This is a genomic window from Cupriavidus sp. HY129, from assembly GCF_059492215.1.
The window spans coordinates 3,143,391-3,198,595 of record NZ_CP083254.1 but is presented as its reverse complement, the minus strand read 5'-3'; the positions used below and the strand labels follow the sequence as shown (position 1 = coordinate 3,198,595).

The window sequence follows — 55,205 nt, the reverse complement described above, 5'->3', positions numbered from 1 at the left end:
ATTCCCGTCCGGATGTGATCATGGCGAAGAAGTGGTTGAACAAGGTGAAGTGGGACGACAACGGTCTGGTGCCGGTGATCGTCCAGGAAGTGGGTTCCAACGACGTCCTGATGTTCGCGTTCATGAATCGCGACGCGTTGCAACGCACGGTGGAACTGGGCGAGGCCGTGTTCTGGTCGCGCTCGCGCAAGCGCCTGTGGCACAAGGGCGAGGAATCAGGCCACGTCCAGAAGGTGCATGAGATTCGTCTGGATTGTGACGAAGACGTGGTGTTGCTCAAGGTGACGCAGATCGACAGCATTGCCTGCCACACCGGTCGTCACTCGTGCTTTTTCCAGAAGTTCGAAGGCGATGTCGAGTCCGGCGACTGGCAGACCGTCGAGCCGGTGCTCAAGGACCCGTCCTCGATCTACGCGGCCAAGCCATGAGCGATAACCTGTCCCAGGCCGATATCCTGGCCCGCGTGGCGGCCACGCTGGAATCGCGCAAGCCCGAAAACGGTGGTGACCCGGAGAAATCCTATGTCGCCAAGCTGTTCAAGAAGGGCGACGACGCGATTCTCAAGAAGATCGGCGAGGAAGCTACCGAAACGGTCATGGCCGCCAAGGATGCGCGGGCTGCCGACCTTGCCGACGAAGCCGTGAGCAAGGTGGTCTACGAGGTAGCCGACCTGTGGTTCCACACCATGGTGCTGCTGGCTCGCATCGGCCGGACCCCAGAAGACGTCGTCAATGAACTGGCGCGCCGCGAAGGGTTGTCCGGACTGGTCGAGAAGGCCAGCCGCAAGGAGTAGGATACGAGTCACGCGGCCCGAACCGGTTCGGGCGCGGCTTGATCCTGGAGGGCATGATGGCGACGGACTATACCTCGCAAGTCACGACGACCGCGGATGCTGACAGGCTCGATGGCCTGCGCAAGCTCACGCACATTCTTTATGCGCTCTATGCAGTCCACTGGTTCACCGGTGGGATCACGGCGTTGATCGCGATCATCGTCAATTATGTGAAGCGCGACGACACTCGGGGCACGCTCTACGCTTCGCATTTCGCCTGGCAGATCCGCACGTTCTGGTGGTCTATTGTGTGGTTCGTTGTGGGTGGCTGCATGTTCGTCACGGTATTGCTGTTTCCGGTGGCGATCGGCTTGTGGAGTGTTCTGTCATTGTGGATGCTGTATCGTATCGTCAAAGGCTGGCTGTATCTGAATGATCGCAAGCCGATGTATCCGGACGAGCAGTTCTGAGGCGTCCCAAGACGATGGCGGCAAGTCCGGAAGTGACTAGGCATAGTTCGGACAAGCTGCAACAAGATCTCCATGAAAACCCAGGACAATTGCATTTTCTGCAAGATCGTGGCCGGCCAGATTCCCTCGAACAAGGTGTATGAGGACGAAGACTTGCTGGCGTTTCACGATATCCACCCCAAAGCGCCGGTACACTTTCTGCTGATTCCTAAATCGCATGTCGATTCGTTAGCCGATTGCGGTCCCGGCGAATCGGATGTGCTTGCTAGAATGATGCTTAAGGTGCCCGAACTGGCACGCCAGGCCGGCTGCAACAATGGATTCCGGACGGTGATCAACACCGGCACCGACGGAGGGCAGGAAGTGTTCCACCTCCACATCCACGTGATGGGCGGACCGCGCAGCCAGTGGAAGGCGCCGGCGCCCTGACTGTTCGGGGCAACCAGGGTATGAGTGGACCGGGACGGATGTCGCGGTCCGGTGTCGCGCCGGCAACCGTCGCCCGGCGCGGCCTTTGAGGGACGGAACTACGGGGCCGGGCGGCAGTCTTCCGACGCCCGCGGCTTTATCAGGAGCAAGAAATGGGTTCGTTTAGCATTTGGCACTGGCTGATCGTGCTGGTGATCGTCATGCTCGTTTTCGGTACCAAGAAGCTGCGCAATATCGGCCAGGATCTGGGTGGTGCGGTAAAGGGCTTCAAGGACGGCATGAAGGAAGGCAATACCGACGAGCCGGCCGCTCCGGCCAAGGAACTGCGCGATTCCACCACCATCGACGTCGAAGCCAAGGAAAAGTCGCGTCAGCAATAATTGTCTGACGGAATTTTCTCCTTGCCAGTCACCCTTGCGGCGGCCGCCGCCACGTACGTTGCGACGGCCTGCCATTCCTGTGTCCCTGTTCTGATGTCTGCATGATCGATCTCGGCATTTCCAAGCTGGCACTGATCGGCGCCGTCGCGCTGATTGTGATCGGCCCCGAGCGTTTGCCGAAGGTCGCGCGGACGGTCGGCGCGCTGGTCGGTCGCGCCCAGCGCTATATCAATGACGTCAAGGCCGAAGTCAGTCGCGAGGTGGAGCTCGAGGAACTGCGCAAGATGCGCACGGAATTCGAGAACGCCGCGCGCGACGTCGAGCAGACCATCCACAAGGAAGTCAGCGAGCACACCCAGGCGCTTAACGAAGCGTTTGATGGCTCGGCCTCGTCGTCATCGTCCAGCGATACGGGCTCGGGCTATGTGCCCAGCTGGGACAGCGCGCACAAGTCGCACAACGGCCGCAAGAGCTGGCGCGTCAAGCAGGGCGCGCGTCCGATCTGGTTCAAGCGTCAGCAGAGCACGCGCATGTGGGTGCAGTCCGGCGCCGCACGCGTGAAGCGCCACCGGCCCGCCAGTGGCCGCAACCGTTCCTTCTTCGAATAAGCATGGCGGGCTCCGCAGACCCCAACGACGAATCCCAGCAGGAAACCTTCATCTCCCACCTGATCGAATTGCGCGAGCGATTGGTCAAGGCGGTGGCGGGGGTGATTATCGTTTTCCTGGCCATGGTTTACTGGGCGCCGCAGATCTTCAATCTGTTCGCGGCCCCGCTACTGCATTCGCTGCCCAAGGGCGGACGCATGATCGTTACTGATGTTACCGGCTCGTTCTTCGTGCCGATGAAGGTGACCATGCTGGTCGCATTCCTTATCGCCTTGCCATGGGTGCTGTACCAGATCTGGCAGTTCGTGGCGCCGGGACTCTATCAGCATGAAAAGAAGCTGGTCGTGCCGCTGGTGTCCAGCACTTACGTGCTGTTCCTGTGCGGCGTCGCGTTCGCGTACTTCCTGGTGTTCCCGACCGTGTTCCACTTCATGGCGCACTACAACGCGCCGCTTGGCGCGGACATGTCGACGGACATCGACAAATACCTGAGTTTCGCCATGACGACATTCCTGGCCTTCGGCATTACGTTCGAAGTGCCGGTAGTGGTGATCGTGCTGGTGAAATTCGGCGTGGTCGAGCTCGAGAAGCTCAAGCAAATCCGGCCGTATGTGATTGTCGGCGCATTTATCATCGCCGCCGTCGTCACGCCGCCGGATGTCATGTCGCAGCTCTTACTGGCCGTACCCCTGATCGCGCTGTACGAACTCGGGCTGCTGATGGCGCGATTCGTCTCGAAACAGCCGCTTGGTGCACCTGCCGAGGGTGAAACCCAGGCAGATTGAGTTCCAGGACTTCAGTTAACGGTTGGTAATCCCCGAGACTGAATACTGCGCATTGCACCAATTTGGTGAAATCCTCCCCAATTGCTGTTGCTTCATCACAACAAGAAGCGTCGGTAAACCGCGTTTACGGCGAAAAAGACTTCTGGCGAGCAAGGGGGGTGACACATAATACGACGCAGACGTGAAGGTGAATGCGTCGCCCAAACACTTGGGCAACCAAGATTTCCCAATCAGTTGACAAGGAAAGTGTCGATATGAAGATGAAACTGTTTGCTGCTGCCGTCGCCGCTCTGGCCGCTGGTGGCGCCTATGCCCAGTCGAGCGTGACCCTGTACGGTGTGGTTGACGCTGGCGTCGAGTACGCTAACCACCAGCCGGGCGTGTCCGGTAGCCACGACGTCGTGCGCCTGAACTCGGGCGGCATGTCGGGCAGCCGTTGGGGCCTGCGTGGCGTTGAAGACCTGGGCGGTGGCCTGAAGGGCGTCTTCGTGCTGGAAAGCGGTTTCAACGTTGACACCGGTACGTCGGGCCAAAACAACCGTCTGTTCGGTCGTCAAGCCTTCGTCGGTATGCAAAGCCAGTTCGGCACGCTGACCCTGGGTCGCCATCAGACGCCGTTCTATGACTTCGGTCTGGCCTTCGACCCGATGGCCATCTCGTCGAACTACTCGATCACGGCTCAAGCTCCGGAGTTCCAGCAACGTGCTGACAACTCGATCAAGTACATCGGTACGTTCGGTGGCCTGACCGGCTCGCTGCTGTACAGCACCGGCTCGAACACGGCTGGCACGGCTAGCATCTACCAAGGCACCAGCGGCGAAGTTCCGGGTAACTACCACCTGGGCCGCGAGATGAGCGCAAGCGTGATGTACAACGGTGGCCCGTTCTCCGTTGGCGCGATCTATGACGAAACCAACGTTGGTATCGCTGCTGCTGACGGCGCCAAGATCCGCCGCGCTTCGGTTGCTGGTACGTACGCCTTCGGCCCGGCCAAGGTGTTCGCTGGCTACCGTTACGCTCACGGTCTGGGCGGCGCAGTTCTGCCCGGCGGTGTGAACACCGTTGACGGCGCTACGAAGATTGCGAACGTCTCGAACCTGTACTGGCTGGGCATGGGTTACCAGCTGACCCCGGCTCTGTCGCTGACCGGCGCCGCGTACTACCAAGACTTCCGCAACACCGGTGCTGATCCGTGGAGCTTCGTTGTGTCGACGGACTACGCTTTCTCGAAGCGTACGGACGCCTACTTCAACCTGGCCTACACGAAGAACAAGGACGGCTCGACTCTGGGCACGTCGTCGGCTAGCCCGGGCAGCGTTGGTGGCTCCGGCTTTGGCACGACTCTGGGTTCGTACAACCAGTTCGGCGCCATGGTTGGCCTGCGCCACAAGTTCTAATTTGATGCGGGTGTAAGCCCGCTTCAGATTGGATTCAGAACGCCGGCATCCGAAAGGATGTCGGCGTTTTGTTTTGTTCGGGGCCTTGATTGTGCGGGCGTACCGGCGCTAGGCTTCGGGCTCGAATTGGGGGCTACATCCGGTTCGATACTTGATAGCAACCGCTTAGCTGATCAATGACCAGGGCGATGCCGGGTACGCGGACACGGAAGGTGAGTAGCCCTCGTGCTGCCGGGCTGGGCGGGGTTGGCGAAGGCAGCGAGTCTGCGAGCTATGAGCGTAGGGGGCTTGGCTTCTCGTTCTCCTCGGCAGTACCTTCAGAATCCATGTGTGCCGAAGAGCGCCGTGTGGTCCCGGTTTGTGCCCGACGTACCCAAACGAATTTCTCTCCCAGCCGGCACAAACAAAAACCCCCCGTCACTGCTGACGGGGGGTTTTGTATTGATATCTATGCCGGATGACTTACCAGCGAGCAGCGAGCCTGCCTACTCTTCCTCATCCAGCGGCATTGGCCTGCGCGGAGGAGGCGGGCGCTTGCCGATCGTGACAGTGAGTTCCGCCGGTTTGCCGCGTCGAATCACCTTCATCTTCGCCTCGGCGCCCGGTTTCAACTGTGCAATCGCGTTGAGCAGGGCGGTGGTGTCCGAGATCGATTGATTGTCGACCGAGACCAGCACATCCCCAGGTTTGACGCCGGCCTTGTCCGCTGGCCCACCCTGGACCACCGCCGCAATCAGGGCGCCTTCCTTGGCTTCGAGCCCAAAAGACTCGGCAATCTCAGGGGTCAGATCCTGCGGCTCCACGCCGATCCAGCCACGTGTCACGCTACCCGTAGAGATGATCGATTCCATGACTTGCTTGGCGGTCGACACCGGAATCGCAAAGCCAATACCGAGCGAGCCGCCCGAGCGCGAATAGATCGCCGTGTTGATGCCAAGCAGATTGCCCTGCGCGTCGACCAGTGCACCACCGGAGTTACCGGGGTTGATCGCTGCATCGGTCTGAATGAAGTTTTCGAACGTGTTGATGCCGAGATGGCTGCGGCCGAGCGCCGAGACAATACCCATTGTCACGGTCTGGCCGACACCAAACGGGTTGCCGATAGCCAGCACCACATCGCCCACCTTCACGTTCTCGATCCGCCCCAGCGTGATCGCGGGCAGGTCCTTGAGCGTGACCTTCAGCACGGCAAGGTCGGTTTCGGGATCGGAGCCGACCACTTTGGCGTTTGCCTTGCGTCCGTCGGTCAGCGCCACCTCGATTTCGTCGGCGCCGTCCACAACGTGGTGGTTGGTTAGAATGTAACCTTCGGCACTGACGATCACGCCCGAGCCCAGGCTCGACACCGGTTCCTGGCGCTCCGGCAAGCGGTCGCCAAAGAAGAACCGGAACCACGGGTCTTCAGTCTGCGGGTTATTGGGCGATCGCTTCGAGCCGTTCTTGCTGGTGAAAATATTGACGACTGCGGGCATGGCAAGGCGGGCCGCCTCGCTATAGGACCCCGGAGCGGCCGAACCTTCCACACTGGGGACGACCTCTTTTAGCGCCACAATGGGCGAACCCGATTGCACGGCCACCCGCCCGCGCTGCAGCCACTCGGGTTTGAGTGTGGCCACGACGAACCACACGGCCAGAACAACCGTGACAGCCTGAGCGAAGAACAGCCAGAAGCGGCGCAACATATTGGATTTTTGAGCAGAAAATGAAAACAAAAGAGCTTGAATTGTACTTGAACGACCTGCTACAGGTTTCCCGTTTCAAGGACTATTGCCCGAATGGACTCCAGGTGCAGGGTCGGCCGGAGGTTGCCCATATTGTCACCGGCGTGACGGCGAGCCTGGCGCTGATCGATGCGGCGATCGAAGCCGGCGCTGACGCGATCCTCGTGCACCACGGCTACTTCTGGAAAAATGAGGATGCCTGTATCGTCGGCCAGAAACATGCCCGCCTGAAGCGCCTGCTGGGCGCCGATATCAATCTGCTGGCCTACCATCTGCCGCTCGACAACCATCCGGAACTCGGCAACAACGCCCAACTGGGTCTGCAGCTCGGGATCACTCCGACGGGCCGCTTCAGCGATGATCAACTGGGCTGGACCGGCACGCTGCCGCAGCCCATGCCGCTCAGCGCCTTTGCGGCCCATGTGGGTGGCGTGCTGGAGCGGGAGCCGCTGGTCATCGGCGACGCCGACCAGATGATCCGCACCGTGGGCTGGTGTACCGGTGGCGCACAGGGGTACTTCGCGGCAGCGGTGGGCGCGGGTGTGGATCTTTATATGAGTGGGGAGGTGTCCGAGCCCACCACGCACCTGGCGCGAGAGAGCGGCGTGGCCTATCTGGCTGCCGGTCACCATGCGACGGAACGCTACGGCATCCGTGCAGTGGGCGAACACCTGGCGCAGCGCTTCGGGCTGCGCCACACATTTATCGACATTCCGAACCCGGTCTGAACCGGGCGCAATTATCAGCCGCGTGGGGCCTTCAGGCTGTCACGAATTTCGCGCAGCAGAACAATATCTTCCGGCGTGACGGCCGGCGCGGCAGGCTCTGCCTCCTTTTCGCGCATCTTGTTGAAGGCGCGCACCATCATGAAAATGATGAACGCGAGAATGACGAAATTCACCACGATGGTCAGGAAATTTCCGTAAGCGAATACCGGCACACCCGCTTTCTTCAGTGCATCCAGCGTTTGCGGGGTGCCAGGGGGGGGATCCGCCAGCATGACAAACATGTTGGAAAAGTCGAGTTTTCCCACGATTCTGCCGATGACAGGCATGATCAGGTCATTAACGACTGAATCGACGATCTTGCCGAATGCCGCCCCGATGATGACACCGACCGCCAGGTCGATGACATTGCCACGCATGGCGAAGGTCTTGAACTCGCTCATCATTCCCATAGCGCTATTCTCCGTTTTGTTGTTCCAGATTAACGTCTGAGTTTGACAGAGACTGCATCATCGCACCCTCGAGTGCAAGTCTGGATGCGGAAATTGCGTCTCCATGACCGATAAAAGCGCGGTCGGCTATCCGTAGTTCGCCTATCGTCGCCAGATGTGCCTCAGGTATAATTTTTTGTTGACGCAAGATTCAATTGATGACATCCCCTGGGGTTTGGAATGAGTGACCAGCAAGACGTGAAGAACGTGGACAAAGGTCGCCGCAATTGGTTGATCGCGACTTCTGTCGCAGGCGGCGTAGGAGGCGTAGCAGTAGCAGTACCGTTCGTGAGTACCTTTGCACCTTCAGAGAAGGCGAAGGCTGCGGGCGCACCAGTCGAGGCGGACATTGGCGCCCTGAAGTCTGGTGAGATGATGACGGTGGAGTGGCGTGGCAAGCCAGTCTGGATTCTGCGGCGCACGCCGGAGATGATGGCTTCCCTGAAGAAGACCGACGCCGAAGTCGCGGACCCGAATTCCGACGTCCCCTTCACCATGCCGACGCCGGAGTACTGCAAGAACGAAAGCCGTTCCCGTGCCGACCACAAGGACCTGCTGGTCGTGGTTGGAATCTGTTCCCACCTCGGCTGCTCGCCATCCGGCCCATTTCCCGCAGGCGCCAACCCTCAACTCGGCGCTGATCCCGGCTTCCTCTGCCCGTGCCATGGCTCGACCTTCGACCTGGCTGGCCGCGTGTTCAAGAACAAACCGGCCCCGCAGAACCTTGACGTACCCCCGTACCAGTTCCTGACCGACACCAAGCTCGTGATCGGCAAGGACGAGAAAGGAGAAGCCTGATCATGGCGGCCGAAAAAGAAGTCAAGACTACCGGGCTGCTGGGTTGGGTCGACGCCCGCTTCCCCGCCACCCAACTCTGGGAAGACCACCTCTCCAAGTACTACGCGCCGAAGAACTTCAACTTCTGGTACTTCTTTGGTTCGCTGGCACTGCTGGTGCTGGTGATCCAGATCGTCACCGGCATCTTCCTGGTGATGAACTACAAGCCGGACGGCACGCTGAACGCGGCTGGCATTCCAGTGGCATTCGCCAGCGTGGAATTCATCATGCGCGAAGTGCCATGGGGCTGGCTGATCCGCTACATGCACTCCACCGGCGCTTCGGCGTTCTTCGTCGTGGTGTACCTGCACATGTTCCGCGGGCTGCTGTACGGTTCGTACCGCAAGCCGCGCGAACTGGTCTGGATCTTCGGTTGCCTGATCTTCCTGTGCCTGATGGCCGAAGCGTTCATGGGCTACCTGCTGCCCTGGGGCCAGATGTCCTATTGGGGCGCGCAGGTGATCGTGAACCTGTTCTCGGCGATTCCGGTGATCGGCCAAGACCTGTCGCTGTTCATCCGCGGTGACTACGTGGTGAGCGATGCCACGCTGAACCGCTTCTTCTCCTTCCACGTGATCGCGGTGCCGCTGGTGCTGCTGGGCCTGGTGGTGGCGCACATCATCGCGCTGCACGAAGTGGGCTCGAACAACCCGGACGGCGTGGAAATCAAGGCGAAGAAGGATGAGAACGGCATTCCGCTCGATGGCATCCCGTTCCACCCGTACTACTCGGTGCATGACCTGCTGGGCGTGGCCGGCTTCCTGATCATCTTCTCGGCCGTGATCTTCTTCTTCCCGGAAGTGGGCGGCTATTTCCTGGAAGCCAACAACTTCTTCCCGGCGGATCCGCTGAAGACGCCGCCGCACATCGCGCCGGTGTGGTACTTCACGCCGTTCTACTCGATGCTGCGCGCAACCACGGCGAACTTCCTGCCGATCCTGTGGGCGTTCTTCGCCATCGTGCTGGGCATGGTGTTCCTGCGCAGCAAGGATGCACGCATCAAGATGGGTTCGGTGGCGATCCTGGTGATCCTGGCCGTGGGCTTCTATTTCATCGACGCCAAGTTCTGGGGCGTGCTGGTGATGGGCGGATCGGTGATCGTGCTGTTCTTCATGCCGTGGCTCGACTGCTCGCCGGTCAAGTCCATTCGCTACCGCCCCGCATTCCACAAGACGATCCTGGTTGTCTTCGTGGTGGTGTTCCTGATCCTCGGCTACCTCGGCGTGCAACCGCCGTCGCCGGTGGGTGAGAAGGTGTCGCAGCTCGGTACGCTGCTGTACTTCGCCTTCTTCCTGACCATGCCGCTGTGGAGCCGTGCCGGCACGTTCAAGCCGGTGCCGGAGCGCGTCACGTTCCATCCGCACTAAGACGCTGCGCGACCCTACAAGAGGACAAGGACACAAGATGAAAAAGTTGCTTTCGATCTTCGCACTGGTCGGCGCATGTTTCGCGGCGATGCCCGCGATGGCTTCAGAAGGGGGCTACCCGCTGGAGCCGGCGCCGCTGGACACGAGCGATGTGTCATCGCTGCAGCGCGGTGCCAAGCTGTTCGTCAACTACTGCCTGAACTGCCACGGCGCGTCGATGATGCGCTACAACCGGCTCAAGGGCCTGGACCTTACCGAAGAACAGATCCAGCAGAACCTGCTGTTCTCGGCGGACAAGGTGGGCGAAACGATGACGATCGCGATGCACCCGAAGGACGCCAAGGCATTCTTCGGCGCGATTCCCCCGGACCTGTCGGTCATCGCCCGCGCACGCGGCAACGACTGGCTCTACACGTACCTGCGTACGTTCTACCGTGATGACACCCGCGCCACGGGCTGGAACAACCTGGTCTTCCCTAGCGTCGGCATGCCGCACGTCCTGTGGGAACTGCAGGGCCAGCGCGCCGCCAAGTTCGCGGAGGCCGAGGAACACGGCGAGAAGGTGCACAAGTTCACAGGTTTCGAGCAGATCACCCCGGGCAAGCTGAGCACGCAGGAATATGACCAAGCCGCGGCCGATCTGGTGAACTACCTGAACTGGATGGCCGAGCCGGAGCAAAGCCATCGCAAGCGTCTGGGCGTGTGGGTGCTCCTGTTCCTGGGCATGTTCACCGTGTTTGCCTGGCGCCTGAATGCCGCTTACTGGAAAGATGTGAAGTAAGCCTGTGTGGCTTGTCAGGCTGGTTGTAACAGCCTGGCGGTGCCCGCCGAAGGGCCGGCGCGGAGGTTGCAGCAGTGCAGCACCGCGTCGGCCCTTTTGTTTTGCGCGACACCGGGCAGCCGCTCGGTCAAGTCGGCTTGGGGGCACACCTTGTATTTGTAACTTATTTGCTTTTCGATAGGGCGTTCTGACAGAATGTTTGCCCTGTCCGACCTAGCTCTGCCAAGTTCGCTGAAGTTATATCGATCTGGCGCACTCCACACCCAAGGAATTCAACCATGATGGTGTTGTATTCGGGTACCACTTGCCCGTTTTCCCAACGTTGCCGCCTTGTCCTGTTCGAAAAGGGCATGGACTTCGAGATCCGCGACGTTGACCTGTTCAACAAGCCGGAAGATATCTCGGTGATGAACCCGTACGGCCAGGTACCGATCCTCGTCGAACGTGACCTGATCCTGTACGAATCGAACATCATCAACGAGTATATCGACGAGCGCTTCCCGCACCCGCAGCTGATGCCGGCCGATCCGGTGCAGCGCGCCCGTGCCCGTCTGTTCCTGTTCAACTTCGAAAAGGAACTGTTCACGCACGTCTACGTGCTGGAAAACGAAAAGGGCAAGGCCGCGGAAAAGAATCACGAGCGCGCCCGCGCCGCGATTCGTGACCGCCTGACGCAACTGGCCCCGATCTTCGTCAAGAACAAGTACATGCTCGGCGAAGAGTTTTCGATGCTCGACGTCGCCATCGCGCCGCTGCTGTGGCGCCTGGATCACTATGGCATCGAATTGTCGAAGAACGCCGCGCCGCTGCTGAAGTACGCCGAACGTATCTTCAGCCGCCCGGCCTACATCGAAGCTCTGACCCCGTCTGAAAAGGTGATGCGTCGCTAAGACACATCCGACGTCGCCACCGCAAAGCGTAATGTCTGAAACATCCACCAAGCCCTATCTGATCCGGGCCATTTACGAATGGTGCACGGATAACGGCTTCACGCCGTACATCGCAGTCTTCGTCGACGGCAATACCAGCGTGCCGCGCGAATTCGTGAAGAATAACGAAATCGTGCTGAACGTGAGCTTCGACGCGACCAGCGGTCTCGATATGGGGAACGAGTGGATTACGTTCAGCGCGCGCTTCGGTGGCGTGTCGCGCAAGATCGAAGTGCCCGTGGATAACGTGCTGGCGATCTACGCGCGTGAGAACGGCCAGGGCATGGCGTTCCCGGTGGAACGCAGTATCCCCGAAACCCAGGCTGCGACGGAGCGGGAGAACAACCCGCCGCCGAAGCTCGCCTCGGTCGACAGCGATACGCCGGCGCCGGTAACGGCGGAAGAGGGCGTCTCTCCTGACGACGATCCAACACCGCCGCCCGTGCCACGCATCGGCGGGAAAAAGCCCTCCTTGAAGGTGGTCAAATAAGCCATCGTCAAAGTGGTCCGCTTGAAGTAGAATCGCGGACTGCACCAAAAATGCCGGCTTAGCTCATCAGGTAGAGCAGTTGATTTGTAATCATCAGGTGGCGGGTTCGAGTCCTGCAGCCGGCACCAAGAATCATGTGAAAAGGCCACGCGAGAGCGTGGCCTTTTTGCTTTTTGAGTACCTTATGTCGATGGTCGACGTAACGGGGCAATGTCATTCGTGGGGAGCCCTGCTGCCGAGCAAGGGTATATCCACAGGAATTCTCCTAGTTGGTCTTAGAATTGCAATTTTGATGGTTGCAAGGATCACGAGGCTGACATGGCTGTTACAAAGGGACACGGAAATCCTCGTTGGACTCGTGATGAGACCATCCTGGCTCTAGATCTGTACTTGCGCTGTGCCAATTCGATGCCCGGGCCAAACGACCCGCGAGTTATCGAACTCTCAAATGTGTTGCGATCACTTCCAATCTATCCGGCCGGTTTGCGGCAAGAGTCCTTTCGCAATCCTGAGGGCGTTGCATTCAAACTGCAAAATCTTCGTCAGGTAGCGACTGGGCGGGGATTGGCCAACGTCTCGACGATCGATAAAGAGGTGTGGGCCGACTACGGCGGAAGTCCGGAACAGGTATCCTCGCTCGCCCGAGAGATTCGCGTTGAAGCAAGCGCAGAAGCCGTTGAGACGCCAGCGGAGGAAGAGGATTTCGAGTTTGCGGAAGGGCGTCTCTTAACAAGGGCCCATAGACGTCGCGAACGAAATGCAAAGGTGCGGACGAAGCTTATTAGCTATCGCCTCCGGCAATCGGGAGGGTTGACCTGTGATGCCTGTGGTGCAGGTCCACGCGTGCTCGACGCGGAAATATCGGATGCTGGGTTCGAGGCACATCACACGGCCCCTTTGGCGCAATCAAGTGAGGAGGGAACGAGTACCCGGCTTGCTGATATGGCGCTACTGTGTGCAGTTTGCCATCGTTTACTACATCGCCTTATGCAAAGACGCCGGACCTGGATGTCAATTGCAACATTCAAAGCGTATCTGGCGGCCTCTGATAGGGGCATAAAGTAGCGTGGCGACGCGAAACAGTTGCTTGGCATCCGCCGCTCAACCAACCATCAGTTCCCAATCCCCCTCAATCCGATTTCTCCCCCCGCGCTTCGCCCGATAAAGCATCAGATCTGCCTGCCTGATCAGCGCCGAGAGGTCCTGGCCCACATCCTCCCGGCGTCCGATGGCGACGCCGAGGCTGACGGTCATGCCGAACGGCCTGCAGCTCTCCAGCGTCACCCGGATCTCGCGCAGCTTTTCCTTTAGCTGCTCGGCGAGCGTCAATGCTTCGCCGGGTGTGCTCACCAGCGAAACCACCGCGAATTCTTCCCCGCCAAAGCGCGCGGCCAGGTCTCCGGTACCCAGCACGTCCCGGCACACGGCGCCAACGATCTCGAGCGCCCGGTCCCCCGCGATATGCCCATACGTGTCGTTGATCCGCTTGAAATGGTCGATGTCGAACATCACTAGCGCGACGTAGGGTTTGTCGGCCTCCGGGTTCGTGCACAGGTCGCAAGCCCGTGCTTCGAGTGCGCGGCGGTTCAGCAACTGTGTGAGCGCGTCCGTTTCCGCCATGGTGGTCAGCTGGGCGATCAGTCTCTGGCGGTCTTGTTCCAGTTGCTGCTTGTCGAGGCTGTAGCGCTTGAGTGTGTGAACGGCCTCGAGCAGCGCGCGGATTTCGCCACGGTAGTTATCGGGCGATGGCACGCGTACGGAGAGATTGCCGTTCGCAATGGCCAGGATGGAACGTGTGGCCGCGAAGAATGGTTTCAGAATCTGCCGGTGAAACAGCGAATGCAGCCAGATCATCGTTCCCAGCAGCGCGAAGGCGATGGCGAATGCGCCGAGTAGCAGCGTCAGGGTGACGTCGCGGTTGCGGTGCAGCCGCGCGCGGGCCTGGTCGAGAATCTCGTCGCGCAGTTGGACGATCGGCAGCATCGTCGGCACGTACTGTGCGGCGAAATCACCGGTGGTGATGCCGGCGCCCGTCGGACGTTTCGCACGGCGGTAGACCTTGGTGACATAGGCCAGTCCGGCTTCGCCATACACCATGCCCACACGCCTTACTGCTTCCGGCGCGAGGGCAGGGTGGTTGCCGGCGTGCGATGCCAGGAGCGTGCGAAGCTGCTCCACGCGGCCCTCGCTGTTGAAGATGCGCTGTTGTTCCTGCTCGGTCAGTTGCCGGTCCGATGCAAGCGCGCCCGTAAAGCGCGAACCGAGCAGCCCGGCGTGTTCGCGCAGTGCGGCTGCGAGCCGGGCCATCTGCAGGTCGTCCAGGATTGCGGCGTCGCCGCTGACGATGTCCTCGATGGTGCCATCGGCGATGCCTGCAATGATCGGGATGACGTTCGCCATGTGGTTGACGGCGTTGTTCAGCAACTCTGGGGACCGGGTCTGGCGCGGTACCAGCAGTACGTCGTCGGCATGTTTGCGTGCCTCGGCCAGCGTGGTGATGGTGTGGGTGGCTGTCACGTAAAGCGCGGCACACTCTTGGCAGTGGCTAGCCTCGATCGCTGCGTCGAGGTCACGCAGACTGGCATCGCTTTCCTCGCGGGCCTTGCGTAGTGCCGCGATGCGCTGCGCCGGCACCGGTACATCCTCGCCAAGCGCGGCATTCATGGGCCCGCGTTCTGCTGATACCTTTTCCATCGCCAGCAGCGCCGCGCGGAAGATCTCGAAATCCGAGAGTGCCTGGTCGCTGCGCGAGAATGCTTGCCACTGATGCAAAACCAGCCAGGCCAACAGCATCAGTACGACAAGGCAGGCACCGGCGGAGACTCTTAGGAAGCGCTGACTGACAGAGTATTGCGGAGTTGCTGCCTCGGGCTTTTCTGGTCGCCCGGATGTTGCACACATAAGACTTGAAAACCGGATCTATAGCGATTGGGACCTCAAAATTGCGAAACGGACATTATTTGTCCGTCCACGGGCGAAACTGAATGTGACATTTTTGCGAACTCATAATCGAATCCGATATCGGTTACGGAGGCAAGCTTCTTGATAATCGGTGAGATGTGTTCGTGGCACCGGTGTCGCATTTCCACCCATCGACGCAAGTTGTCATTACCACCAGAACCGGCTCCGTGATAATGCGCCATGCATCACATATGCCTTCTTCACGAAAGGCAGCTCCCGTGTGGTGGCCGACTGCGCGGGCGGAAGAATATAGCGGCCAATTGAAGGTTTTGTTGGGGTTCAACTGGAAGGGCAATTGAAATGGATGGAAAACTGGCAAGCTCGGTGAAGGCGTGCCTTGCAGCGGTGACGGCCGCTATCGCGGTCGCGGCCTGTGGTGGTGGCGGGGACGATAATTCGGGCGGCACGGTGGTCCGGGTGACGGAAGCCGCCACGCTTTCGCCGAAGCAGGTGAACAACAGTATGGTCGCCAATCCAGTCCGCTGGATGCCCTCGGTGACCGACACGTGGCAGCTTCAACTCCAGGGAAAACTCGATACGAGCTACAACGTCGCGCTCTACGTGCTCGACCTGTTCGACACGCCACCGTCGACCATTGCATCGCTCAAGGAGCAGGGCAGGCGAGTCGTGTGCTATTTCTCCGCGGGAAGCAGCGAGGACTGGCGCCCCGATTTCCAGAGTTTCCAGCCCTCGGATATGGGCAACGTACTCAGCGGCTGGGCGGGCGAGCGCTGGCTGGATACGCGATCCAGCAATGTGCGCGGCATCATGGCCGCGCGTATGGATCTGGCGGTCTCGAAGGGGTGTGACGGCATCGATCCCGACAATGTCGATGGATATACCAATAACACCGGCCTGCCGCTCACGGCGGATACCCAACTCGACTACAACCGTTTTCTGGCTAACGCGGCACATGCGCGCGGTCTGGCGATCGGATTGAAGAACGACGTCGATCAACTCACCGATCTGGCATCGTCATTTGATTTCGCGATTAACGAGCAATGCTTCCAGTACAACGAGTGCGGCGGATACTCGGCCTTCACGGCGCAAGGCAAGCCGGTGTTCAACGTGGAATATGCGACGAAGTGGAAGGATGCGACAAAGCGGCCGGCGTTATGCGCCAAGGCCGCCGCGCTGAATATCCGGACGCTGGTGTTGCCGCTGGCGTTGAACGACAAGTACCGGTATAGCTGCGACTGAATCGGGGAGATTCTCAGGCGCCGCCGCGCTTTTCCATCTCTCGCCACGCCAGGAACAATCGCGTGTCGAATTCCAGTTGGTGGTAGCGCGGCTCCATATATTCGCAGAGCCGGTAGAACGCCTTGTCGTGGTCGGTCTCTTTCAGATGCGCGAGCTCGTGCACGACGATCATGCGCAGGAATTCCGGTGGTGCTTCCTTGAACAGCGACGCCACCCGGATTTCCTTCTTGGCTTTCAGCTTGCCACCTTGCACGCGAGAAATCGCGGTATGCAGTCCCAGCGCGTGCTGGGCGGTGTCCAGCCGCGCGTCATATCCCACCTTGTGCAGCGGCGGCGCGCTGCGCAGGTATTCTTGTTTGATCTCGCCGGCGTAGTCGTAGAGCGCGCGGTCGGTCTGGATCGTGTGGCGGTCCGGGTAGCGCCGGGCGATGTGCTCGCCCAGACGGTCGGCATCGATCAGTGCGCGCACCTGCGCGAGCACATTGGGCGGATAGCCGCCAAGGAAACGCATCGGGTCTTTCGCGCCCGGGCGCCACGCTTCATTCACGATGCTCAGTGATGATGGTGGTGGTGATGCATCCAGCTGTTGTCCATCGAATTCACGAACGACTCGACGGCGTCCTTGTCACCGATGGCATGGCGCATCATTTCGCCGCATTTGCAGAAGCCCTGGTACGGGAGGATGTGCGAGCACGCGGACGTCTTCTGCAGGTACAGGGTGACGGGTTTTGTGCACTTCTTGCACTTGAAACGGAGGGTCAGGGCGGCTTTGCTCATGGAATCGACGGCAATCGGGTTCGATTGGGAAACCAGATATTGTACTTGCCGCGCCCGATTTCATCCGGTGTGGCCGGGGCAGCGCCCGCCCGTTTGCTACACTCCCGCCATTCCCCGACACCATTCGAACGCGCACCCCAATGGCACAGTACGTTTTCACCATGAACCGCGTGGGCAAGATCGTTCCGCCCAAGCGTCACATCCTCAAGGACATCTCGCTGTCCTTCTTCCCCGGCGCCAAGATCGGCGTGCTGGGCCTGAACGGCTCCGGCAAGTCCACGCTGCTGAAGATCATGGCCGGTCTCGACAAGGAGATTGAAGGCGAAGCCACGCCGATGCCGAATCTGAACATCGGCTATCTGTCGCAGGAGCCGCAGCTCGATCCCGAGCAGACCGTGCGCGAATCGGTCGAAGAGGCGCTCGGCGGGGTGTTCGAAGCCCGCAAGAAGCTCGACGAGATCTACGCCGCTTACGCCGAGCCGGACGCCGACTTCGACGCGCTGGCCGCCGAGCAGGCCAAGTACGAGGCGATCCTGTCCGCCAGCGACGGCAATAACGCCGAGCTGCAGCTCGAAATCGCCGCCGACGCGCTGCGCCTGCCGCCGTGGGACGCCAAGATTGGCAATCTGTCCGGTGGTGAAAAGCGTCGCGTGGCGCTGTGCCGCCTGCTGCTGTCGCGCCCCGACATGCTGCTGCTCGACGAGCCGACCAACCACCTCGACGCCGAATCGGTCGACTGGCTTGAACAGTTCCTGACGCGTTTCCCGGGCACCGTGGTGGCCGTCACCCACGACCGCTACTTCCTGGACAACGCCGCCGAGTGGATTCTGGAACTGGACCGCGGGCACGGCATTCCCTGGAAGGGCAACTACAGCTCGTGGCTGGAGCAGAAGGAAAACCGCCTGAAGCAGGAAGAGGCCAGCGAATCGGCCCGCCAGAAGGCGCTGAACAAGGAACTGGAGTGGGTGCGCCAGAACCCGAAGGGTCGTCAGGCCAAGTCGAAGGCGCGTCTGGCCCGTTTCGACGAACTGAACAGCCAGGAATACCAGAAGCGCAACGAAACCCAGGAAATCTTCATCCCCGTGGGTGAGCGCCTGGGTAACGAGGTCATCGAGTTCGACAACGTCAGCAAGGGGTTCGGCGATCGCATGCTGATCGAGAACCTGAGCTTCAAGGTGCCGCCGGGCGCGATCGTCGGCATCATCGGCCCGAACGGCGCCGGTAAGTCCACCTTCTTCAAGATGCTGACTGGCAAGGAACAGCCGGACAGCGGCGAGATCAAGATCGGGCCGACGGTGAAGATGGCGTTCGTCGACCAGAGCCGCGATGCGCTGGACGGCAACAAGACCGTGTTCGAGGAGATCTCGGGCGGGTCGGACATCCTGACCGTGGGCAGGTACGAAACGCCGTCGCGTGCGTACATCGGCCGCTTCAACTTCAAGGGTGGCGATCAGCAGAAGCAGGTGGGCACGCTGTCAGGCGGTGAACGTGGCCGTCTGCACATGGCCAAGACGCTGATTGCCGGCGGCAACGTGCTGCTGCTGGATGAACCGTCGAACGACCTGGACGTGGAAACGCTGCGCGCGCTGGAAGACGCGCTTCTCGAGTTCGCCGGCTGCGTGATGGTGATCTCGCACGATCGCTGGTTCCTGGACCGTATCGCAACCCACATCCTCGCCTTCGAAGGTGATTCGCATGTGGAGTTCTTCCCCGGCAACTACCAGGAATACGAAGCCGACAAGAAGAAGCGTCTCGGCGAAGAGGCCGCGAAGCCGAAGCGCATTCGGTATAAGCCGATCACGCGCTGATAGGTAAGGTAGTTTTGATTGGCTCCCCTTTCCCACTTGTGGGAGAGGGGAGAAAACCATCCAGCCTTACGCCCTCACCAGCCTTACGCCCTCACCAGCCTTACGCCCTCACCAGCCTTACGCCCTCACCAGCCTCACGAGCGTAATCTCCGAAGGCGCCCCGAACCGCTTCGGGGGTCCCCAGTAGCCGGTTCCACGGCTCACATACACCCACAGGTTGTCATGCCGGTTCAGCCCATGCACGTAGGGCTGCTGCATCGGCACGAACAGGTTCCACGGCCAGAACTGTCCCCCGTGGGTATGACCCGACAGTTGCAGATCGAAGCCCGCCGCAGCCGCAGCCGGCGCAGTGCGTGGCTGGTGCGCCAGCAATACGCGCGCAGCCGCGTCCCGGGGCGCGCCATCCAGGGCCTGCACCGGATCGCTGCGATGGCTTTCGATGAAGCCCCCGGCCGTGAAGTCGGTCACGCCGCCGAGCACTAGCGAGGCGTCGCCCCGCTCGACCACCACGTGTTCGTTCATCAGCACGCGCAGCCCCAGGCGGCGCAGCTCCGCGATCCAGGCTTCCGCGCCAGAGTAGTACTCATGGTTGCCGGTGACCACGTACGCGCCGTGCCGCGCCGATAGCCGCGCGAATGGCGCGGTGTGCGCGGAAAGCTCGCGCACCGAGCCATCGACCAGGTCGCCTGTGATGGCGATCGCATCGGGCGCCAGGCTGTTCACGCGATCGACGATGCGATCGATATACGGGCGTTTGATGGTGGGTCCCACGTGGATATCGCTGATCTGCGCGATCGTGAAACCGTGCAGCGCGTCGGGCAGGTTGGCGATCGGCACGTCCACTTCCTTGACCTTCGCCAGCCCGCGCGCCTGGAAGAAGCCGATCACCGTCACGGCGAGGGCCAGCGCAATCGCGCCCAGGGCGCTATAGCCCGTCAGGCCGGGCGGGCGCCAGCCGATGGCTAGCGTCACCAACAGGAAGAGGTCGCGCGCAATGGTCAGCACCAGCAGCGACGAGAAGAACCCCATCGCCATCATGCCGACCCACGAAAGCTGGTCGGCCCATGGCGTCGATAGTCGGCGCGCCATCAACGCGGCTGGCATCAGCAGGGTCGAGGCGATGAGCCACAGCACGGCAAGGCTGTGGACGATCATTGGCACCGGCAGACCGGGCAGCAGCCGCACGCCGATATAGACATGGAGCAGCGCCATGATCAGCACGGGGATCAGTAGCGAACGTCGGGAGCGTATGGCACTCATGGCGGGGGGCGCGAAGATGAGATCGTTAGAAAGTGAGGGCGCAGACGGGGCGCTTCAAGGGGTTTCGAGAGGCGTAACATCAACCGGGGAGCAGGAGGAAGCACGCCATCGTCGCGAAATCCTCGCCCGGCCCAGGGAAGGTGATCTGTCAGGTTTCCGTGGTCATCCTGAATGTTTTCGAGGCGGATTGTTCCAGTCTTCGCACTACTTTAGATTCGACCGACGATACGCGCGGTGTCGCATACTGCTCACTCATGCCGGAGATCTCATGTCATTCCCGAAGCGCACCTTCCTGAGCCAGGCGCTGATGGCAGCCGCCCTGCTGACGGCGGCCACGCCGGCCGTCCTGGCCGCCAACCCCGGAACCTCGGCCAGCGCGGCCCAGAAGCTGCCGTCGCTGAACTGGCCACGCAATTTCGACGCCGCAGGGGAGCACATCGAGCTCTATCAGCCTGAGATCGAGAAATGGGAAGGCAACCGGCTGTCGGGTCGGGCTGCGGTGGCCGTTGGCGAGAAGGACGGCACGCCCACCTATGGCGTGGCCCGGTTCTCGGCGCAGGCCGATATCGACAAGCCGTCCGGGCTGGTCCAGCTCACGCAGATCCAGATCGACAGCGTTGACGTGCCCACACGCCCCGATGCGGCCGACAAGGTGCGCACCGCGCTGATCGGACGGCTGCCGCCCAAGGGGCTGACCGTCCCGCTCGATGAACTGCAGGCCAGCTACGCGGTGTCGCAGGAACTGGCTCGCGCAACAAGGGTGCCGGTCAAGAACGACGTGCCGCAGATTTTCTTCGCGACCACGCCCACGCTGCTCGTGCATGTCGATGGCGAGCCGGTCTGGCGCGCAGTGCCAGGCACGCAGATCGAGCGCGCGATCAACAGCCGCGCGCTGATGCTGCGCGAGCAGGGCGGCGAATTGTGGCTGCAGGCGGCGGGTTACTGGTATCGGTCGGAATCGGCCGGTGGCCATTGGGATAGCGTGGCCAACCCGCCCGCGGCCGTGCTGGGCGCCGCCAGCAAGTTGCAGGCGGCCAAGGACCAGACCAGGCCCGATCCGATGATGCCTGCCGACGGCAAGAAGCCCGCCAGGCCGCCCACCATATTGCTGGCAACCGGCCCTGCGGAACTGGTGATCACCGACGGCGAGCCGCAGATGAAGCCGGTCGGTGGTGTCGAGCTGCTGACGGTGGGGAACGCCGATCACGCCGTGCTGTTAGACCCGTCGACCAACCAGTACTACGTGCTGATCTCTGGCCGCTGGTTCCGGGCGCCGGTACTGAGCGGGCCGTGGGAGTTCGTCCCCGGCGACAAGCTGCCCGCCAATTTCACCAAGATCTCGCCGCAGGACCCGAAGGCGAACGTGCTGGTGTCCGTCCCCGGCACGCCGCAGGCCCGGGAAGCGGAGATCGCGGCGACGATTCCGCAGACGGCCTCGGTGTCGCGCACCAAGGCCACGATGACCGCGACCTATGATGGCGCGCCGAAATTCGAGCCGATCACCGGTACGTCGCTGCGCTATGCGGTGAACACCGGCACGCCCGTGATCGAGGTCGATAGCGGTCGCTACTACGCGGTGTCGAACGGCATCTGGTTCACCTCCGGTGCGCCGGTCGGCCCGTGGGTGGTCGCGACCGAGGTGCCTTCCGCGATCTACACGATTCCGCCGAGCTCGCCGGTGTACTACGTGACCTATGTGCGCATCTATTCGGTGACGCCGGAAGCGGTAGTGGTGGGTTACACACCCGGCTACATGGGCGTCGTGGTCAGCCCGGACGGCACCGTGGTCTACGGCACCGGCTACGTCTATCCGCCGTATGTCGGCACCTACTACTACGGATACCCGGTGACCTATGGCTATGGCGCCGGGTTTGGCATCGGCGTGGCCGAAGGCTTCGCTTTCGGATTCGCGGCTGGCGCGATCTGGGGCGCGGCGGCTCCGTACTGGGGCCCGTACTGGTGGGGCGGCCCGTACAACTGGAACTACGTGAACGTGAACCAAGCCAACTTCTACGGCCGCTGGGGGCAGGGCACGGTCACGCACGCCGAGGGCTGGAATGCCTGGACGGGCACGCAATGGCGCGGCACGGCCGGCTACGGCTACAACGCTGCTACCGGGGCGCGCTACCAGGGCAGCCGGGGCGCCGCGTTCAATCCGTACTCGGGCAACTATGCGGCGGGGCGCCAGGGCTCGTTCGCCAATCCTTCCACCGGCCGCGAAGGCGCCGCGCGTGGCGGTGTGGTCGGCAACGAGTACAACGGCAACTATGCGGCCGGGCGGCAGGCCGCGGGCTACAACGCGCAGACCGGACGCGTCGGCGCGGCGGAAGCGGGCGTCGCGGGCAATACCCAGACCGGGCAGCACACGGCGGGCAGCCGCGGATTCGTCGCCAACCCGGACAAGGGCAATGCCGTGGCCTGGAACAACGGCAATGTCTACGCCGGGCACGACGGCAACGTCTACCAGCACACCGACAACGGCTGGCAGCAGCACACGCCAAGCGGCTGGCAACCGGTGCAGCCGAACAGCAATGTGCAGGGCCAGCTCGAGCAGCAGCGCCAGGCGCGCGAGGCCGGTCAGCAGCGCTTCAACAGCTCAGCGGCGCAGCAATGGCAGGGCCGTATCGGCGGCGGCGGATTCCAGGGCGGGGGTGGACGTTTCGGTGGCGGTGGTGGCGGCCACTTCCGCGGGGGATTCCGCAGGTAAGGAGGCCGCGGCCAGCGGCTAGCCGCTGACCGCTGACCGCTGACCGCCGACCGCCGACCGCCGACCGCCGACCGCCGACCGCCGACCGCCGACCGTCAGTGGCGCGGCGACCATTCCCCCTTGCGCACGCCGATGGCCGTGACGAGCCCGTATGACGTGATGCCGAGCGCCACGCCGAGGAAGTGTCCGTCAAGCCCCATCCCGGCGACGTTGGCCAGCAGCCAGCCACCGCCCGCCGCCAGGGCGATACGGCACAGGCCCGCGGCGATCGGCCAGCGCATACGGCCCGCACCCATCGACGCGAAGTAGAGCGCCATCCCCAGGCCGAAGCCGCCGAACGCCGGGCCGACCCACGACAGCGCGCGCGCGGCAATCGCGCCGACATCGGGGTCCTGGGTGAACAGTCCGGCAAACTGGTTTGGCGCCAGCCCGACCGCCGCGCCTACCGTCCCGGCAATCAGCAAGGCGAGCAACGCGCCGACCCAGGCGGTGCGGCGCGCGGTATGCCAGTCACCGGCGCCCACGGCGCGGCCCACCAGGGCTGTCAACGCGGAGCCCACGCCGAACGCGAGCGGGATCATCAGGAATTCAAGCCGGGCGGAGATGCCATACGCGGCTACGGTCGTGGTGCCGTAGTGCCGCAACTGGGCCGTGACGAGAATCGTGGTCAGGTTGGCGACCGATGCGAGAGCGCAGGCCACCAGGCCGATGGAGAGAATCCGGTAGAACAGCGCCTTCGACGGGCGGATGCGCAGCGACGGCACGAAGCCCGCGCCGCCACGGAACACCACATAGGCCATCACCAGCGCCGCCCCCCATGACACGGCCGCCAGGGCCGCGCCGATGCCTGCCAGGCCCATGCCGACGCGCTCCGCCAGCCACCAGGACAGCACCGGAAACACCACCCACATGCCGCCCAGCACACGCGCCGCCAGCGCGTGGCGTCCGCCACCGCGCAGCACCGATGCCAGCGTATTGGCCAGCCACGCGGGCACGGCACCGGCGCCGAACAGCCAGATCGCGTAGCTCGCCGCGGCTTCGGCTGCCGTCGCGCCGGCCACCGCACCGAACACACTGCGCGGAAAGCCTGCCAGCACGATTGCGAAAATCAGCCCGGCCGTCACCGCGATGATCAGCGCGTGGAGCACCAGCGACGATGCCTCCTCGCGCTTGCCGCCACCGAGCGCGCGCGCGATGGCCGATACCACGCCACCGCCCATTGCTCCCGTCGACATCTGTTGCAGCAGCAGCGCGAATGGCAGCACCACCGCCCATCCGGCCAGCGATGCCGTACCTTGCCGCGCGGCCAGCCAGGTTTCGATCAGTTGCGCGCCGGCCTGCAGGAATGCCACCAGACTGGTCGGCGCGGCCAGCACGGCAATGCCGCGCGCGATCTCGGTGGCGGGCACCGGCTCGGCAAGGGCTGCCGAACCATCGAGCGCAAGCGCATCAGACTTTCGCATGATCGGCCGCCTCCGAGGATGGTTCGCCAAAACGCGCGCGCAGATACCGTCCGGCGCCTGGGCCGGGTTTCACGCGCAGGTCGTCCACGGTGATCGCGCTGCCATCGTCGCGCGTCAGCTTGCCGGCGAGGATCTCCTTGCCCTCGCGCTTGTCTTCGAGCACGGTGAGCGGACCCTTCGGATCGGCCAGCCACCGGTCCGCCCAGTCCTTCAGCGTAACGAATACGGGAAAGAAGTCGCGGCCCATCTCGGTGAGCACGTAGACGTGGCGCGCGCCGCCGCCCGGGGCCGGCACCTTGTCGAGCAGCCCGTGCTCGACCATCGTCTTGAGTCGGGCGCTAAGTATGTTCGGGGCAATGCCCAGGTTCTTCTCGAACTCATCGAAACGCGAACTGCCGTAGTAGGCCTCGCGCATCAGCAGAATCGCCCACCGCTCGCCCAGCATCGCCATCGACCGCGCGATCGGGCAGGGCATGGTGGAAAAATCGGTCGGTACCATGTGTCTCCTCGCTCTTTTACTTTCAGCTTGCAAGCTTTGGCATGAATCATAGCTTGCGAATTGAAAGTTTGCAGAGCGAGTGCAAATCGACGATGGCGCGCGATGTGGAGCCTTCAGCGCTCCTTGAACACCTCCAGCTCCGCCACCGTCTCGCGCAGGAAGCCGATCAGCGCCCGCGTGGCCATCGACAGATGCGGATTCGCGGTGGTGAAGATGTAGAGCCGGTTGCCCAGTCCCTTGGGCTTCCAGTCGGGCAGCACGGGTACCAGCGTGCCGCGCCGCACATCTTCCCAGGTCATGTAGAGCGGCAGAAGGCTGATGCCGTGCCCCTGGCGCACGGCATTCATCAGGAAGGGAAAGTGTTCGGACTGCAGGTACGGCGTGATGTCGACATCCTCGCGTTCCGGGCCGTCGCAGGTATCGCGGCCCAAAGTCAGCAGGAAGCGTCTGGACGTGTAGGGCGGGCAGAGGAAGCGGCAGGCGGCCAGATCGGCGGGCTGCTGGATCGGCGCAATGCCGGCCAGATAGGCGGGCGAGGCGCAGAGTTGCCAGTGGATCGGACACACGTCGCGCGCCACGGTATCGAGCGGCGGTTCGGACGTTACCTTGAGCGCAACGTCGATTTCCGCCGCGATCAGGTCGGTCACACGGTTGGCAAAGAACACGCGCAGCGAGATGCCCGGGTGTTTCTCGGCGAACTGCAGCAGCAACGGGGCGATGAACGCATCGCCCAGGCCGGTGGGCACGCTCACGCGCACGTGACCGCGCAGCGTCTTGCCCAGGCTGTCGATCTCGGCCTGCGCGGCCGCCACTTCCTGCAGGATGCGCAAGCCGTGCTCGTAGAGCGATTGTCCTGCGTCGGTCATCTCTAGCCGGCGCGTGGTCCGCCGCAGCAGCATCGCGCCGGCCTGTTCTTCCAGTTGGCCAAGCTGGCGGCTGATCTGCGAACGCGTGACACCGCGCCGCCGGCCGGCTTCGGCCAGATTGCCGGCTTCCACGATGTCGACGAAAGCCTGGACGAGATGGAGATCCATAAAGCGCCTGGTTGAGCATTGTCAAGTTTGACGCAACATTGTGATTCCAGTCGGAGGCATTGTCGATGCCAGTAGGCACCGCTACAGTGTTCGGTCAACAAAATGCGCAGACAGGAGACCCCGCATGGCCGCAGACCTCTGGTTCGAATCGTTGCACCGCACCGGCACCGAAGTGCTCGACCGCGGTAACCGGCTGGCGGGTGGCCTGCGGCGGCTGGGGCTCGAGGAGGGCGCGGTGGTGGCCGTGATGCTGCGCAATGACCCGGTGTTTGCCGACGTCGTCTTCGCGTGCCGGACGGCTGGCGTCTACTACTGCCCGATCAACTGGCATTTCACGCCGGAGGAAGCCCGCTTCCTGCTGGAGGACAGCAGCGCCCGCGTGCTGATCATCGAGGCCGATCTGTTCCCGTCGATGCGCGAAGTGATTCCCGCAGGCATGACCGTGCTGACCGTGAACGGCAGCGACGCCGATGCCACCGCTACCGGCACCATCGCCTACGAACCCTGGCTCGCCACGCAATCGCCGTACGACGGCCCACGCGTTGCGCCGCGTGGACATCTGGCCTATACGTCGGGCACCACCGGCCGTCCCAAGGGCGTGCTGCGCAGCGCGGTGCCGCTGGGCGAACTCGAGGACCAGACCGCGCGCATGCGATCGGTGGTGGCCAAGGCCATCGGGATCGTGCCCGGGTGCCGTGCGCTGATGTCCGCGCCGCTCTATCACAGCGCGCCCGGTGTCTTTATCCAGAACGCGTTGCAGATGGCCGAGCGCCTGGTACTGACGCCGCGCTTCGACGCGGAGCAGGTGCTGGCGCTGGTCGAGAAGCATCGCATCGACGTGCTCTACCTCGTGCCGATCATGTACGTGCGCCTGCTCAAGCTGCCGCCCGAGGTGCGCGCGCGTTACGACCTGTCGTCGATCCGCTTTGTCGCGTCCACCGGCTCGCCGTGCGCGCCGGAGGTCAAGCGCGCCATGCTCGACTGGTTCGGCCCGGTAATCCACGAAACCTATGCGTCGAGCGAGGCAGGCATGGTCACCGTGGCCACGCCCGAGGACGCGGCCGCGCGTCCGGGCACGGCGGGGCGTCCGGTCGATGCGGCCAGCGTGCGCATCATCGACGAATCCGGACGACCCTGCGCGCCTGGCGAAGTCGGGCTCGTGTACGTCCGCCAGCCCGCCTATCCCGATTTCACCTACCTGAACAACGATGCCGCACGACGGACGATCGATGTGGACGGACGCGTCACGCTTGGCGACATGGGGTACCTCGATGCGGATGGCTACCTGTTCATCTGCGACCGCGCGTCGGACATGGTCATCTCGGGTGGCGTGAACATCTATCCGGCCGAGATCGAGCATGAACTCGTGCGCTATCCCGGCGTGGCCGATTGCGTGGTGTTTGGCGTGCCGGACGACGAGTATGGCGAGCGGCTCCACGGCGTGATTCAGCCGACGGCCGGCGCGACGCTCGATCCGGCGGCCGTGATCGACTGGATGCGAGGCCGGCTGTCCGGCTTCAAGGTGCCGCGCACGATCGAAATCGTCGCGCAGTTGCCGCGCGACGAGACGGGCAAGCTGGCAAAGCGTCGGCTGCGCGACCAGCACTGGGCAGGGCGGCAGCGGAGGGTTTGACGGAAGCCGGCCGCGCCGGCGTCGGCGTCGGCGTCGGCCACTGACAGACTCCGCTTTCCCGCTTTGCGGGGGCGGGGAGACAACACACATAAAACACAAAGCAGCAGGAGACAACATGCATCGCAGAACCGCCATCCTGGCCGCGGCAGCGCTCGGCCTTGCCACGACCCTGTCATCCGCGTCCGCCGCATGGCCGGATCGGCCCATCAAGCTCGTGGTGCCCTACGCGCCCGGCGGCTCGACCGACCAGTTCGGCCGCGGGATTGCCGAAGGCGTATCGCGGGAACTGAAGCAGCCCGTGCTCGTGGAGAACCGCCCCGGCGCGAACACGATGATCGGAACGCAGAGCGTGGCGCGTGCGCAGCCGGACGGCTACACGGTGCTGCTGGTCACCAGCGCGAGCATGGTGCTGAATCCGATGCTCTACAAGAAGCCCGGCTACGAGCCGCAGGAATTCAAGATCATCACGGTCGGTGTGGAAGCGCCACTCGTGGTGGTCGTCAATAACCAGGTACCGTCCAACAACATTAAGGAGTTCGCGGCTTACGCCAAGGCTGCCAATGGCAAGCTCAATTATTCGTCGGTGGGGCTCGGCAATTCGCTGCAGCTCGCCACCGAGATGTTGAAGACCGAACTCGGCATCGAGATGACGCACGTGCCGTACAACGGCTCGGCGCCGGCGCTGTCCGCGCTGCTGGGTAACAACGTCCAGCTTATGGTCGACGTGGTCAGCACGTCGCTGCCGCATATCAAGGCTGGCAAGCTCAAGGCGCTGGCCGTGACCGGAAGCTCGAGGCTCGACGTGCTGCCCAACGTGCCGACCGTCGCCGAGAGCGGCTACCCGAACTTCCGCGCCGCCACATGGTTCGGTCTGGCGGTGCCGGCGCATACACCGCCCGATGCCGTCGCAAAGCTGCAAGCCGCAGCATCGCACGTGCTGACGGAGACGCAGTTCCGCAACACGTTCAACGCGCTCGGGTTCGTGGTGCAGCCGCCGCGCACGCAGGCCGAGATCGACCGCTATGTGACCGCCGATCGCGACAACTGGGGCAAGGTGATTCGTGCCAACCACATCACGCTGGATTGAGATTTAGGCCGAAGGCTGGCGCGACAGCGGGAGCGACGGGCGTATAGTTGAGGGCTGCCGGAGGCGCTGGATGCCTCCGGCAGCCTCTGTCATCATCCCCCGCTGCCAACGCTCACGCATCGACGCCATGACCGATTCCGCCGAGCCGCCTGATTCGTCCAACTCTTCCGGTCCCTCCGATCCCGCCAAAGGCACACCACCTTCTGGTGCCGGCAAGCCCCCAGATTCCCAATCCACGCCACACCCGGACCGCCCCGATCGACTGAGCAAGCTGCGCTTCCACGCGCGCAGCACCGCATTCCGCAAGACGCGCCAGTTTGGCCGAATCTCGCGCACCACCATTCGCTATGGTGCGTTCATGTGCGGCGCGGGCTTCGTGGCGTTGTTCTCGATCGTCTTTGCATACATCGCCGAAGTGGCGCTGAACTGGAACGCGAAGCTGACGACGGCCACCCCATGGCTGGCGTTCGTGATCCTGCCGTTCGGGCTGGCCGCATTGCGCTGGCTGACCATTCGACTGGCGCCGCAGGCGCGCGGCAGTGGCATTCCGCAGGTGATCGCCGCCGTGACGCTGCCGCCGGCGGGCGTTGCGCAGACCGTGCTGGTCTCGTTCCGGCAATCCATGTGGAAGGTGTTGCTGACGACCGGCGCATTGCTGGCCGGTGCCTCGGTGGGCCGTGAAGGGCCATCGGTCCAGGTCGGCGCCGCAGCCATGCTGGCGTGGGGCCGCTTGTGTCATGAGAAGCTCCAGTTTCGCATCGGCTTTCATCCGAACGCGCTGATCGCTGCCGGTGCGGCCGGCGGTCTTGCCGCGGCCTTCAACACGCCGCTCGCCGGGGTGGTGTTCGCGATCGAGGAACTGGGCCGTGGCACGTCGGTGCGTTGGGACAGGCTGGTGCTATCCGGCGTGCTGACGGCAGGCTTCCTGTCACTGGCAGTGCTCGGCAACAATCCGTACTTCAGCGTCAAGGTGCCGATGCTGGTGCTGCACGACGCCTGGGGGCCAGTGCTGCTCTGCGCCGTGGTCAACGGCGTGATGGGCGGGCTGTTCGCCAAGCTGCTGATCGCAGGGGTGCCGGGCCTGACACCGACATCGTGGCGCGGCTGGCTGAACGCGCATCCGGTCATGGTGGCGTTCTTCTGCGGCCTCGTCGTGGCCGCGCTCGGCTGGGCAACCGCGGGCGCGACGTTCGGCACGGGCTATGAGCAGGCATCCGGCCTGATCAACGGCACGCCGCACAGCACGATCTGGTTCGGGCTGGCGAAGTTCGTTGCCACCGTGGTGTCGTATTTCGCGGGCATCCCGGGCGGCATCTTCACCCCCTCGCTGGCCATCGGCGCGGGCATCGGCGATACCGTGTCCCATTTCCTCTCGGGCGCGACCGAGCCGCGCGTGCTGGCGCTGGTGTCGATGGCCGCATTCCTGGCCGCCGCCACGCAGGCGCCGATCACGGCCAGCGTGATCGTGATGGAGATGACCCGCACGCAGGATCTGACGATCTACCTGCTCGCGGCGTCGCTGCTGGCGTCGTTCCTGTCGCGTCAGTTCAATCCGCATCCGTTCTATCACCACATGGGCCACGCCTTCCGCCGCGAGGCAATGTCGATCGGCCGGAAGTCAGCGTCTGCGTCCACGTGAAGGCGTGACGCGTGGTTGCCGCCGCTGCCAGAGGAAAGGCGCGGTGGCGGACGCGGCCACTTTGTCTTAACATGTGCCGCGCGTGGACCGGGGGCTGCAGACCGGCGGCCACGCGTGTGTACCGGCGGCACACTGATACGTCGGCAATCGATGCAATCGGGGAGCAGGGGATGGCCACGCAACGACCGGTCGGCACGCGTTCGACCAGTAGTTCCACCAGCAAGGCTTCGACCAGTACCAGCACCAATACCAGCACGCAAGCCAGGGCGCCGGGCAGCCAGCCTCGGCGCGAAACGCCCCAGGCGGCGGACCTTGGCGCGGACACCACCATCTGGCACACGCGCGGATTGCAGACCAACTCCCGTATGCGCATGCCCGTCATGCAGCGTACCCCGTCGCGCCAGCTTCCACCGAGCCCGATACCGCGCCTGATCCTGTGGGCGGTGCTGATCGGCCTCGCGCTGGTATGCTTCAACGCCGTGAAGCACATGCTCCGCTAGCCGCCTCGGCCAATCTGTCGACCAGACGTCACTCCGGTGGACGGGTTTGAACCCTCGGCGCGGGGCCGACTCCAACGCGGAGCCGTTTTCAGGAGTGAGTTTTGAGATTGCCTCTTGCCGGGCTGGCGCTCGCCAGCCTGCTGGCGACGTCCGTCGCCCATGCCGCACCCGCAACACCCGCGAAACCCGCCGCACCTGCCGTAGCTGCCGTAGCTGCCGCGCCGGCCCCCACCGGGACTGACGCGCTGGCCCAGATCCTCGGCACGCTCGAGATCGGCAACCCGCTGCCCGCGCTGGCCGATTGTGCCGACCACCGCACGCCGGATGGCAAGGACGTGACAGCGCTATGCGTCGAGCTGCGCGGCGACGGCACGATGCGCCAGATTGGCGTGCCGCGCGACAAGCGTCCGGTTTTCATGGATGGCCCGCACCTGCTGGCGTTCGTCGACGGCAATGCGCTGGTGGGCGTGATGGTGCCGACGGATGGCATCAAGTCGCAGGATGCCGCCGAGCAGTCGCTCTCCGCGCGCTACGGCAAGCCGTTCCGCAAGGAAATGGTCGACATGAAGGACAAGGCCGGCAATGCGGTGAAGACCATTCACGCGGGCTGGATGCATCGCCCGCTGACGGTCGAGCTGTACGCGATTCCAGAGGACCCGTCCGAAGGCACGATCGAACTGCTGCTGCCGCAGGCGCGCGCGCTGATGGCCAATCGCGATGCCGCGGTGGCCAAGTCGCTCGCGCCGCCGGCGTCAGACGCGGCGGCGAAGTCCGGCAAGGGGACCGAGAAAGCCGAGAAGGAGAAGGCGGAGAAGAAGGCGCCCGTCAAACCGGTGAACCCCGGCAGCTGGTAAGGCGCCCGGAGTCGTCGGGCTCGTCAGAGCCCTTCCATCACCTTGTCGAGTCCGCGGACCACGCCGCGCACGGTGTGGACCTTGCGGATCGCGAGCAGCGCACCGGACACGTACGGCTTCGAGCCGTCGCCGGCTTCGTGCTTCAGGTGCAGGCGCTGGCCATCGGCGCCGAAGATCACCTCTACACCGAGCTGGTAGCCGGGCAGCCGCACCGCGTGCACCTGCGTGCCTGACATCGTCGCGCCGCGCGTTTCCTTCGGGCCGTTGAGCTCGTCGATCGGCACCACCTGCGCGGCGGCCTTGACCTGACCGAGCCGGAATGCGAGTTCGCGGACCGTGCCAGACGGCACGTCGACCTTGCCAGCCTTGGCGTAGTCGATGATTTCCCAGTGCTCCAGATGGCGCGCGGCCATTTCGGCAAACTTCTGCAGCAGCACCACCGTGATCGCGAAATTGCCGCAAGCCAGCACGCCACGATCAGCCTTGCGCGCGGCGGCGTCGATTTCCACGTAGTCGTCGTCCGTCAGCCCCGAGGTGCCCACCACGACGTGCGCGCCGCGCGCCAGCGCCTGCAGGATGTTGTGCTTGCCGATGACCGGCTCGGTGTATTCGACATAGACGTCGTAAGGCGTCTGGTTCAGTTCCTCGATGCTGGCCACGGCAATGCCCGGCGTGTCGGCGTGCCCCGTCAGTTTCGCCAGCGCCTGTCCCGCCGCGCCGCGCGACAGGCCCGCCACCAGTGTCATGTCGGCGGCATGCGCCACGCCGCGTGCCAGCTCGCCACCGGCCCAGCCAGTGACACCACCGACAGCAACGCGAATGTCATTGTTCATATTGGTCTCCGCTCCTGAGTACGTAGAGGATAGTGCAGCCGCGCGGTGGGCGCTTGGCAGGGCCGGTTGACCTGCTTCGCCTAGCCAGCTGCCCGTCGCCGGTCGATCTTCCGCGCCAGCACGATCGACGTCTGCGTGTGATTGACGCCATCGAGCATCCCGATTTCATCGAGCAGTTTGTCGAGCCGCGCATGCGAGTCGCAGCGGATCACCGCCATGTAGTCCACCGGGCCGCTGACCGAATTGAGTTCCTCGATTTCCGGGAAGCGTTGCAATGCGCGCACCACGGCAGGGGACGCCTTGGGCTGCACGGAGAGCCCGCAGAACGCCAGGATCGCGTTGTCTTCCATCTGGCGACCCAGCCGCACGCCGTAGCCGGCGATCACGCCGATCTTCTCCAGTCGTGCGATACGCGCCACCACGGTGGTACGGGCGATACCGAGCGCGCGTGCCAGGTTTGCAGCGCTCTCGCGTGCGTTGGCCTGCAGCAGCGCCAGCAGGTGCCGATCGGTCTGGTCGAGTTCTGCCATGGCTCGCTCTGACGATTCGTCAGTATTGGACGTCGATACGTCGGATTATGCCGGGCTTTCGTCAATCTTGTGGCTACAAAACGTGCGCGTTGCTGCCCATACTTCAGTCACAACGAATGCTTTTCATGACCTTCTGACGGAGCCCGCCATGCAACCCTCAACGCTTGGTCCCGCCGCCGTGCGCGACCTGACCCTGGCACCACGGCCGCTATCCGTGGTGGTGCTCGGCGCCGGCAAGATCGGCCGTGTGATTGCCGCGATGCTGGCCGCCTCTGGCGACTACCGTGTCTGCCTGGTCGATCACGACGCGCACCGGCTCGACGGCATGCCGCGCCAGATCGCCGTGCGCGCGGGCGATCCAACCGAACCCGGCACCTGCGCGGCGCTGCTGGCCGGCGCCGATGCGGTGCTCAATGCGTTGCCGTTCCATGCCGCCGTCAACGTGGCAAAAGTGGCGGCGCGGCTTGGCGTGCACTACTTCGACCTGACCGAGGATGTGGCCGCCACCCGGGTGATTCGCGAACTGGGGCGGAGCGCGCGTGCCGTGCTGATGCCCCAGTGTGGGCTCGCGCCGGGTTTCATCGGCGTGGTTGGCCACGACCTTGCGCAGCGCTTCCTGCGCGGCGGCGGCGAACTTCTGGATCTGCGGATGCGCGTGGGCGCGCTGCCGCGCTATCCGAGCAACGCGCTCAAGTACAACCTGACGTGGAGCACCGAAGGGCTGATCAACGAGTACTGCAACCCGTGCGAAGCCATCGTCGACGGTCGGCGCGTGGAGCTGCCCGCGCTGGAAGGGCATGAGACCTTCGCACTGGACGGCGTCGAATACGAGGCCTTTAATACATCTGGAGGGCTGGGCACCTTGCCAGACACCCTGGCAGGCCATGCGCGGCAAGTCGACTACAAGTCGATCCGCTACCCCGGGCACTGCGCGCAGATGAAACTGCTGCTGAACGACCTGCGGCTGCGCGAACGGCGCGAGTGGCTGCGCGAGATCTTCGAGCACGCGATTCCGGTCACCGAGCAGGACGTGGTGATCGTCTTCGCCAGCGCCACCGGGCATCCGCCCGGCGTGAGGGGCGAGGGCAAGCGTGGACCGCTCACGCAGGCATCGTTCTCCGCGCGCATCGGCGGCATGGCGGACTTTGCCGGGATTGGCCACGTCAACGCGATCCAGCTGACCACGGCGGCGGGCATCTGCACGGCGCTCGACCTTGTGGCCACGGGCGTGCTGCCGCAGGCCGGGTTCGTGCCGCAGGAAGCCATGCCGCTCGACCGGTTCCTGGCCAACCGCTTCGGCCAGCACTACTCGCATCATCCGCTACAGGAGACGCTCGCATGAAAGCGCAAGAGATCGCAGCCTGCTGGCAGGCCATGGACCTGCCGCCACCGTGGACGCCAGCCGAAGGCGCCGCGCCAGGCGTGCTGGCCGTGCGTTCGCCGATCGACGGCGAGGTGTTCGGCCAGCTTGCGATGTGTGATGCCGCGCAGGCCAACGCGCGGATCGCGCGCGCCCATGCGGCCCAGACCACCTGGGCGCTGACACCGGCGCCAGCGCGGGGCGAGGTGGTGCGGCGCTTTGGCGAGGCGCTGCGCGCGAACAAGGATGCGCTCGGGCGACTGGTCTCGCTGGAGTCCGGCAAGATCCTGCAGGAAGGCCTTGGCGAAGTGCAGGAGATGATCGACATCTGCGACTTCGCGGTAGGGCTGTCGCGACAGTTGCACGGACTGACGATCGCCTCGGAGCGGCCCGCGCACGCGATGCGCGAAACCTGGCATCCATATGGCCTGTGCGGCGTGATTTCGGCCTTCAATTTTCCGGTGGCCGTGTGGGCGTGGAATGCCGCGCTGGCGCTGGTCTGCGGCAACGGCGTGGTGTGGAAGCCGTCGGAAAAGACACCGCTTTGCGCGCTGGCTGCGCAGGGTTTGCTCGATCGCGTATTCGAACGCCACGCGCCACAGTTCGACGGACTCAGCTGCGTGCTGACCGGCGGCCGCCAGCTTGGCGAGCACCTCGTGCAGCATCCGGCCGTGCGCTTGATGAGCGCGACCGGATCGACGCGCATGGGCCGCGAAGTCGGCATGGCCTGTGCCGCGCATTTCAAGCGGGCGATTCTCGAGCTCGGCGGCAACAACGCGGCCATCGTCACGCCATCGGCCGATCTTGAAATGACGATTCGCGCGATGACGTTCGCGGCGGCGGGCACAGCCGGACAGCGCTGCACCACGTTGCGGCGCGCCTTCGTCCATGCCGATCTGATCGAGACCGTCGCCAATCGGCTGAAACAAGTGTTCGCCCGGCTGCCGGTTGGCGATCCGCTGGAAGACGGCACGTTGGTGGGGCCGCTGATCGATCATGCGGCGGGCGATACGATGGCCAATGCGCTGGCGAGTTGCCGTGCCCAAGGGAACGTCGTGCACGGCGGGGAGCGACTGCTTGGCGACCGCTATCCCCATGCCTGCTACGTGCGGCCCGCGCTGGTACTGACCGACGCGCAGCACGACACGATGCTGACCGAGACCTTCGCGCCGATTCTCTATCTGATGCCATACACCTCGCTGGACGAGGCCATCGCGCTCAATAATGCAGCGTCGCACGGGCTGTCGTCGTGCATCTTCACCGAGTCGCTGCGGGAAGCCGAGCGGTTTCTGTCATCGGCGGGCAGCGATTGCGGCATCGCCAACGTCAATATCGGCACCAGCGGCGCGGAAATCGGCGGCGCCTTTGGCGGCGAAAAGGCGACCGGCGGTGGTCGGGAATCAGGCTCGGATGCGTGGAAGGGCTACATGCGGCGTGCCACGAACACCATCAACTATGGCGATGCGTTGCCGCTGGCACAGGGTATCCGCTTCGACGTTTGATCGGATATATGTGCGGATGTGTGAGTAAAGCGCACGTATATACATGCGCGAATACGTTGCGAATCGTAACAAGGGTTACAGCAGCTTGACGCTGTATTACCAGACCCACCCGTATAACGTTCTTGCAGGTAGCAGCATCACTACAAGGACGCGGAAATGAAAACAATATTGATGGGTTTGGCAGTGGCTGGCGCAGCCATGCTTGGCGGTTGCGCGGTGTACCCCACGCCGTACGGACCAGCCGTGGCGCCGGCGCCGATCGCTGTGGCCCCCGCGCCGGTCTATGTGGGGCCGCCTGCCGTGGTGGTGCGGCCGTATGGCGGTTACTACGGCTACTACGGCCGTCGCTATTACCACTGGTAAGGCGAATGGTGGGCACATCCCTCGTCCACCACTGGGAGAGGGGTGTGCCTGGCTGGCGTCAGTGCTTCAATCTTCCGCGCTGCTGTTCAGCCCACCCCAACCGGGCGCGAGCTTTTCGCCGATCTCGCGCAGATCGACCAGGTCGAGTACTCGTCCGACCGTGTGGTCGACCAGCTCGTCGATTGTCTGCGGCTTCTGGTAGAACCCGGGCACCGGCGGGAACACGATCCCGCCCATTTCCGTCACCGCGGTCATATTGCGCAGATGCGCCAGATTCAGCGGTGTTTCCCGCACCATCAGCACCAGCTTGCGCCGCTCCTTGAGCGTGACGTCCGCCGCGCGCGTGATAAGGTTGTCGGAAAGGCCGTGGGCGATTGCCGCGAGGGTGCGCATCGAGCAGGGCGCCACGACCATCGCGTTGGCGCGGAAGGATCCGCTGGCGATCGTCGCGCCGATGTCGCGCACGTTGTGAACCACATCGGCCAGCGCTTCCACTTCGGCGCGGCCCATGTCGAGTTCGTGCTGCAGGTTCATCACGCCGGCGGGCGACATCAGCAGATGCGTTTCCACATCGGCCGCCCCCTGGAGCGCTTGCAGGAGCCGGACGCCGTAGATGGCGCCCGTCGCGCCCGTGATGGCGATGATCAGCCGTTGCGGCGCGCCGCCATTGGTCACAGGCATGATGGGCTGGAGCGTGAAGGCCGTCAGGCCATCAAGCCTTCAGCAGCGATTGCAGTTCGCCGTTCTGGTACATCTCCATCATGATGTCCGAACCGCCAATGAACTCGCCGTTCACGTAGAGCTGCGGAATCGTCGGCCAGTTGGCGTATTCCTTGATGCCCTGGCGGATTCCTTCGTCTTCGAGCACGTTGACCGTGGTCGGGGCGTCTACGCCACATGCCTTCAGGATCTGGATGGCCCGGCCCGAGAAACCGCACATCGGAAATTGCGCGGTGCCCTTCATGAACAGGACCACGGGGCTGCCCTTCACGATCTGGTCGATCTTCTGCTGTACGTCACTCATGATTGATATGCGTTCTGGTTGCGCGCGGCGCCAGGCTGGCACCGCTGAAATGGGGGGAGCGGTCCGGATTTTACCGGATTCGCGCCTTGCCTTCAGGTAGGGGTATTCGGGCCGGAAATCAACCGGGCAGGCGGCCACCGCTGCAGCGCTCGAGCCCAGCCAGATCGCGCGAGGTGAAAACCTCGACAAAGCCCGCCTCGGCCAGCTGCGCGCGCATGGCGGCGCCCTGGTCGTAACCGTGTTCCATCAGCAGCCAGCCGCCCGGTAGCAGCCGCGCGGTGGCGCCCGCCACGATGGTGGCCAGGTCGCTCAGGCCGTCTTCATGATCGGTCAGGGCGTCGATCGGCTCGAACCGCAGGTCGCCTTCCACCAGATGGGGGTCACCCTCAGCGATGTACGGCGGATTGCTGACGATAAGGTTGAAGCACAATCCGACCGGCAAATCCTCATACCAGTCGGAAACCAGGAATCGGATGTTGTCGGCCTGAAGCGCGCGGGCGTTGTCTTCCGCCACCATCAGCGCGCCACGGGAGATATCGGTGGCCCAGACATCGGCGTCGGGGCGCTCGCGGGCGATCGTCACGGCCAGGATGCCCGAGCCCGTGCCCATGTCCAGCACGCGTGGCGCCTTGACGTCGGCAATGCGTGCCAGCGATGCCTCGGCGGCCACTTCGGTATCCGGACGGGGGATCAGCACATCGGGCGTGACGCGGAAGGTACGGCCGAAGAACTCACGCTCCCCAATCAGATAGGCCATGGGCTCCCCGGTGAGCCGGCGGGCCAGCAACGTGGCAAATGCGTCACGTTTGGGTGCGTCCAGGTGGTCGTTGTCACGCGTGATCAGCTGCGTGCGCGTGAATCCAGTCACATGCGAGAGCAGCATGCGGGCCTCCAGCACCGGCAGGCCGGCGATGGCTGCGAGGGTCAGGGCCTCGCGCAGCGTGGGGGCGGGCGGCAGCGCGCCCTGAGGATTCGGGGACATCGGCTTACTACTGACTTCGACCATCTGGGGAACCGGTACGCCAGTTTGCAAAAAACCCCGTCGGAACATCCCGACGGGGTTTTGCGCGGCATTTTGTGATTAGCGCCTAGTGTAAGCCGATTCCGGCCCCGCCGCGCGCTGAATCACGTAGGGGATTTACTTGTTGACGGCGTCCTTGGCCTTGTCGGCGGCGGAGTTGACGGCGTCCTTGGCTGCATCCTTGGCGGCGGACATCGCGCTGCCGGCATCGGCCTTGGCCTTGTCGGCGGCAGCCGAGACATCGGCGGCGGCATCGCTGGCGGCAGCCTTGGCGGCATCCGCGGCATCCGATGCAGCGGCGGCTGCGCTGCTGGCGGCGGCCTTGGCCGAGTCCGCTGCGTTCTGCATCGCGGCGTCGGTATTCGTTTGCGGAGCCTCTTCCTTCTTGCCGCAGGCGGTCAGGGCGGCGGTGATCATCAGCAGAGCGAGCAGTTTTTTCATGATTTCATCCTTGTATGTCTGTTGGAGGAGTGAACTTCCATCCAGACTTCGGAACCCTTGAGCCTTGAAAGTGACGCATCGGGGTGGTCTGGTCGAAATCGATTATAGACAGTGCGTCTTTCCCGGCTAGTGCTGTTTCAAGCATTTACCTCAGTTACATATTCAGGATTCCTCACCCAGGGCGGCCAACTGGTCGGCCTGGTGCTCGGCGGAGAGTGCGGAAATCAGCTCGTCGAGGTCGCCATCCATGATCATGTCGATCTTGTAGAGCGTCAGGTTGATACGGTGATCCGTCACCCGGCCCTGCGGGAAATTGTAGGTGCGGATGCGGTCGCTGCGGTCGCCAGAACCGATCAGGTTGCGGCGCGTGCTGGCCTCCTTGGCCTGCGCCGCGCGGAGCTGCATGTCCTTGATGCGCGCTGCCAGCACTTTCATCGCTTTTTCCTTGTTGCGATGCTGGCTCCGGTCGTCCTGACATTCGACCACGATGCCCGTCGGCAGGTGGGTCAGGCGCACGGCGGAGTCGGTCTTGTTCACGTGCTGGCCGCCCGCACCCGACGCGCGGAACGTGTCAACGCGCAGATCCGATGGGTTGATCTCGACTTCCCCAACCTCGTCCGCTTCCGGCATGACGGCCACGGTACAGGCCGACGTATGGATGCGACCCTGCGATTCGGTGGCCGGCACACGCTGCACGCGATGGCCGCCCGACTCGAACTTGAGCCGGGAAAACGCGGCATCGCCAGCGATCCGGACGATCACTTCCTTGTAACCGCCAAGGTCCGAGGGCGACTCGCTCATGATCTCGACCTGCCAGCGTCGACGTTCCGCATAACGCGTGTACATGCGGAGCAGGTCGGCGGCGAAAAGCGCGCTTTCCTCGCCGCCAGTGCCGGCGCGGATTTCGAGCAACAGGTTGCGGTCGTCGTTCGGATCCTTCGGCAGCAACAGGGTCTGCAGCGAGTTTTCGAGTGACTGGAGACGCTCGCGAGCCGCGTCGATTTCATCGGCCGCAAACTCCTTCATCTCTGGGTCGTCGAGCAGCGCCTGCGCCGTGGCCAGGTCGTCCTGGGCCTGGCGATACTGGCCGTACTGCTCCGCCACCGGCGACAGCTCGGCATGTTCGCGCGACAGTTTGCGGTACTGGTCCATGTTCGCCGTCGCGTCTTCGCGGGCGAGCAGGGCGTTGACTTCATCGAGTCGTTCGGCCAATTGGTCGAGCTTGGTGGAGATGCTGGCTTTCATATTGGCGGAGGAATTCGGAGTCGCAGGGGGGGGCATTGGCGGGCCGCGCGGATCGACACGCGGATGCCGGACGCTGGCGCGCGCCAGCGTTGAAGCAGGGAGCGGCTAGCGCTCGGAGTGGCTGCTGTGGCGGAACAGGCCCGGTACCAGGCGCAGCAGCGCCTCGCGGTCCTCGCCCTGGGTGTGGTTCAGCGCGTGGGTCGGGCCGTGCAGGAACTTGCGGGTCAGCGCGCCGGAGAGCGCCTCGAGCACGGCCGCGGGGTCGTCACCGCGCGCCAGCATCCGGCGTGCGCGTTCGACTTCGGCCTGGCGGATCGCCTCGCCCTGCGATTGCAGTTCGCGGATGACGGGCACGACGCTGCGCGTCTCCAGCCAGTGCATGAAATTCAGCACGCGGGAATCGATGATGGCCTCGGCCTGCGCCACGGCAGCCTGACGCAGCGCGTTGCCTTCGCGCACGACGGCGCCAAGGTCGTCGACGGTGTACAGGAACACGTCGTCCAGGCGTGCGACTTCGGGCTCCACGTCACGCGGCACGGCAAGATCGACCATCATGATCGGGCGATGCTTGCGGCGCTTGACCGCGCGTTCGACCGCGCCCAGGCCGATGATCGGCAGCGAGCTCGCGGTGCAGGAGACGACGATGTCGAATTCGTGCAGACGGTCGCCAAGGTCCTGCAGGCGGATCGCCTGGGTGGTCAGCCCCTGCCCGGACAACTGTTCTGCCAGCTTCTCGCCGCGCTCGACCGTACGGTTTGCCACCACGATCTGGCGCGGCATCTGCGCGGCGAAGTGCGTGGCGCACAGTTCGATCATCTCGCCGGCGCCGATGAACAGCACGCGCTGCGTCGAGACGCTCTCGAAAATGCGCTGCGCCAGGCGAACCGCCGCGGCCGCCATCGAGACCGAATGCGCGCCGATCTCGGTCTGGCCGCGGACTTCCTTGGCCACCGCGAACGTGCGCTGGAAAAGCTGGTTCAGGTACGTGCCCAGCGCGCCGGCCTCACCGGCGGTGCGCACCGCATCCTTCAACTGCCCCAGGATCTGCGTTTCGCCGAGCACCATCGAGTCCAGGCCGCTGGCCACGCGAAACGCATGGCGCACGGCTTCCGACTGGGGCAGTGCGTACAGGTGCGGTGCCAATTCCGAAGCGGGGACGTTGTGATGCTGCGCCAGCCAGCGCAGCGTGTGCTCGAAACCTTCCTCGCCCGGCTTCAGCACGTCGGTCGCGCAGTAGATCTCGGTGCGGTTGCAGGTGGAGAGAATGGCGGCTTCGGTACCGTTGCGACCCGAGAGGTGGGTGCGCAGCGCGCCAAGCGCGGGTTTGATCTGCTCAAGCGGAAACGCCACACGTTCGCGGAGCGAGACGGGTGCCGTGGTGTGATTGATACCGATCGCGAGCAGTTGCATTTGTGGGGTTTGCGTGCCATCCGGAACTTCGCCGGAAGCGATGGTCATTATACCGCTCGCCTGCGGGGTTGCAGGGAATCGAGGCGATTTGTTCCACCTGCAGTATTGTTATGCCGTGGCCGCTGGAAAGTGGCCGAAACGACACGAATGACACGGAGGAAGCGGATGCTCGGCTTGGCGGTGGTGGGCGCAGTGGTTGGACTGGCGGGGCGGCAGATGCATCCGTCCGGACGCGTCGTCAGCCTGCCAGCCGCGCTACTGCTGGGCGTGGCGGGTGCGCTGGCCGCTTTCTACACCGGACGCGCGGCGCATTTGTTCACCGATGGCCAACTGCTTGGCTGGGGTGCGGCGATCATCGGCGCGGCCGTGCTCGTGGGTGTCTGGGGTGTTGCGCGTCCGCGTCGGTAACGGGTGAATAGACGAAAAAGTCAGGAATCTCCGAGCGATTTTGTCGGGATTCAAGCCTTTGCATCAAGGAATCGACGCAGGATCGCCCCGGAGTAGTGACTGGCGACGTCACGCAAAAATGACGAAAAATCCACATGTGCGGTGTTGTCGGCCCGGTCCGAGATCGTTCGCAGCAGCGCGTAGGGCACGCCATATTCGTAGCAGATCTGCGCCAGGGCGGCGCCTTCCATTTCCACAGCCTGCAGCGCCGGCAATTGCTCGCGCAATCCGCTGACCGCCGCCGGCGAGCCGATGAACTGGTCGCCGCTGGCGATCATCCCCACGTGCAGGCGCGGATCGCGCACCCCGAAGCGAGCCAGTACGCCATCCGGGACTTCAGTGGCCAGATCTTGCCGAAGGAAGTCCTCGGCGGCCTGGCGCAAAGCACCGGTGAGGCCGGGATCGGCCGGGAATTCGGTCCGGGCGAGCAACGGCACCTCGTGGCGCGGGAACAGCGGCCGGGCGTCCAGATCGTGCTGGACGGTGCGGTCGGCCACCACGATATCGCCCACCCGAACCTCCGGGCCGACACCGCCGGCCAAGCCGGAGAAGACGATCTCATTCACACCGAACTCGCGGATCAGCGTGACCGTCGTGGCCGCCGCGGCCACCTTGCCGATCCGTGCCAACACCAGCACCACCGGCTGGCCGTGCAGCGTGCCGCTGTAGTAATCGCGCATCCCGATCGTGCGCTTCGTGGCACGCGCGTCCTCGTGGCGCATGGCGGCGATCAGCCCGTCGACTTCATCGTGGAGGGCGGCAAGAATGCCGAGGGTCATGGCAGGCAGGGCGGAAAACGCGGGAAACGGAGAGAGCGCCAGCATACCGGTGTGCCAGCGGGGGCGAAAGGCCCGCGCGCCGTGCATATCAATTGGTCATCAATTGGTGACAGCCATGCGTTGGCCGAGCGCGTTTTTGTTACATTGCGATCCATGCCGACATTCGGGAGATCGACGGTTTGGAAACCTTCTCAAATCGCCGCGCCGCACAGCAGGCGCTTGCTGACTGGTGTGCCCAGGGTCGCCTCGATGCGGCGGGCCTGAGCACGGCCTGGGCGCCGACGCTGCCCGATCGCATGGACTGGCGCCGCTGGCTCGACCGCGCGCTGCTGATACTGGGGACGGCGCTGCTATGCGCCGGCGTGATCGTCTTCTTCGCCTTCAATTGGGCGGCACTCCACAAATTCACCAAGTTCGGGCTGCTGGCGGCGTTGCTGACCCTGCTGGCCGGCTTTGCCTCGTTGCGGCCGACCGACGATATGGCGGGTCGCGCCGCGTTGGGCGGTGCGCAGATCATGTCCGGCGTGCTGATGGCCGTGATCGGTCAGACCTACCAGACTGGCGCCGATGCCTGGCAGCTCTTCGCGCTCTGGACGCTGCTGGCGCTGCCCTGGGCGCTGGCCGCACGGGCCACGCCGCATTGGTGGATCGTGCTGGTTGTCGGGAACGTGGCGCTGCTGCGATATGGCAGTGTGCGACTTGGCGTGGGCGGCATGTTCGAGTTGCTGTTCTCGGCGGACCATGCGCGCGAAACGATGCTGTTCCTGCTGGGCGCCGCGGTGGTCCAGTTAGCGCTCTGGTACGTGCTGGCCGCCCGCGCGGGTAGCTGGGGCTTCCGGGGTGTCACCGGTCCCCGGCTGATCGGCATCCTGGCTTGCGCCTATGCGGGCTGGGTTGGACTGATGAGTCTGCTGACCAGCCATGTCGAAGGCTCCGGCCTGCTGATCAGCGCGGTGGCGCTGGTCGCGCTTGGCGCGTGGTTCCGCTGGCGCGCTTTCGATATCGTCGTGCTGAGCCTGATTTGCCTGACCGGCATCGGCGTCATCATCTCGGCGGTGGGCCGCTGGCTGATCGATGCCTATGGCGATTTCGGATCGTTCCTGTTGCTCGCGCTGCTGACGGTCGGCCTGGCCGTCGTCGCTGCTACGTGGCTGCTGCGCGCATGGCGCGAAAAGAGCGGGAGGACGGCATGAGTACCGAACCATTCGAACGCCTGCTGTGGCAGCAACTTGCCGCTCGCGGTGCCGTGCAGGGCGATTTCACGCCCGCGCTTCGCATGCCGTGGCCGATTCGCTTGTTGATGGGCGCGGCGGGCTGGCTCGGCGCGCTGTTCGCCCAATTGTTCCTGCTGGGCTCCGTGTTCGCCGTGACGCGGGGCAACGGCCCCGCTATCGCCATCACCGGGTTGCTGATGATTGGCGCGGCGATCCTGATGTATCGGACCACCAGTCAGGACAGCGCACGCATCGCGCTGGGCCAGTTCGCGCTAGCCGCGAGTCTGGGCGGACAAGGCATGGTGATCGTTGGCGTGGGCGAGAGCCTCGGTATCGATCGGCTTTCGCAGACCGCTGTGTTCTGGCTGGGTGTGACCGCGCTGGAAGCCGTGCTGTTCGTGATCGTGCCGAACCGGCTGCATCGGTTCGTGGCGGTGACTGGCGGCTGGTCGGCAGCGACCATCGCGCTGTATATCGCGCTGGGCGGCTCCATGCGGAATCCGTTCCTGATGATGCCGCTCACGGTGGGCATCCTGGGCGCGCTGGCGATGGCTGCCGTGATGGTCTTCGTGTTGAACGAGGCACGCATTGCGGCACGCGGGACACATGCGCTCTGGGAGCCCGCCGCCGACGCCACGTTGGTGTTCGGCCTGTCTTCGGCGCTAATCATCACTGGAACCGCGCTTCCGTCCGAGTTCCTGTTCGATGGCATCAGGCATTTGCAGACTCCCGGCAACTGGGTGCCCGGCGTGTTGGTCGGCGTCTGCCTGGTTGGGTTCGCGCAGATCGAGGGCGCGCGCATTCGCTGTGATGCCGGTATTCGTATCGGCCTGATGGTGCTGGCTGTGGCGTTCAGCGGCCTGATGGTGATGGCGCCGGCGGTCACGGCCGGCGTGCTTGCGCTGGCCATGGCATTGCGGCGCGCGTCGTTGCCGTGGATCGGGCTGGCCATCGCGGCGATTCTGCTCGGGTTTATCTGGTACTACAGCACGCTGCAGTGGACGCTGCTCGTCAAGTCGGTCACGCTCGCCGCCGCTGGCGTGTTGCTGCTGGCCGCTCGGCTCGCGCTGACCCGTATGCCACGCAAGGAGGCCATCGCATGAAACGCTGGATCATGATTGGATGGCTGCTGACCATCGCCGTAGCCGTGGCCGGCATCGTCGGCAAGGAGCGCGTGATCTCGCGTGGCGATGTGGTCTATCTGCGGCTGGCGCCGGTCGATCCACGGTCGCTGATGCAGGGCGACTACATGGCGCTGAATTTCGCCATCGGCATGGAAGTGTCGGCCGCGTATGGCCAGGATCAGACCGAGAATCGCCGTGACGAACTGGTGGTGATTCGCCGCGACGCCAGCAACGAGGGGCACTTCGTGCGCCTGCACAAGGGCGAGGCGCTGGCTGCCGGCGAGCAATTGCTGCGCGTGCAGAATGTCGCGTCGCGCTGGGGGCGGTCGAACGTGCAGGTATCGACCGATGCCTGGTTCTTCCAGGAAGGGCATGCCGAGCGCTTCTCGAAGGCGAGGTTCGGCGAGTTCCGGGTGGATGCCAGCGGGCAAGCCCTGCTGGTGGGAATGCGCGACGACAAGCTGGCGCCGATGTAGTGAGCGAGGCGCTGCAAGGGCGCCTCGCCGGCCTGCTGCATCATGATCCCACTTCACGTTTGGCGCGGGACTCTGCCGCCCGCTCCTCGCGGGCGGCAGCAGGAACACCGCGTTGTTGCGGACGTCGCTGTCGGCGACCCCTGCGAATCCCGCAGCCTTTGCCGAAGGCGATACCAGGATGCCCGAAGGGACTTCCTCAGGTTCTTCTTCACGGGTCATCCATGCCGGGAATGTGAGTGGCCCTCGTCATGCGAGGCAAATCCTGAGCAACGCACTCCGGGAAAAGAATGCACTCGTCAATCTACGGCGACCGGCGAACCTGGGCGTTGACTCGGAGTATTCATGAGCCAGGCGGAGCCAGTTCGCCAGCCCTGTCTGTTGCGCTATGAGCTTGCCGAGTTCGTCGTAGAGATCACCCCGCTACATCCTTCGCACCATTCCTCCTCGCACCATTCCTGTTACGACCAAAGGGCAGACGTAAAACCTGTGCAGGCTAATGGCCTTCCGCGACACGTCCTGGCTTGATGTCAACAGGCCCTCGTCATTGCTTAGGAATCATCTGCGCCCAAGTGGGTGCGCCTTGGAAAACCGGATCGAAGAGGTGTTTGTCTCGGAAATTTCCGCATCTCGCGCGCCAACACTTTGCCTACGATCGAGGCTCTCGCCAATACGCATTGGTGCGCTAGCGCAAGAAGCCAGCCACCCCAAAGGCATAACCCAATTCAGACACCGCGCGTGCCTATGCACTCGCGCTCGATACTTTCCATGCGAACTTTTGCTCTCCTGGTGTTGCCGACAGCCCTTGCAATGACCGGCTGTGCTCAGACGCCGGCGTCGCAGTTGTCGCAGTCGCCGACAGTGCGGCTGTGCAATGGCAACACCTGTGCTGATCAGGATCGGCGCATCGCCACGTTCACGCCGGCCGGGCCGTCGGAATCCGATCGCCGCATGGAGGCGTTGGCGCAGAAGGCCGAAGGGAATCCGAATGCGGCCTATGACTTGGGCCTGCGCCTCCTGCGTGGCGATGGCGTGGAGCGCAACACCTACCAGGCGCTGGAATGGATGCGCAAGGCTGGCGACAACGGCCACGTGCAGGCGCAACTGGCGCTTGGCCGCCTCTATCTGATGGGCTTCGAGGAAATGGGCCCTGATCCGGCCGAAGCCGAGGCATGGCTGAGCCGTGCGGCCGCCAAGGGCAACAAGGAAGCGGCGGCGCTGATTCCGCAGGCCCAGGCCGCGAAGAAGGACGAACAGGCGGCGTACCAGGTGCGCGAAGCCTACCGAAAGTCCTGGTACGCGTGGTACAGCGGCTATCCGTATTACTGGGTATGGGGCCCCTCCGGCTGGTATCAGCGATAGGCGGCTGAGCGGCCAGGGATCGACTGTCCGAAGCCAGATTGCGCCCCACTGATTTTTCCCCAATTTCTCTCAATAGGAACACGATTTCATGTCCAATAAGATTTCCTTGCGCGCGGCCGCCTTGGTCGCGTCCCTGGTACTCGCCGGCTGCGCCAACCTCGGAGGCGGCTCCATTAGCACCGGTACGGCGGCGACTGCGGCAACCGGCGCGGCTGGTGGCGCCACCAGCGTGAACGCCAATCCGGCGCTGGAGCGTTGCGATACCCCGCTGGGTACGCTTGCCGTGGATGATGGCCGCGGCAAGGAGTGGTATGCGAGCTTTGGCGCTGCCACCAAGATCACGACCATCGAGCCGCTGATCCGCCTGGCGGTGCAGCAATCGAACTGCTTCGTGATCACGTCCGTCGGCAACAACCGCACGGAAAGCAAGCTGTCGAACATCACCGACAAGCAGCGCAACTCGGGTGAATTCCGCGCCGGTTCGCGCCAGCAGAAGGGCCAGCGCGTGGCCGCCGACTACTACATGGAGCCGGCCATCATCGTCGACAATGATTCCACGGGCCAACTGGCGGCTGGCGTGGGCGGCCTGTTCGGCAGTGTTGGCGCGCTCGTGGGCGGCGCCATGCAGAGCAAGGCTTCGGTCGTAACGCTGACCATGTTCGACATCCGTTCAGGTGTGCAACTTTCGATCTCGGAAGGCAACGCCACGGCGACGAACTTCGGTGCGGCACTGGGTGCATTTGGCGGCGGTGCGGCGGGCGGCCTCGGCGGCTTCTCGCGCACGCCGGAAGGCAAGGCCACCGTGGCGGCCTTCATGGACGCCTACAACAACATGGTCGTCTCGCTGCGCAACTACAAGGCGCAGGAAGTGAAGGGCGGCCTGGGTCGCGGCGGCCAGCTCAAGGTCGGCTCGTAACGTCGATACCCTTCGGCGGAACTGGCCGAAACAAAAACGCCCACAACCTCCAAGGTTGTGGGCGTTTTTTTATGGTCCGGGACCTCGGGAAGCGTCCCGAATGGCTTAGACGTTGAACAGGAAGTTCATCACGTCGCCATCGTGCACCACGTATTCCTTGCCTTCGGCGCGCATCTTGCCGGCTTCCTTGGCACCATGCTCGCCCTTGAACGCGATGAAATCATCGTACGCGATCGTCTGTGCGCGGATGAAGCCGCGTTCGAAGTCGGTGTGGATCACGCCCGCGGCCTTCGGGGCAGTGTCGCCCACGTGGATGGTCCAGGCGCGCACTTCCTTCACGCCAGCGGTGAAGTATGTCTGCAGGCCGAGCAGCTTGAAGCCGGCGCGGATCACGCGGTCCAGGCCGGGCTCTTCCATGCCCAGGTCGGCCAGGAACTCGGCCTTGTCGGCGTCGTCCAGATCCGCGATCTCGGCCTCGATGGCGGCGCACACGGCCACCACCGGCGAACCGGTGGTCTTGGCGTACTCGCGCACGGCGTCCAGGTGCGGGTTGTTCTCGAAGCCGTCTTCACGCACGTTGGCCACGTACATGGTCGGCTTGGCGGTGATCAGGCAGAACGGGCGCAGGGCCTCCCATTCTTCCGGCGCCAGGTCCAGCGTGCGCACGGCCTTGGCCTGGTCCAGCACTGCCTGGGCCTTTTCGAGCACGGCCACCAGGCGCAGGGCTTCCTTGTCGCCGGCGCGGGCCGGCTTGATGTAGCGGGCCAGGGCCTTTTCCACGGTGGCCAGATCGGCCAGGGCCAGTTCGGTGTTGATGACTTCGATGTCCGACAGCGGATCGACCTTGCCGGCCACGTGGATCACGTTGTCGTCCTCGAAGCAGCGCACCACGTGGGTGATGGCGTCGGTTTCGCGGATGTTGGCCAGGAACTGGTTACCCAGGCCTTCACCCTTCGACGCGCCAGCCACCAGACCGGCGATGTCGACGAATTCGACCGTCGCCGGCAGGATGCGCTCGGGCTTCACGATCTCGGCCAGCTTGGCCAGCCTCTGGTCCGGCACCTCCACGACGCCCACATTGGGTTCGATGGTGCAGAACGGGTAGTTCTCGGCGGCGATGCCTGCCTTGGTCAGGGCGTTGAACAGCGTGGACTTGCCGACGTTGGGCAGGCCGACGATGCCGCATTTGAGGCTCATGGTAAACCTTTGAAGTCAATGGCTTACGACTGCCTGGCGCGCGGCTTGTTGCGCGGTGGGCGCCAGTCGATGACAGTCGGAAGTGAATTCGGGGAAGTGACGAGCAAGCACGGATCGCGGCGTTGGCTCACGGATCCTGCGCGTGCTTCATGCACGAAAGGGGCAATTGTAACCCTAGTAACCGTAGTAACCCTATCGGACGCCTTGATTAGAAAGGGTTTGGGCCAGACGGCGCAGGTCGCCCTGACGGCAATGCCGGCTCTGGGCGGTTGGGTGCGCCTGCCGGGAGGCAAGCGGCAAGACCGGTCCATATGCGTGTCCGAACCGATCACGCGGATGGAGCCCCCGTCACGTCGCTATAATTCAGGGATGTCCGGACCTGCCGCATCGGTGTCACGCACCGTCACTTCTTCCATGTCCTCGAATTCCTCTTCCCGCTTCCAGGTCGCCGTCGTCGGCGGTGGCATTGTTGGCAAGGCCTGCGCGCTGCTGCTGGCGCAGCAGGGTATGCAGGTGGCGCTGGCGGCGCCCCGGCCCGCCGCTGAGGGGGCCCGCCGGGGGGACGATGACTGGGATGCCCGCATCTACGCGTTTTCCGCCAGTTCGCAGGCGCTGCTGGAGCGGCTGCGTGTCTGGGAGGCGCTGGACCCTGCTCGTGTGCAGCCCGTGCGCGACATGCGTGTGTTTGGCGATGAGAGCGCTGCCGAGACCGATCCCTCGCTCGATGGGGATCTGCATTTCTCGGCCTACGCCGCCGCCGTGCCGCAGCTCGCGTGGATCGTCGAATCTGGGCACGTCGAGCGCGTGCTCGATACCGCGCTGCGATTCCAGCACCAGGTGAAATGGTTCGACGACACGGCCACCGGACTCGAGCGCGACGTCGACGGTGTGACGCTGACGCTGGCCAGCGGCGCGCAGGTTCGCGCCAATTTGCTGGTGGGGGCTGACGGCTCCCGGTCCTGGGTGCGCCAGCAATGTCATATCGGCACCACGCAGCGGCGGTATCGGCAGCTTGGCGTGGTGGCCAACTTCCAGTGCGAGCTGCCGCACCAGGAAACCGCCTGGCAATGGTTCCTGGGGGCGCCGGAGAAGTTGATGGCTGACGAGGAACCGGCCAACGGCGAAATCCTGGCGATGCTGCCGTTGCCGGGCAATCGGGTGTCGATGGTGTGGTCGGCCGATGAGGCACACGCCCACGACCTGCTCGCGTTGTCGCCCGAGGCGCTGGCCGCGACCGTGGCCCAGGTCGCCAGCGGCGCGGTGGGCGCCCGCTTTGGCGCGCTGCGCTGCATCACGCCGGCGCAGGGCTTCCCGCTGGTGCTGCAGCGCGCCGAGCAGTTCGTCCAGCCGCACGTGGCGCTGGTCGGCGATGCCGCGCACGTGGTCCATCCGCTCGCCGGGCAGGGCATGAACCTGGGTTTGCGCGATGTGGTGGAACTCGGGCGGGTGATGGCCGACAAAGAGTCGTTCCGTTCGGAAGGGGATTTGCGCCTGTTGCGCCGCTACGAGCGCGCGCGCGCTACCGATCTGCTGTCGCTGACCGCCGCCACGGACGGCCTGCACCGGTTGTTCTCGCTGCCCGGCACGCCGGCGCGTGTGGTGCGCAATCTGGGGATGCGGGCAGTGGGCAGCCAGGGGCTGATCAAGCGGCTTCTGATCGGCCACGCGCTCGGGTGATGCAAGCCGGAAGCGGCGAATCCACAAACGAGCCACAAACGAGCCACAAACCAGCCCATTAACGATTTACCATTCACGAATAAGCCGACACACTGACCGGCGCATCGTTTTCCTGGAGTCACTATGTTCCAAATGTTCCGCCGCCGTTCCGCCCGCTTCGCCGCCATCGCGGCTCTGGCTAGCGGCGTGGGCGCCGCCGGCTATGCCCTGCACGCGCTGGCCGCGGACGAGCCGGGTACGGATCGCATCAAGGCGTCGATCCAGAAGATCCTGGGTAGCCGCGCCGAGGTCAAGAGCGTGACCAAGGCGCCGGTGCCAGGCCTGTACGAAGTCAACGTCAGCGGCCAGCTTGTCTACACCGACGCCACCGCTCGCTACATCATCAACGGCGAACTGATCGACACCAAGACCAACACGAACCTGACCGAGGAGCGTCTGGCCGAGTTGAACAAGATCAAGTGGTCGGATCTGCCGCTGTCGCGCGCCATCAAGTGGACCAAGGGTGACGGCAGCCGCACCGTGGCGGTGTTCTCGGACCCGAACTGCGGCTACTGCAAGAAGATCGAGCAGACCTTCCAGCAGATGGACAACATCACGGTCTACACCTTCCTCTATCCGGTGCTGTCGCCGGATTCCACGGTGAAGGCAAAGCAGGTGTGGTGCTCGGCCGATCGCACCAAGGTCTGGCGCGACTGGATGCTGAACCACGTGGCGCTCACGGGCAACGGATCCTGCAAGACGCCGGTGGATGAGAACCTCGAGCTTGGCCACAACCTGAACATCACGGGCACGCCAGCGGTGTTCTTCTCCGATGGCACGCGAATCCCTGGAGCCGCCGACGCGGCCACGCTGGAACGCAAACTCGCCAGCCTGAAAAAATAAACCCGACGCCGGACCCCATCCGGCTGTATGAAGCGGCCGGTTGCTACCGGCCGCTTTGCATTTCCGCGCCCCGGATTGATTTCGAAAACGACGACGAAAACGGAGACACCATGACCTTCCAGGCCCTGTTGCTGACCCAGACCGATGGCACGACGCACGCGGAGATCGCGCGGGTCGATGAGAGCCAGTTGCCCGCCGACGGCAACGTGCTGGTCGAAGTCGACTACTCCACGATCAATTTCAAGGACGGACTGGCGATCACCGGCCGTTCGCCCGTGGTGCGCAAATGGCCGATGGTGGCCGGCATCGACGGCGCGGGCACCGTGCTGCAATCGGCCGACCCGCGCTGGAAGGCCGGCGACCGTGTGGTGCTGAACGGCTTTGGTGTCGGCGAGACGCATTGGGGCTGCCTGGCCCAGCGCGCGCGGCTCAAGGGCGAGTGGCTGGTCCGCCTGCCCGACGCGTTCACCACGCGCCAGGCCATGGCAATTGGCACGGCGGGTTATACGGCGATGCTGTCGGTGCTGGCGCTCGAGCGCGGTGGCGTGAATGGACCTGTGCGTCCCGGCGATGGCGATGTGCTCGTGACCGGCGCATCGGGCGGGGTGGGCTCGGTGGCGATAGCGGTGCTGTCGAAGCTCGGCTATCGCGTGACTGCATCGACGGGAAAGACGTCGGAGGCCGACTTCCTGCGCGCGCTGGGTGCGTCGGAGGTAATCGACCGCGCCGAACTCGGCACGCCAGGCAAGCCGCTGCAGAAGGAGCGCTGGGCGGCCGTGGTCGACTCCGTCGGCTCCTATACGCTCGTCAATGCCTGCGCCCAGGTGCGGTACGGCGGCGTGGTCACGGCATGTGGACTGGCGCAGGGCATGGATTTTCCGGCTTCAGTGGCACCGTTCATCTTGCGTGGCGTGACGCTGGCCGGCATCGATAGCGTGATGGCGGCGATGCCGCTGCGCGAAACCGCGTGGAAGCGTCTGGCGCAGGATCTGGCGCCAGACCGGCTGCAGGCCATCACGCGCGAGATCCGGCTGGCGGAGGCCATCGACGCGGGACGCAAGATCGTCGATGGCGGCATGCGCGGACGCGTGGTGGTCAACGTCAACCGCTGAAGGCGGCGGTTGCCGCGCACTGGCGTCCCGGGCCGGTCCGGGACGTGACGCTACAATCGTGACCATGACGCCGATCCGCTACGCCATCGCCCCGCTTCATCCGGAAGCCCACCTGTTCGCCGTCACCGTGACGGTGGATGTTCCCGATCCCGCTGGCCAGGTCTTCACGCTCCCTGCGTGGATTCCGGGCAGCTACATGATTCGCGACTTCGCCCGCAATATCGTCCGCATACGGGCCGATGCGGGCGACGTGGCGGTGCCGCTGACCAAGCTCGACAAGCAGAGCTGGCAGGCCGCGCCGCTGGCGGCGGATGCCGGGCCGCTCGTGGTCAGCTACGAGGTGTACGCGTGGGATTTGTCGGTGCGTGCCGCGCATCTCGATACCACGCATGGCTTCTTCAATGGCAGTTCGGTGTTCCTGCGTGTGGTCGGGCAGGACGATGGTCCGTGCCTGGTCGATATCCACGCGCCCGCGGGCGAAGCCTATGCCGACTGGCGCGTTGCTACGGCATTGCCCGAGGCGCGCGGCCCCGGTGGCGCGCGGCGCTACGGCTTCGGACGCTACCAGGCTGCCGACTACGATGAACTGATCGACCATCCGGTGGAGATGGGCACGTTCGCGCTGGCCAGCTTCCGCGCCTGCGGCGTGCAGCATGACGTGGTCTTTACGGGCAAGGTGCCGCAGCTTGACCTGCAGCGTGTCTGCCGCGACCTGAAGAAGATCTGCGAGGCGCAGATCAAGCTGTTCGAACCGCGCTCGGCCCGCGCGCCGATGCTCGACAGCAACCGCCGCTACGTGTTCATGACGATGGTCACGACCGACGGCTATGGCGGTCTGGAGCATCGCGCCAGCACGGCGCTGATGTGCGCGCGCAACGACCTGCCCGCGCGCGGCGACAGCGAGGCCAGCGAGGGGTATCGCACCTTCCTGGGCCTGTGCAGCCACGAGTATTTCCACACCTGGAACGTCAAGCGGATCAAGCCGGCGGCATTCGTGCCCTATCAGCTCGAGAGCGAGACCTACACGCCGCTGCTCTGGCTGTTCGAAGGCTTCACGAGCTACTACGACGATCTGGTTCTGGTTCGCACCGGGCTGGTGACCGACCAGCAGTACGTCGAGATGCTGGGCAAGACCTGGAACGGCGTGCTGCGCGGCAGCGGCCGCACCAAGCAGAGCGTGGCGGACAGCTCGTTCGATGCCTGGACCAAGTACTACCGCCAGGACGAGAATGCGCCGAACGCCATCGTCAGCTACTACACCAAGGGCTCGCTGGTGGCGCTGGCGCTGGACCTGACGATCCGCGAGAAGACGCGTGGCCGCAAGTCGCTCGATGACATCATGCGCGCGCTATGGCAACGCTACGGGCGCGACTTCTACGCACCGGGCGCCGCGCAGCGCGGCGTGACCGAGGCGGAGGTCTACGCGCTGTTCGATGATGTCACTGGCCTGAAGCTCGGCACCCTGCTGCGCGCGCTGACCGAGGGCACGGGCGAGATCGGACTGGTGCCGTTGTTCCGTGCGTTTGGGGTCAAGGCGGAAGTCCAGAAGCCGGACGGCACGGCCGCGCTCGGCATCAAGACGGCCAAGCAGGACGGCTGGGTGCGCGTGAGCCAGGTGCTCGACGGCGGGGCGGGGCAGAAGGCCGGGCTGTCGGCGGGCGACCTGCTGGCCGCCGTCGACGGGCTGCGCGTGGCGCCGGGTCAGCTTGAAAAGCTGCTCGGGCGTTACCGGGCAGGTGATCGCGTGGAGCTTCACGTGTTCCGGCGCGATGAACTGCAAGTATTGCCGGTGACGCTGGCGCGCGAGCCGGCGGTGCAGTACAAGGTGTCGGTGGAAACGGGCAAGCATGTCGGGAGAGCGCGCTGGCTCGGCCAGTAACCTGCCAGCCACCCTACCGTCGCCGCCCTGGCGACGGCAGGGCTCCCCTTTGACCCGGCCGACCCGGCATTTGTAATCGCCCCCCCATGGAATACGCGCACGATCCCCGCACGTTCCTCTACTCGCACTACATCTACCGTGGCCTGCGCTCGGCCACGGGGGTCATCGGCATGACGCTGCTGGCCATGCAGTTCATGGACCTGCCCAGCGCGATGGTCGTCTCGATGGGCGCGCTGTGCACCAGCCTGATGGACCTGCCGAGCCCGCTGAACCACAAGTTCAACGAGATGCTGGCTAGCGTGCTGCTCTGCACGGCGGTGACCGTGGTGGTGGCGCTGGCCACGCCGTTTCCGCGCGTGATGCCGTTCGTGCTGGTGCTGGTCACGTTCCTGGCCGGCATGATGACGGTCTACGGCAACAAGACCATGCCGTTGCAGTTCTCGATGCTGTTCGTCATGACGCTGACGATCAACGAGGAATTTGTCGTGCGCACGGCCTTGTCTCACGCGGGACTGTTCGGCGTGGGCGCGCTGGGCTACTTGCTCTATGCGATCAGCGTGGCCTGGTTCATGGAACGCCGCACGCGGCAGCAGATCCTGGCGGAGTCGCTCTACGAGATGGCGGCCTACCTCGACATCAAGGCGGGGTTCTACGACGCTGGCACCGACTACGACGAGCTGTTCAACCGGCTGGTGCGCCAGCAGATCGTGGTGGCTGAGCGCCAGCAGGCCGCGCGCGACATGGTGCTGCGCGGCAACAAGACACCGTTCGATGGTCTGCTGGTGCGGGTGCACCTGCGCATGCTGGAGC

The 55,205-nt window shown here is 64.1% G+C and carries 57 protein-coding genes and 1 tRNA gene (2 of these 58 cut by a window edge); 39 read left to right on the top strand and 19 right to left on the bottom strand.

Annotated elements, in window-relative coordinates:
- From hisF to K6G35_RS14605, 9 genes are all read left to right on the top strand, one after another.
- Positions 1-18, top strand: the 3' portion of a protein-coding gene (hisF, locus tag K6G35_RS14645; RefSeq protein WP_008643056.1) for an imidazole glycerol phosphate synthase subunit HisF. 753 nt of this gene lie to the left of the window's left edge; the window shows 18 of its 771 coding nt (coding positions 754-771); its start codon lies off the left edge, out of view; the stop codon is at positions 16-18.
- Between the two features lie 2 nt (positions 19-20).
- Positions 21-428 carry a phosphoribosyl-AMP cyclohydrolase gene (hisI, locus tag K6G35_RS14640; protein WP_008643058.1) on the top strand — a complete coding sequence of 136 codons (408 nt, stop codon included), beginning with the start codon at positions 21-23 and terminating at the stop codon, positions 426-428.
- Complete coding sequence (locus K6G35_RS14635; RefSeq protein WP_008643059.1) at positions 425-793, top strand: phosphoribosyl-ATP diphosphatase; 369 nt, start codon at positions 425-427, stop codon at positions 791-793. The genes hisI and K6G35_RS14635 overlap by 4 nt, the downstream gene beginning before the upstream one ends.
- Before the next feature lie 53 nt (positions 794-846).
- Positions 847-1,242 (top strand): DUF4870 family protein, encoded by a 396-nt coding sequence (locus K6G35_RS14630; protein ID WP_008643061.1) that lies wholly within the window; start codon positions 847-849, stop codon positions 1,240-1,242.
- A gap of 72 nt (positions 1,243-1,314) precedes the next feature.
- Positions 1,315-1,671, top strand: a complete 357-nt coding sequence (locus tag K6G35_RS14625; protein ID WP_008643063.1) for a histidine triad nucleotide-binding protein — start codon at positions 1,315-1,317, stop codon at positions 1,669-1,671.
- Between the two features lie 152 nt (positions 1,672-1,823).
- The gene (tatA, locus tag K6G35_RS14620) at positions 1,824-2,051 is read left to right on the top strand and encodes a Sec-independent protein translocase subunit TatA (protein WP_008643065.1); all 228 of its coding nucleotides are present in this window, start codon (positions 1,824-1,826) and stop codon (positions 2,049-2,051) included.
- A 101-nt stretch (positions 2,052-2,152) separates the two neighbouring features.
- Entirely contained in the window at positions 2,153-2,659 is a 507-nt protein-coding gene (gene tatB, locus K6G35_RS14615; RefSeq protein ID WP_008643067.1) for a Sec-independent protein translocase protein TatB, read from the top strand.
- 2 nt (positions 2,660-2,661) lie between these two features.
- Positions 2,662-3,444 carry a twin-arginine translocase subunit TatC gene (gene tatC, locus K6G35_RS14610; RefSeq protein WP_008643069.1) on the top strand — a complete coding sequence of 261 codons (783 nt, stop codon included), beginning with the start codon at positions 2,662-2,664 and terminating at the stop codon, positions 3,442-3,444.
- A 254-nt stretch (positions 3,445-3,698) separates the two neighbouring features.
- A complete protein-coding gene (locus K6G35_RS14605) occupies positions 3,699-4,841 on the top strand; it encodes a porin (protein WP_008643071.1) in 1,143 nt (380 codons plus the stop codon).
- A 485-nt stretch (positions 4,842-5,326) separates the two neighbouring features.
- On the opposite strand, the gene K6G35_RS14600 is transcribed toward K6G35_RS14605, so the two are convergent.
- Positions 5,327-6,523 carry a Do family serine endopeptidase gene (locus tag K6G35_RS14600; RefSeq protein WP_495675882.1) on the bottom strand — a complete coding sequence of 399 codons (1,197 nt, stop codon included), beginning with the start codon at positions 6,521-6,523 and terminating at the stop codon, positions 5,327-5,329.
- Positions 6,524-6,543: 20 nt separating this feature from the next.
- Between K6G35_RS14600 and K6G35_RS14595 the strand changes: the two genes are divergently transcribed.
- Entirely contained in the window at positions 6,544-7,290 is a 747-nt protein-coding gene (locus K6G35_RS14595) for a Nif3-like dinuclear metal center hexameric protein (RefSeq protein ID WP_495675881.1), read from the top strand.
- Positions 7,291-7,304: 14 nt separating this feature from the next.
- On the opposite strand, the gene mscL is transcribed toward K6G35_RS14595, so the two are convergent.
- The gene (gene mscL / locus K6G35_RS14590; RefSeq protein WP_495675880.1) at positions 7,305-7,739 is read right to left on the bottom strand and encodes a large conductance mechanosensitive channel protein MscL; all 435 of its coding nucleotides are present in this window, start codon (positions 7,737-7,739) and stop codon (positions 7,305-7,307) included.
- A 219-nt stretch (positions 7,740-7,958) separates the two neighbouring features.
- On the opposite strand from mscL, the gene petA reads away from it, so the two are divergent.
- The 7 genes from petA to K6G35_RS14555 all read left to right on the top strand — a co-directional run bounded on the left by petA (position 7,959) and on the right by K6G35_RS14555 (position 13,247).
- Positions 7,959-8,576 carry a ubiquinol-cytochrome c reductase iron-sulfur subunit gene (gene petA / locus K6G35_RS14585; RefSeq protein WP_008643078.1) on the top strand — a complete coding sequence of 206 codons (618 nt, stop codon included), beginning with the start codon at positions 7,959-7,961 and terminating at the stop codon, positions 8,574-8,576.
- A gap of 2 nt (positions 8,577-8,578) precedes the next feature.
- Complete coding sequence (locus K6G35_RS14580) at positions 8,579-9,982, top strand: cytochrome b (RefSeq protein ID WP_008643080.1); 1,404 nt, start codon at positions 8,579-8,581, stop codon at positions 9,980-9,982.
- Between the two features lie 37 nt (positions 9,983-10,019).
- Positions 10,020-10,763 carry a cytochrome c1 gene (locus K6G35_RS14575; RefSeq protein ID WP_008643082.1) on the top strand — a complete coding sequence of 248 codons (744 nt, stop codon included), beginning with the start codon at positions 10,020-10,022 and terminating at the stop codon, positions 10,761-10,763.
- Between the two features lie 278 nt (positions 10,764-11,041).
- Entirely contained in the window at positions 11,042-11,653 is a 612-nt protein-coding gene (locus K6G35_RS14570) for a glutathione S-transferase N-terminal domain-containing protein (protein WP_008643086.1), read from the top strand.
- Positions 11,654-11,684: 31 nt separating this feature from the next.
- On the top strand, positions 11,685-12,182 hold the full coding sequence (locus tag K6G35_RS14565; protein WP_017510763.1) for a ClpXP protease specificity-enhancing factor: 498 nt from the start codon (positions 11,685-11,687) through the stop codon (positions 12,180-12,182).
- A 52-nt stretch (positions 12,183-12,234) separates the two neighbouring features.
- A tRNA-Thr gene (locus K6G35_RS14560) sits at positions 12,235-12,310 on the top strand.
- A gap of 190 nt (positions 12,311-12,500) precedes the next feature.
- Positions 12,501-13,247, top strand: coding sequence for an HNH endonuclease (locus K6G35_RS14555; protein ID WP_080709627.1), 747 nt, complete (start codon positions 12,501-12,503; stop codon positions 13,245-13,247).
- Positions 13,248-13,283: 36 nt separating this feature from the next.
- Here K6G35_RS14555 and K6G35_RS14550 read toward each other — a convergent pair whose 3' ends face one another.
- A complete protein-coding gene (locus tag K6G35_RS14550) occupies positions 13,284-14,975 on the bottom strand; it encodes a GGDEF domain-containing protein (protein ID WP_495675879.1) in 1,692 nt (563 codons plus the stop codon).
- Positions 14,976-15,443: 468 nt separating this feature from the next.
- Here K6G35_RS14550 and K6G35_RS14545 point away from each other — a divergent pair, with 468 nt between their 5' ends.
- Positions 15,444-16,343 (top strand): endo alpha-1,4 polygalactosaminidase, encoded by a 900-nt coding sequence (locus tag K6G35_RS14545; RefSeq protein ID WP_495675878.1) that lies wholly within the window; start codon positions 15,444-15,446, stop codon positions 16,341-16,343.
- A gap of 13 nt (positions 16,344-16,356) precedes the next feature.
- Here the strand turns inward: K6G35_RS14545 and K6G35_RS14540 are convergent, their stop codons facing one another.
- Together K6G35_RS14540 and K6G35_RS14535 are read right to left on the bottom strand one after the other, a co-directional pair.
- The gene (locus K6G35_RS14540) at positions 16,357-16,854 is read right to left on the bottom strand and encodes a M48 family metallopeptidase (protein WP_186426444.1); all 498 of its coding nucleotides are present in this window, start codon (positions 16,852-16,854) and stop codon (positions 16,357-16,359) included.
- 41 nt (positions 16,855-16,895) lie between these two features.
- A complete protein-coding gene (locus K6G35_RS14535) occupies positions 16,896-17,120 on the bottom strand; it encodes a hypothetical protein (RefSeq protein ID WP_008643097.1) in 225 nt (74 codons plus the stop codon).
- A gap of 140 nt (positions 17,121-17,260) precedes the next feature.
- Between K6G35_RS14535 and ettA the strand changes: the two genes are divergently transcribed.
- Positions 17,261-18,928, top strand: coding sequence for an energy-dependent translational throttle protein EttA (ettA, locus tag K6G35_RS14530; RefSeq protein WP_008643099.1), 1,668 nt, complete (start codon positions 17,261-17,263; stop codon positions 18,926-18,928).
- A 117-nt stretch (positions 18,929-19,045) separates the two neighbouring features.
- On the opposite strand, the gene K6G35_RS14525 is transcribed toward ettA, so the two are convergent.
- Positions 19,046-20,188 (bottom strand): metallophosphoesterase, encoded by a 1,143-nt coding sequence (locus tag K6G35_RS14525; protein WP_035881112.1) that lies wholly within the window; start codon positions 20,186-20,188, stop codon positions 19,046-19,048.
- Positions 20,189-20,456: 268 nt separating this feature from the next.
- On the opposite strand from K6G35_RS14525, the gene K6G35_RS14520 reads away from it, so the two are divergent.
- On the top strand, positions 20,457-22,895 hold the full coding sequence (locus tag K6G35_RS14520; RefSeq protein WP_495675877.1) for a carbohydrate-binding family V/XII: 2,439 nt from the start codon (positions 20,457-20,459) through the stop codon (positions 22,893-22,895).
- Between the two features lie 95 nt (positions 22,896-22,990).
- Here the strand turns inward: K6G35_RS14520 and K6G35_RS14515 are convergent, their stop codons facing one another.
- From K6G35_RS14515 to K6G35_RS14505, 3 genes are all read right to left on the bottom strand, one after another.
- A complete protein-coding gene (locus tag K6G35_RS14515) occupies positions 22,991-24,358 on the bottom strand; it encodes an MATE family efflux transporter (protein ID WP_186426441.1) in 1,368 nt (455 codons plus the stop codon).
- A complete protein-coding gene (locus K6G35_RS14510) occupies positions 24,345-24,857 on the bottom strand; it encodes a winged helix-turn-helix transcriptional regulator (protein WP_008643106.1) in 513 nt (170 codons plus the stop codon). Before K6G35_RS14510 ends, K6G35_RS14515 begins: the two co-directional genes overlap by 14 nt.
- Positions 24,858-24,970: 113 nt before the next feature.
- On the bottom strand, positions 24,971-25,891 hold the full coding sequence (locus K6G35_RS14505; protein WP_008643108.1) for a LysR family transcriptional regulator: 921 nt from the start codon (positions 25,889-25,891) through the stop codon (positions 24,971-24,973).
- A 124-nt stretch (positions 25,892-26,015) separates the two neighbouring features.
- Between K6G35_RS14505 and K6G35_RS14500 the strand changes: the two genes are divergently transcribed.
- The 5 genes from K6G35_RS14500 to K6G35_RS14480 all read left to right on the top strand — a co-directional run bounded on the left by K6G35_RS14500 (position 26,016) and on the right by K6G35_RS14480 (position 31,604).
- Complete coding sequence (locus K6G35_RS14500) at positions 26,016-27,524, top strand: acyl-CoA synthetase (RefSeq protein ID WP_008643109.1); 1,509 nt, start codon at positions 26,016-26,018, stop codon at positions 27,522-27,524.
- A 115-nt stretch (positions 27,525-27,639) separates the two neighbouring features.
- Positions 27,640-28,611, top strand: coding sequence for a Bug family tripartite tricarboxylate transporter substrate binding protein (locus K6G35_RS14495; protein ID WP_008643111.1), 972 nt, complete (start codon positions 27,640-27,642; stop codon positions 28,609-28,611).
- A 70-nt stretch (positions 28,612-28,681) separates the two neighbouring features.
- Entirely contained in the window at positions 28,682-30,250 is a 1,569-nt protein-coding gene (locus K6G35_RS14490; RefSeq protein WP_035881116.1) for a chloride channel protein, read from the top strand.
- Positions 30,251-30,420: 170 nt separating this feature from the next.
- Positions 30,421-30,750 (top strand): hypothetical protein, encoded by a 330-nt coding sequence (locus K6G35_RS14485; RefSeq protein ID WP_008643121.1) that lies wholly within the window; start codon positions 30,421-30,423, stop codon positions 30,748-30,750.
- Between the two features lie 101 nt (positions 30,751-30,851).
- Complete coding sequence (locus tag K6G35_RS14480; RefSeq protein WP_040010904.1) at positions 30,852-31,604, top strand: hypothetical protein; 753 nt, start codon at positions 30,852-30,854, stop codon at positions 31,602-31,604.
- Positions 31,605-31,627: 23 nt separating this feature from the next.
- Here K6G35_RS14480 and dapB read toward each other — a convergent pair whose 3' ends face one another.
- Positions 31,628-32,437, bottom strand: coding sequence for a 4-hydroxy-tetrahydrodipicolinate reductase (dapB, locus tag K6G35_RS14475; RefSeq protein WP_008643126.1), 810 nt, complete (start codon positions 32,435-32,437; stop codon positions 31,628-31,630).
- Positions 32,438-32,517: 80 nt separating this feature from the next.
- Positions 32,518-32,967, bottom strand: coding sequence for an Lrp/AsnC family transcriptional regulator (locus K6G35_RS14470; protein WP_008643127.1), 450 nt, complete (start codon positions 32,965-32,967; stop codon positions 32,518-32,520).
- A 148-nt stretch (positions 32,968-33,115) separates the two neighbouring features.
- Here K6G35_RS14470 and K6G35_RS14465 point away from each other — a divergent pair, with 148 nt between their 5' ends.
- From K6G35_RS14465 to K6G35_RS14455, 3 genes are all read left to right on the top strand, one after another.
- Entirely contained in the window at positions 33,116-34,309 is a 1,194-nt protein-coding gene (locus tag K6G35_RS14465; RefSeq protein ID WP_011517689.1) for a saccharopine dehydrogenase family protein, read from the top strand.
- Positions 34,306-35,829, top strand: a complete 1,524-nt coding sequence (amaB, locus tag K6G35_RS14460; protein WP_186426435.1) for an L-piperidine-6-carboxylate dehydrogenase — start codon at positions 34,306-34,308, stop codon at positions 35,827-35,829. The genes K6G35_RS14465 and amaB overlap by 4 nt, the downstream gene beginning before the upstream one ends.
- A gap of 156 nt (positions 35,830-35,985) precedes the next feature.
- A complete protein-coding gene (locus K6G35_RS14455) occupies positions 35,986-36,192 on the top strand; it encodes a hypothetical protein (protein ID WP_024570337.1) in 207 nt (68 codons plus the stop codon).
- A gap of 66 nt (positions 36,193-36,258) precedes the next feature.
- Here the strand turns inward: K6G35_RS14455 and K6G35_RS14450 are convergent, their stop codons facing one another.
- The 6 genes from K6G35_RS14450 to hemA form a co-directional block, all read right to left on the bottom strand.
- Positions 36,259-36,873: a UbiX family flavin prenyltransferase gene (locus K6G35_RS14450; protein WP_495675876.1), complete on the bottom strand. Its 615-nt coding sequence runs from the start codon at positions 36,871-36,873 to the stop codon at positions 36,259-36,261.
- Between the two features lie 31 nt (positions 36,874-36,904).
- Entirely contained in the window at positions 36,905-37,216 is a 312-nt protein-coding gene (gene grxD / locus K6G35_RS14445; RefSeq protein ID WP_008650878.1) for a Grx4 family monothiol glutaredoxin, read from the bottom strand.
- Between the two features lie 118 nt (positions 37,217-37,334).
- Positions 37,335-38,198, bottom strand: a complete 864-nt coding sequence (gene prmC / locus K6G35_RS14440) for a peptide chain release factor N(5)-glutamine methyltransferase (RefSeq protein WP_008650875.1) — start codon at positions 38,196-38,198, stop codon at positions 37,335-37,337.
- A 156-nt stretch (positions 38,199-38,354) separates the two neighbouring features.
- Complete coding sequence (locus K6G35_RS14435; protein ID WP_008650873.1) at positions 38,355-38,678, bottom strand: hypothetical protein; 324 nt, start codon at positions 38,676-38,678, stop codon at positions 38,355-38,357.
- Between the two features lie 162 nt (positions 38,679-38,840).
- Positions 38,841-39,923: a peptide chain release factor 1 gene (gene prfA, locus K6G35_RS14430; RefSeq protein ID WP_008650872.1), complete on the bottom strand. Its 1,083-nt coding sequence runs from the start codon at positions 39,921-39,923 to the stop codon at positions 38,841-38,843.
- A gap of 105 nt (positions 39,924-40,028) precedes the next feature.
- Complete coding sequence (hemA, locus tag K6G35_RS14425) at positions 40,029-41,333, bottom strand: glutamyl-tRNA reductase (RefSeq protein ID WP_008650871.1); 1,305 nt, start codon at positions 41,331-41,333, stop codon at positions 40,029-40,031.
- A gap of 147 nt (positions 41,334-41,480) precedes the next feature.
- Between hemA and K6G35_RS14420 the strand changes: the two genes are divergently transcribed.
- A complete protein-coding gene (locus K6G35_RS14420; protein WP_411431782.1) occupies positions 41,481-41,741 on the top strand; it encodes a GlsB/YeaQ/YmgE family stress response membrane protein in 261 nt (86 codons plus the stop codon).
- Positions 41,742-41,791: 50 nt separating this feature from the next.
- Here the strand turns inward: K6G35_RS14420 and K6G35_RS14415 are convergent, their stop codons facing one another.
- Entirely contained in the window at positions 41,792-42,559 is a 768-nt protein-coding gene (locus K6G35_RS14415) for a 5'-methylthioadenosine/adenosylhomocysteine nucleosidase (protein WP_035881143.1), read from the bottom strand.
- A 179-nt stretch (positions 42,560-42,738) separates the two neighbouring features.
- Between K6G35_RS14415 and K6G35_RS14410 the strand changes: the two genes are divergently transcribed.
- The 5 genes from K6G35_RS14410 to K6G35_RS14390 all read left to right on the top strand — a co-directional run bounded on the left by K6G35_RS14410 (position 42,739) and on the right by K6G35_RS14390 (position 47,648).
- Entirely contained in the window at positions 42,739-43,752 is a 1,014-nt protein-coding gene (locus tag K6G35_RS14410) for a DUF2157 domain-containing protein (RefSeq protein WP_035881122.1), read from the top strand.
- Positions 43,749-44,876: a DUF4401 domain-containing protein gene (locus tag K6G35_RS14405; RefSeq protein WP_008650865.1), complete on the top strand. Its 1,128-nt coding sequence runs from the start codon at positions 43,749-43,751 to the stop codon at positions 44,874-44,876. Before K6G35_RS14410 ends, K6G35_RS14405 begins: the two co-directional genes overlap by 4 nt.
- On the top strand, positions 44,873-45,373 hold the full coding sequence (locus tag K6G35_RS14400; RefSeq protein ID WP_008650864.1) for a GDYXXLXY domain-containing protein: 501 nt from the start codon (positions 44,873-44,875) through the stop codon (positions 45,371-45,373). The genes K6G35_RS14405 and K6G35_RS14400 overlap by 4 nt, the downstream gene beginning before the upstream one ends.
- Before the next feature lie 765 nt (positions 45,374-46,138).
- A complete protein-coding gene (locus tag K6G35_RS14395; protein WP_040011253.1) occupies positions 46,139-46,732 on the top strand; it encodes a tetratricopeptide repeat protein in 594 nt (197 codons plus the stop codon).
- Positions 46,733-46,820: 88 nt separating this feature from the next.
- Positions 46,821-47,648 (top strand): CsgG/HfaB family protein, encoded by an 828-nt coding sequence (locus K6G35_RS14390; protein WP_495675875.1) that lies wholly within the window; start codon positions 46,821-46,823, stop codon positions 47,646-47,648.
- 105 nt (positions 47,649-47,753) lie between these two features.
- On the opposite strand, the gene ychF is transcribed toward K6G35_RS14390, so the two are convergent.
- Positions 47,754-48,845 carry a redox-regulated ATPase YchF gene (gene ychF / locus K6G35_RS14385; protein ID WP_017515963.1) on the bottom strand — a complete coding sequence of 364 codons (1,092 nt, stop codon included), beginning with the start codon at positions 48,843-48,845 and terminating at the stop codon, positions 47,754-47,756.
- A gap of 252 nt (positions 48,846-49,097) precedes the next feature.
- Here ychF and K6G35_RS14380 point away from each other — a divergent pair, with 252 nt between their 5' ends.
- The 5 genes from K6G35_RS14380 to K6G35_RS14360 form a co-directional block, all read left to right on the top strand.
- The gene (locus tag K6G35_RS14380; protein WP_495676356.1) at positions 49,098-50,522 is read left to right on the top strand and encodes a UbiH/UbiF family hydroxylase; all 1,425 of its coding nucleotides are present in this window, start codon (positions 49,098-49,100) and stop codon (positions 50,520-50,522) included.
- Positions 50,523-50,645: 123 nt separating this feature from the next.
- Positions 50,646-51,404: a DsbC family protein gene (locus tag K6G35_RS14375; RefSeq protein ID WP_008648688.1), complete on the top strand. Its 759-nt coding sequence runs from the start codon at positions 50,646-50,648 to the stop codon at positions 51,402-51,404.
- Positions 51,405-51,514: 110 nt separating this feature from the next.
- On the top strand, positions 51,515-52,516 hold the full coding sequence (acuI, locus tag K6G35_RS14370) for an acrylyl-CoA reductase (NADPH) (protein ID WP_495675874.1): 1,002 nt from the start codon (positions 51,515-51,517) through the stop codon (positions 52,514-52,516).
- A gap of 64 nt (positions 52,517-52,580) precedes the next feature.
- Complete coding sequence (locus tag K6G35_RS14365) at positions 52,581-54,395, top strand: M61 family metallopeptidase (RefSeq protein ID WP_024570343.1); 1,815 nt, start codon at positions 52,581-52,583, stop codon at positions 54,393-54,395.
- A gap of 86 nt (positions 54,396-54,481) precedes the next feature.
- Positions 54,482-55,205 carry the start of an FUSC family protein gene (locus tag K6G35_RS14360; protein WP_186426432.1) on the top strand. Its footprint extends 1,649 nt past the window's final position, so 724 of the gene's 2,373 nt are visible here — the first part of the coding sequence; its start codon is at positions 54,482-54,484; the stop codon falls past the right edge of the window.

Excerpts from the sequence above, each read along its gene's own strand:
- hisI (WP_008643058.1), top strand. The coding sequence starts at position 21 with ATGGCGAAGAAGTGGTTGAACAAGGTGAAGTGGGACGACAACGGTCTG.
- K6G35_RS14635 (WP_008643059.1), top strand. The coding sequence starts at position 425 with ATGAGCGATAACCTGTCCCAGGCCGATATCCTGGCCCGCGTGGCGGCC.
- K6G35_RS14630 (WP_008643061.1), top strand. The coding sequence starts at position 847 with ATGATGGCGACGGACTATACCTCGCAAGTCACGACGACCGCGGATGCT.
- K6G35_RS14625 (WP_008643063.1), top strand. The coding sequence starts at position 1,315 with ATGAAAACCCAGGACAATTGCATTTTCTGCAAGATCGTGGCCGGCCAG.
- tatA (WP_008643065.1), top strand. The coding sequence starts at position 1,824 with ATGGGTTCGTTTAGCATTTGGCACTGGCTGATCGTGCTGGTGATCGTC.
- tatB (WP_008643067.1), top strand. The coding sequence starts at position 2,153 with ATGATCGATCTCGGCATTTCCAAGCTGGCACTGATCGGCGCCGTCGCG.
- tatC (WP_008643069.1), top strand. The coding sequence starts at position 2,662 with ATGGCGGGCTCCGCAGACCCCAACGACGAATCCCAGCAGGAAACCTTC.
- K6G35_RS14605 (WP_008643071.1), top strand. The coding sequence starts at position 3,699 with ATGAAGATGAAACTGTTTGCTGCTGCCGTCGCCGCTCTGGCCGCTGGT.
- K6G35_RS14600 (WP_495675882.1), bottom strand. The coding sequence starts at position 6,523 with ATGTTGCGCCGCTTCTGGCTGTTCTTCGCTCAGGCTGTCACGGTTGTT.
- K6G35_RS14595 (WP_495675881.1), top strand. The coding sequence starts at position 6,544 with ATGAAAACAAAAGAGCTTGAATTGTACTTGAACGACCTGCTACAGGTT.
- mscL (WP_495675880.1), bottom strand. The coding sequence starts at position 7,739 with ATGGGAATGATGAGCGAGTTCAAGACCTTCGCCATGCGTGGCAATGTC.
- petA (WP_008643078.1), top strand. The coding sequence starts at position 7,959 with ATGAGTGACCAGCAAGACGTGAAGAACGTGGACAAAGGTCGCCGCAAT.
- K6G35_RS14580 (WP_008643080.1), top strand. The coding sequence starts at position 8,579 with ATGGCGGCCGAAAAAGAAGTCAAGACTACCGGGCTGCTGGGTTGGGTC.
- K6G35_RS14575 (WP_008643082.1), top strand. The coding sequence starts at position 10,020 with ATGAAAAAGTTGCTTTCGATCTTCGCACTGGTCGGCGCATGTTTCGCG.
- K6G35_RS14570 (WP_008643086.1), top strand. The coding sequence starts at position 11,042 with ATGATGGTGTTGTATTCGGGTACCACTTGCCCGTTTTCCCAACGTTGC.
- K6G35_RS14565 (WP_017510763.1), top strand. The coding sequence starts at position 11,685 with ATGTCTGAAACATCCACCAAGCCCTATCTGATCCGGGCCATTTACGAA.
- K6G35_RS14555 (WP_080709627.1), top strand. The coding sequence starts at position 12,501 with ATGGCTGTTACAAAGGGACACGGAAATCCTCGTTGGACTCGTGATGAG.
- K6G35_RS14550 (WP_495675879.1), bottom strand. The coding sequence starts at position 14,975 with ATGCTGTTGGCCTGGCTGGTTTTGCATCAGTGGCAAGCATTCTCGCGC.
- K6G35_RS14545 (WP_495675878.1), top strand. The coding sequence starts at position 15,444 with ATGGATGGAAAACTGGCAAGCTCGGTGAAGGCGTGCCTTGCAGCGGTG.
- K6G35_RS14540 (WP_186426444.1), bottom strand. The coding sequence starts at position 16,854 with ATGCGTTTCCTTGGCGGCTATCCGCCCAATGTGCTCGCGCAGGTGCGC.
- K6G35_RS14535 (WP_008643097.1), bottom strand. The coding sequence starts at position 17,120 with ATGAGCAAAGCCGCCCTGACCCTCCGTTTCAAGTGCAAGAAGTGCACA.
- ettA (WP_008643099.1), top strand. The coding sequence starts at position 17,261 with ATGGCACAGTACGTTTTCACCATGAACCGCGTGGGCAAGATCGTTCCG.
- K6G35_RS14525 (WP_035881112.1), bottom strand. The coding sequence starts at position 20,188 with ATGAGTGCCATACGCTCCCGACGTTCGCTACTGATCCCCGTGCTGATC.
- K6G35_RS14520 (WP_495675877.1), top strand. The coding sequence starts at position 20,457 with ATGTCATTCCCGAAGCGCACCTTCCTGAGCCAGGCGCTGATGGCAGCC.
- K6G35_RS14515 (WP_186426441.1), bottom strand. The coding sequence starts at position 24,358 with ATGCGAAAGTCTGATGCGCTTGCGCTCGATGGTTCGGCAGCCCTTGCC.
- K6G35_RS14510 (WP_008643106.1), bottom strand. The coding sequence starts at position 24,857 with ATGGTACCGACCGATTTTTCCACCATGCCCTGCCCGATCGCGCGGTCG.
- K6G35_RS14505 (WP_008643108.1), bottom strand. The coding sequence starts at position 25,891 with ATGGATCTCCATCTCGTCCAGGCTTTCGTCGACATCGTGGAAGCCGGC.
- K6G35_RS14500 (WP_008643109.1), top strand. The coding sequence starts at position 26,016 with ATGGCCGCAGACCTCTGGTTCGAATCGTTGCACCGCACCGGCACCGAA.
- K6G35_RS14495 (WP_008643111.1), top strand. The coding sequence starts at position 27,640 with ATGCATCGCAGAACCGCCATCCTGGCCGCGGCAGCGCTCGGCCTTGCC.
- K6G35_RS14490 (WP_035881116.1), top strand. The coding sequence starts at position 28,682 with ATGCCTCCGGCAGCCTCTGTCATCATCCCCCGCTGCCAACGCTCACGC.
- K6G35_RS14485 (WP_008643121.1), top strand. The coding sequence starts at position 30,421 with ATGGCCACGCAACGACCGGTCGGCACGCGTTCGACCAGTAGTTCCACC.
- dapB (WP_008643126.1), bottom strand. The coding sequence starts at position 32,437 with ATGAACAATGACATTCGCGTTGCTGTCGGTGGTGTCACTGGCTGGGCC.
- K6G35_RS14470 (WP_008643127.1), bottom strand. The coding sequence starts at position 32,967 with ATGGCAGAACTCGACCAGACCGATCGGCACCTGCTGGCGCTGCTGCAG.
- K6G35_RS14465 (WP_011517689.1), top strand. The coding sequence starts at position 33,116 with ATGCAACCCTCAACGCTTGGTCCCGCCGCCGTGCGCGACCTGACCCTG.
- amaB (WP_186426435.1), top strand. The coding sequence starts at position 34,306 with ATGAAAGCGCAAGAGATCGCAGCCTGCTGGCAGGCCATGGACCTGCCG.
- K6G35_RS14455 (WP_024570337.1), top strand. The coding sequence starts at position 35,986 with ATGAAAACAATATTGATGGGTTTGGCAGTGGCTGGCGCAGCCATGCTT.
- K6G35_RS14450 (WP_495675876.1), bottom strand. The coding sequence starts at position 36,873 with ATGCCTGTGACCAATGGCGGCGCGCCGCAACGGCTGATCATCGCCATC.
- grxD (WP_008650878.1), bottom strand. The coding sequence starts at position 37,216 with ATGAGTGACGTACAGCAGAAGATCGACCAGATCGTGAAGGGCAGCCCC.
- prmC (WP_008650875.1), bottom strand. The coding sequence starts at position 38,198 with ATGTCCCCGAATCCTCAGGGCGCGCTGCCGCCCGCCCCCACGCTGCGC.
- K6G35_RS14435 (WP_008650873.1), bottom strand. The coding sequence starts at position 38,678 with ATGAAAAAACTGCTCGCTCTGCTGATGATCACCGCCGCCCTGACCGCC.
- prfA (WP_008650872.1), bottom strand. The coding sequence starts at position 39,923 with ATGAAAGCCAGCATCTCCACCAAGCTCGACCAATTGGCCGAACGACTC.
- hemA (WP_008650871.1), bottom strand. The coding sequence starts at position 41,333 with ATGCAACTGCTCGCGATCGGTATCAATCACACCACGGCACCCGTCTCG.
- K6G35_RS14420 (WP_411431782.1), top strand. The coding sequence starts at position 41,481 with ATGACACGGAGGAAGCGGATGCTCGGCTTGGCGGTGGTGGGCGCAGTG.
- K6G35_RS14415 (WP_035881143.1), bottom strand. The coding sequence starts at position 42,559 with ATGACCCTCGGCATTCTTGCCGCCCTCCACGATGAAGTCGACGGGCTG.
- K6G35_RS14405 (WP_008650865.1), top strand. The coding sequence starts at position 43,749 with ATGAGTACCGAACCATTCGAACGCCTGCTGTGGCAGCAACTTGCCGCT.
- K6G35_RS14400 (WP_008650864.1), top strand. The coding sequence starts at position 44,873 with ATGAAACGCTGGATCATGATTGGATGGCTGCTGACCATCGCCGTAGCC.
- K6G35_RS14395 (WP_040011253.1), top strand. The coding sequence starts at position 46,139 with ATGCGAACTTTTGCTCTCCTGGTGTTGCCGACAGCCCTTGCAATGACC.
- K6G35_RS14390 (WP_495675875.1), top strand. The coding sequence starts at position 46,821 with ATGTCCAATAAGATTTCCTTGCGCGCGGCCGCCTTGGTCGCGTCCCTG.
- ychF (WP_017515963.1), bottom strand. The coding sequence starts at position 48,845 with ATGAGCCTCAAATGCGGCATCGTCGGCCTGCCCAACGTCGGCAAGTCC.
- K6G35_RS14380 (WP_495676356.1), top strand. The coding sequence starts at position 49,098 with ATGCCGGCTCTGGGCGGTTGGGTGCGCCTGCCGGGAGGCAAGCGGCAA.
- K6G35_RS14375 (WP_008648688.1), top strand. The coding sequence starts at position 50,646 with ATGTTCCAAATGTTCCGCCGCCGTTCCGCCCGCTTCGCCGCCATCGCG.
- acuI (WP_495675874.1), top strand. The coding sequence starts at position 51,515 with ATGACCTTCCAGGCCCTGTTGCTGACCCAGACCGATGGCACGACGCAC.
- K6G35_RS14365 (WP_024570343.1), top strand. The coding sequence starts at position 52,581 with ATGACGCCGATCCGCTACGCCATCGCCCCGCTTCATCCGGAAGCCCAC.